50 protein-coding genes and 1 tRNA gene (1 of these 51 only partly in view) are annotated in these 57,426 nt (G+C 60.5%); 20 read left to right on the top strand and 31 right to left on the bottom strand.

All coding sequences use genetic code 11. The features are described from left to right. Positions 1 to 2,782 carry the 3' portion of a DNA polymerase I gene (gene polA, locus ACP7BS_RS24065; RefSeq protein ID WP_426240113.1) on the top strand. Its footprint begins 245 nt before the window's first position, so only the last 2,782 of its 3,027 coding nucleotides appear in the window; the start codon falls outside the window, past its left edge; it ends in the stop codon at positions 2,780 to 2,782. A 125-nt stretch (positions 2,783 to 2,907) separates the two neighbouring features. Here polA and ACP7BS_RS24060 read toward each other — a convergent pair whose 3' ends face one another. The 9 genes from ACP7BS_RS24060 to ACP7BS_RS24020 form a co-directional block, all read right to left on the bottom strand. Beyond that, a complete protein-coding gene (locus ACP7BS_RS24060) occupies positions 2,908 to 3,549 on the bottom strand; it encodes a TetR family transcriptional regulator (RefSeq protein WP_426230819.1) in 642 nt (213 codons plus the stop codon). Between the two features lie 49 nt (positions 3,550 to 3,598). After that, positions 3,599 to 6,736: a multidrug efflux RND transporter permease subunit gene (locus tag ACP7BS_RS24055; protein ID WP_426230818.1), complete on the bottom strand. Its 3,138-nt coding sequence runs from the start codon at positions 6,734 to 6,736 to the stop codon at positions 3,599 to 3,601. An 11-nt stretch (positions 6,737 to 6,747) separates the two neighbouring features. Then, a complete protein-coding gene (locus tag ACP7BS_RS24050; protein ID WP_426240112.1) occupies positions 6,748 to 8,037 on the bottom strand; it encodes an efflux RND transporter periplasmic adaptor subunit in 1,290 nt (429 codons plus the stop codon). 237 nt (positions 8,038 to 8,274) lie between these two features. Further along, on the bottom strand, positions 8,275 to 9,276 hold the full coding sequence (locus ACP7BS_RS24045) for an ABC transporter ATP-binding protein (RefSeq protein ID WP_426240111.1): 1,002 nt from the start codon (positions 9,274 to 9,276) through the stop codon (positions 8,275 to 8,277). A gap of 70 nt (positions 9,277 to 9,346) precedes the next feature. Next, positions 9,347 to 10,402, bottom strand: coding sequence for a Gfo/Idh/MocA family protein (locus tag ACP7BS_RS24040; RefSeq protein WP_426230815.1), 1,056 nt, complete (start codon positions 10,400 to 10,402; stop codon positions 9,347 to 9,349). After that, positions 10,402 to 11,241: a carbohydrate ABC transporter permease gene (locus ACP7BS_RS24035; RefSeq protein ID WP_426230814.1), complete on the bottom strand. Its 840-nt coding sequence runs from the start codon at positions 11,239 to 11,241 to the stop codon at positions 10,402 to 10,404. Before ACP7BS_RS24035 ends, ACP7BS_RS24040 begins: the two co-directional genes overlap by 1 nt. 12 nt (positions 11,242 to 11,253) lie before the next feature. After that, a complete protein-coding gene (locus ACP7BS_RS24030) occupies positions 11,254 to 12,204 on the bottom strand; it encodes a carbohydrate ABC transporter permease (protein ID WP_426230813.1) in 951 nt (316 codons plus the stop codon). Between the two features lie 288 nt (positions 12,205 to 12,492). Further along, the gene (locus ACP7BS_RS24025) at positions 12,493 to 13,752 is read right to left on the bottom strand and encodes an ABC transporter substrate-binding protein (protein ID WP_426230812.1); all 1,260 of its coding nucleotides are present in this window, start codon (positions 13,750 to 13,752) and stop codon (positions 12,493 to 12,495) included. Between the two features lie 53 nt (positions 13,753 to 13,805). Then, the gene (locus ACP7BS_RS24020; RefSeq protein WP_426240110.1) at positions 13,806 to 14,705 is read right to left on the bottom strand and encodes an N-acetylmuramic acid 6-phosphate etherase; all 900 of its coding nucleotides are present in this window, start codon (positions 14,703 to 14,705) and stop codon (positions 13,806 to 13,808) included. 197 nt (positions 14,706 to 14,902) lie between these two features. On the opposite strand from ACP7BS_RS24020, the gene ACP7BS_RS24015 reads away from it, so the two are divergent. Genes ACP7BS_RS24015 through nagA form a run of 4 tightly spaced genes read left to right on the top strand, consistent with a single transcriptional unit; the run spans position 14,903 to position 18,750 of the window. Continuing rightward, positions 14,903 to 15,781 (top strand): BadF/BadG/BcrA/BcrD ATPase family protein, encoded by an 879-nt coding sequence (locus tag ACP7BS_RS24015; RefSeq protein ID WP_426240109.1) that lies wholly within the window; start codon positions 14,903 to 14,905, stop codon positions 15,779 to 15,781. After that, positions 15,778 to 16,542 (top strand): GntR family transcriptional regulator, encoded by a 765-nt coding sequence (locus ACP7BS_RS24010; protein ID WP_426240108.1) that lies wholly within the window; start codon positions 15,778 to 15,780, stop codon positions 16,540 to 16,542. Before ACP7BS_RS24015 ends, ACP7BS_RS24010 begins: the two co-directional genes overlap by 4 nt. A 28-nt stretch (positions 16,543 to 16,570) precedes the next feature. Further along, entirely contained in the window at positions 16,571 to 17,593 is a 1,023-nt protein-coding gene (locus ACP7BS_RS24005; protein WP_426240181.1) for an SIS domain-containing protein, read from the top strand. Next, positions 17,590 to 18,750: an N-acetylglucosamine-6-phosphate deacetylase gene (gene nagA / locus ACP7BS_RS24000; RefSeq protein WP_426240107.1), complete on the top strand. Its 1,161-nt coding sequence runs from the start codon at positions 17,590 to 17,592 to the stop codon at positions 18,748 to 18,750. Before ACP7BS_RS24005 ends, nagA begins: the two co-directional genes overlap by 4 nt. Before the next feature lie 12 nt (positions 18,751 to 18,762). Here the strand turns inward: nagA and ACP7BS_RS23995 are convergent, their stop codons facing one another. The 3 genes from ACP7BS_RS23995 to ACP7BS_RS23985 are packed head-to-tail and all read right to left on the bottom strand — an operon-like array spanning position 18,763 to position 21,766. After that, positions 18,763 to 19,491, bottom strand: a complete 729-nt coding sequence (locus ACP7BS_RS23995; RefSeq protein ID WP_426240106.1) for a copper homeostasis protein CutC — start codon at positions 19,489 to 19,491, stop codon at positions 18,763 to 18,765. Further along, positions 19,491 to 20,399, bottom strand: coding sequence for an ROK family protein (locus ACP7BS_RS23990; protein WP_426240105.1), 909 nt, complete (start codon positions 20,397 to 20,399; stop codon positions 19,491 to 19,493). Before ACP7BS_RS23990 ends, ACP7BS_RS23995 begins: the two co-directional genes overlap by 1 nt. Further along, positions 20,396 to 21,766 (bottom strand): amidase, encoded by a 1,371-nt coding sequence (locus ACP7BS_RS23985; RefSeq protein WP_426240104.1) that lies wholly within the window; start codon positions 21,764 to 21,766, stop codon positions 20,396 to 20,398. The genes ACP7BS_RS23990 and ACP7BS_RS23985 overlap by 4 nt, the downstream gene beginning before the upstream one ends. Positions 21,767 to 21,957: 191 nt before the next feature. Here ACP7BS_RS23985 and ACP7BS_RS23980 point away from each other — a divergent pair, with 191 nt between their 5' ends. The 3 genes from ACP7BS_RS23980 to ACP7BS_RS23970 are packed head-to-tail and all read left to right on the top strand — an operon-like array spanning position 21,958 to position 24,537. After that, positions 21,958 to 22,704 (top strand): sulfate transporter family protein, encoded by a 747-nt coding sequence (locus ACP7BS_RS23980; protein ID WP_426240103.1) that lies wholly within the window; start codon positions 21,958 to 21,960, stop codon positions 22,702 to 22,704. Between the two features lie 52 nt (positions 22,705 to 22,756). After that, a complete protein-coding gene (locus tag ACP7BS_RS23975) occupies positions 22,757 to 23,401 on the top strand; it encodes a helix-turn-helix transcriptional regulator (RefSeq protein ID WP_426240102.1) in 645 nt (214 codons plus the stop codon). Continuing rightward, positions 23,398 to 24,537 carry an aminotransferase class I/II-fold pyridoxal phosphate-dependent enzyme gene (locus ACP7BS_RS23970; protein ID WP_426240101.1) on the top strand — a complete coding sequence of 380 codons (1,140 nt, stop codon included), beginning with the start codon at positions 23,398 to 23,400 and terminating at the stop codon, positions 24,535 to 24,537. The genes ACP7BS_RS23975 and ACP7BS_RS23970 overlap by 4 nt, the downstream gene beginning before the upstream one ends. 11 nt (positions 24,538 to 24,548) lie before the next feature. Here the strand turns inward: ACP7BS_RS23970 and ACP7BS_RS23965 are convergent, their stop codons facing one another. The 7 genes from ACP7BS_RS23965 to kdpF form a co-directional block, all read right to left on the bottom strand. Continuing rightward, the gene (locus ACP7BS_RS23965; protein ID WP_426240100.1) at positions 24,549 to 25,244 is read right to left on the bottom strand and encodes a response regulator transcription factor; all 696 of its coding nucleotides are present in this window, start codon (positions 25,242 to 25,244) and stop codon (positions 24,549 to 24,551) included. Then, complete coding sequence (locus tag ACP7BS_RS23960; RefSeq protein WP_426240180.1) at positions 25,241 to 27,949, bottom strand: DUF4118 domain-containing protein; 2,709 nt, start codon at positions 27,947 to 27,949, stop codon at positions 25,241 to 25,243. The genes ACP7BS_RS23965 and ACP7BS_RS23960 overlap by 4 nt, the downstream gene beginning before the upstream one ends. A 164-nt stretch (positions 27,950 to 28,113) precedes the next feature. Beyond that, positions 28,114 to 28,677 carry a potassium-transporting ATPase subunit KdpC gene (gene kdpC / locus ACP7BS_RS23955; protein WP_426240099.1) on the bottom strand — a complete coding sequence of 188 codons (564 nt, stop codon included), beginning with the start codon at positions 28,675 to 28,677 and terminating at the stop codon, positions 28,114 to 28,116. A gap of 28 nt (positions 28,678 to 28,705) precedes the next feature. Next, positions 28,706 to 30,763, bottom strand: a complete 2,058-nt coding sequence (gene kdpB / locus ACP7BS_RS23950) for a potassium-transporting ATPase subunit KdpB (protein ID WP_426240098.1) — start codon at positions 30,761 to 30,763, stop codon at positions 28,706 to 28,708. A 45-nt stretch (positions 30,764 to 30,808) separates the two neighbouring features. Further along, a complete protein-coding gene (locus ACP7BS_RS23945) occupies positions 30,809 to 30,976 on the bottom strand; it encodes a hypothetical protein (protein WP_426240097.1) in 168 nt (55 codons plus the stop codon). A gap of 8 nt (positions 30,977 to 30,984) precedes the next feature. Then, entirely contained in the window at positions 30,985 to 32,688 is a 1,704-nt protein-coding gene (kdpA, locus tag ACP7BS_RS23940; protein WP_426240096.1) for a potassium-transporting ATPase subunit KdpA, read from the bottom strand. 27 nt (positions 32,689 to 32,715) lie between these two features. Next, positions 32,716 to 32,805 carry a K(+)-transporting ATPase subunit F gene (gene kdpF, locus ACP7BS_RS23935; RefSeq protein ID WP_037103661.1) on the bottom strand — a complete coding sequence of 30 codons (90 nt, stop codon included), beginning with the start codon at positions 32,803 to 32,805 and terminating at the stop codon, positions 32,716 to 32,718. 699 nt (positions 32,806 to 33,504) lie between these two features. Between kdpF and ACP7BS_RS23930 the strand changes: the two genes are divergently transcribed. The 4 genes from ACP7BS_RS23930 (at position 33,505) to ACP7BS_RS23915 (ending at position 36,559) form a co-directional block, all read left to right on the top strand. After that, positions 33,505 to 33,978: a hypothetical protein gene (locus tag ACP7BS_RS23930; RefSeq protein ID WP_426240095.1), complete on the top strand. Its 474-nt coding sequence runs from the start codon at positions 33,505 to 33,507 to the stop codon at positions 33,976 to 33,978. A gap of 351 nt (positions 33,979 to 34,329) precedes the next feature. Further along, positions 34,330 to 35,661, top strand: a complete 1,332-nt coding sequence (locus ACP7BS_RS23925; protein WP_426240094.1) for a SulP family inorganic anion transporter — start codon at positions 34,330 to 34,332, stop codon at positions 35,659 to 35,661. Then, positions 35,568 to 35,945: a sodium-independent anion transporter gene (locus ACP7BS_RS23920; protein ID WP_426240179.1), complete on the top strand. Its 378-nt coding sequence runs from the start codon at positions 35,568 to 35,570 to the stop codon at positions 35,943 to 35,945. The genes ACP7BS_RS23925 and ACP7BS_RS23920 overlap by 94 nt, the downstream gene beginning before the upstream one ends. Beyond that, entirely contained in the window at positions 35,942 to 36,559 is a 618-nt protein-coding gene (locus ACP7BS_RS23915) for a ParB-like protein (protein WP_426240093.1), read from the top strand. Before ACP7BS_RS23920 ends, ACP7BS_RS23915 begins: the two co-directional genes overlap by 4 nt. 45 nt (positions 36,560 to 36,604) lie before the next feature. Here ACP7BS_RS23915 and ACP7BS_RS23910 read toward each other — a convergent pair whose 3' ends face one another. Both ACP7BS_RS23910 and ACP7BS_RS23905 read right to left on the bottom strand, forming a co-directional pair. Next, positions 36,605 to 39,691: an efflux RND transporter permease subunit gene (locus ACP7BS_RS23910; RefSeq protein ID WP_426240092.1), complete on the bottom strand. Its 3,087-nt coding sequence runs from the start codon at positions 39,689 to 39,691 to the stop codon at positions 36,605 to 36,607. After that, positions 39,688 to 40,929, bottom strand: a complete 1,242-nt coding sequence (locus ACP7BS_RS23905) for an efflux RND transporter periplasmic adaptor subunit (protein WP_426240091.1) — start codon at positions 40,927 to 40,929, stop codon at positions 39,688 to 39,690. The genes ACP7BS_RS23910 and ACP7BS_RS23905 overlap by 4 nt, the downstream gene beginning before the upstream one ends. Before the next feature lie 453 nt (positions 40,930 to 41,382). Here ACP7BS_RS23905 and ACP7BS_RS23900 point away from each other — a divergent pair, with 453 nt between their 5' ends. Further along, positions 41,383 to 42,000: a Crp/Fnr family transcriptional regulator gene (locus ACP7BS_RS23900; RefSeq protein ID WP_426240090.1), complete on the top strand. Its 618-nt coding sequence runs from the start codon at positions 41,383 to 41,385 to the stop codon at positions 41,998 to 42,000. Here ACP7BS_RS23900 and ACP7BS_RS23895 read toward each other — a convergent pair. From ACP7BS_RS23895 to ccoN, 9 genes are all read right to left on the bottom strand, one after another. Continuing rightward, positions 41,997 to 42,458 carry a hemerythrin domain-containing protein gene (locus tag ACP7BS_RS23895; RefSeq protein ID WP_426240089.1) on the bottom strand — a complete coding sequence of 154 codons (462 nt, stop codon included), beginning with the start codon at positions 42,456 to 42,458 and terminating at the stop codon, positions 41,997 to 41,999. The genes ACP7BS_RS23900 and ACP7BS_RS23895 overlap by 4 nt on opposite strands. Positions 42,459 to 42,593: 135 nt before the next feature. Next, positions 42,594 to 42,767 carry a cbb3-type cytochrome oxidase assembly protein CcoS gene (gene ccoS, locus ACP7BS_RS23890; RefSeq protein WP_426240088.1) on the bottom strand — a complete coding sequence of 58 codons (174 nt, stop codon included), beginning with the start codon at positions 42,765 to 42,767 and terminating at the stop codon, positions 42,594 to 42,596. Then, positions 42,764 to 45,031: a heavy metal translocating P-type ATPase gene (locus ACP7BS_RS23885; protein WP_426240087.1), complete on the bottom strand. Its 2,268-nt coding sequence runs from the start codon at positions 45,029 to 45,031 to the stop codon at positions 42,764 to 42,766. The genes ccoS and ACP7BS_RS23885 overlap by 4 nt, the downstream gene beginning before the upstream one ends. Continuing rightward, complete coding sequence (locus ACP7BS_RS23880) at positions 45,028 to 45,513, bottom strand: FixH family protein (protein WP_426240086.1); 486 nt, start codon at positions 45,511 to 45,513, stop codon at positions 45,028 to 45,030. Before ACP7BS_RS23880 ends, ACP7BS_RS23885 begins: the two co-directional genes overlap by 4 nt. Beyond that, positions 45,510 to 47,057, bottom strand: a complete 1,548-nt coding sequence (ccoG, locus tag ACP7BS_RS23875) for a cytochrome c oxidase accessory protein CcoG (protein WP_426240085.1) — start codon at positions 47,055 to 47,057, stop codon at positions 45,510 to 45,512. Before ccoG ends, ACP7BS_RS23880 begins: the two co-directional genes overlap by 4 nt. Before the next feature lie 122 nt (positions 47,058 to 47,179). Continuing rightward, positions 47,180 to 48,055, bottom strand: coding sequence for a cytochrome-c oxidase, cbb3-type subunit III (ccoP, locus tag ACP7BS_RS23870; protein WP_426240084.1), 876 nt, complete (start codon positions 48,053 to 48,055; stop codon positions 47,180 to 47,182). A 1-nt stretch (position 48,056) separates the two neighbouring features. After that, on the bottom strand, positions 48,057 to 48,206 hold the full coding sequence (locus tag ACP7BS_RS23865) for a cbb3-type cytochrome c oxidase subunit 3 (protein ID WP_113552405.1): 150 nt from the start codon (positions 48,204 to 48,206) through the stop codon (positions 48,057 to 48,059). A 13-nt stretch (positions 48,207 to 48,219) separates the two neighbouring features. Further along, complete coding sequence (gene ccoO, locus ACP7BS_RS23860) at positions 48,220 to 48,951, bottom strand: cytochrome-c oxidase, cbb3-type subunit II (protein WP_426240083.1); 732 nt, start codon at positions 48,949 to 48,951, stop codon at positions 48,220 to 48,222. Positions 48,952 to 48,963: 12 nt separating this feature from the next. Beyond that, complete coding sequence (ccoN, locus tag ACP7BS_RS23855; protein ID WP_426240082.1) at positions 48,964 to 50,574, bottom strand: cytochrome-c oxidase, cbb3-type subunit I; 1,611 nt, start codon at positions 50,572 to 50,574, stop codon at positions 48,964 to 48,966. Positions 50,575 to 50,760: 186 nt separating this feature from the next. On the opposite strand from ccoN, the gene hemN reads away from it, so the two are divergent. The 7 genes from hemN (at position 50,761) to ACP7BS_RS23820 (ending at position 57,082) form a co-directional block, all read left to right on the top strand. Then, positions 50,761 to 52,107 (top strand): oxygen-independent coproporphyrinogen III oxidase, encoded by a 1,347-nt coding sequence (hemN, locus tag ACP7BS_RS23850; protein ID WP_426240081.1) that lies wholly within the window; start codon positions 50,761 to 50,763, stop codon positions 52,105 to 52,107. 146 nt (positions 52,108 to 52,253) lie between these two features. Further along, a complete protein-coding gene (locus ACP7BS_RS23845; RefSeq protein WP_426240080.1) occupies positions 52,254 to 52,778 on the top strand; it encodes a helix-turn-helix domain-containing protein in 525 nt (174 codons plus the stop codon). A gap of 5 nt (positions 52,779 to 52,783) precedes the next feature. Continuing rightward, positions 52,784 to 54,589, top strand: a complete 1,806-nt coding sequence (locus ACP7BS_RS23840) for a hypothetical protein (protein WP_426240079.1) — start codon at positions 52,784 to 52,786, stop codon at positions 54,587 to 54,589. Positions 54,590 to 54,614: 25 nt separating this feature from the next. Next, positions 54,615 to 54,830 carry a hypothetical protein gene (locus ACP7BS_RS23835; RefSeq protein WP_426230781.1) on the top strand — a complete coding sequence of 72 codons (216 nt, stop codon included), beginning with the start codon at positions 54,615 to 54,617 and terminating at the stop codon, positions 54,828 to 54,830. Further along, positions 54,830 to 56,023 carry a YcaO-like family protein gene (locus ACP7BS_RS23830; RefSeq protein ID WP_426240077.1) on the top strand — a complete coding sequence of 398 codons (1,194 nt, stop codon included), beginning with the start codon at positions 54,830 to 54,832 and terminating at the stop codon, positions 56,021 to 56,023. The genes ACP7BS_RS23835 and ACP7BS_RS23830 overlap by 1 nt, the downstream gene beginning before the upstream one ends. Further along, positions 56,020 to 56,760 carry a TfuA-like protein gene (locus ACP7BS_RS23825; RefSeq protein ID WP_426240076.1) on the top strand — a complete coding sequence of 247 codons (741 nt, stop codon included), beginning with the start codon at positions 56,020 to 56,022 and terminating at the stop codon, positions 56,758 to 56,760. The genes ACP7BS_RS23830 and ACP7BS_RS23825 overlap by 4 nt, the downstream gene beginning before the upstream one ends. Positions 56,761 to 56,836: 76 nt before the next feature. Then, complete coding sequence (locus ACP7BS_RS23820; protein ID WP_426240075.1) at positions 56,837 to 57,082, top strand: hypothetical protein; 246 nt, start codon at positions 56,837 to 56,839, stop codon at positions 57,080 to 57,082. 213 nt (positions 57,083 to 57,295) lie between these two features. Here the strand turns inward: ACP7BS_RS23820 and ACP7BS_RS23815 are convergent. Continuing rightward, positions 57,296 to 57,372, bottom strand: a tRNA-Met gene (locus ACP7BS_RS23815). Positions 57,373 to 57,426 lie beyond the last annotated feature (54 nt).

Raw genomic sequence — 57,426 nt, 5'->3', positions numbered from 1 at the left:
GTACAAGGCGAACCGCACAGCGCCGCCGGAAGATCTGATTCCGCAATTCGGGCTGATCCGGCATGCAACACGCGCTTTCAACCTGCCCTGCATCGAAAAGGAAGGTTTTGAGGCCGACGATCTGATCGCCACCTATGCACGGATGGCGGAGGCAACGGGCGCCGATGTAACGATCATCTCGTCCGACAAAGACCTGATGCAGCTCGTCACCGCCAATGTGTCGATGTATGACAGCATGAAGGACAAGCAGATCTCGATCCCGGAAGTGATCGAGAAATGGGGCGTGCCGCCGGAAAAAATGATCGATCTGCAGGCGATGACCGGCGACAGTACCGACAACGTGCCCGGCATTCCCGGTATTGGACCGAAAACGGCGGCGCAGCTGCTGGAGGAATTCGGCGACCTTGAAACTCTGCTTGCCCGCGCCGGTGAAATCAAGCAGCAGAAGCGCCGCGAAAACATCATCGCCAATACCGAGCTTGCGCGGCTATCGCGGCAATTGGTGACGCTGAAGACCGACACGCCGATCGACGTGCCGCTTGACGATTTCGAGCTGCATGCGCAGGACGGACCAAAACTCGTCGCCTTCCTGAAGACCATGGAATTCACCACGCTGACCCGCCGGGTCGCGGCGGCGACCGAGACGGATGCGGATGCAGTCGAGCCGGCAACCGTCCCGGTTGAATGGGGCGCGCAGGCGCATGGACCGGATCTCGACAAAGGCGAACTCGCCTCCCCGTCTTCCCCGTCCGCCTTATCGTCCGCGAAATCATCGGCGGCTGGGAGTGCTGCGGCTGCGGCGGCATCTCTGGGCGCCATCCCCGACAACGGGCCGCTGGCTGCGACACCGCAGGCTTTGGCGCAGGGCCGTGCAGAACTTTTTGCAACGGCCAAGATCGACCACAGCGGCTATGTGGCTATCCGCGATTTGGCGACGCTCGACGCCTGGATTGCGGCTGCCCGCGAGACCGGCATTGTGGCCTTCGATACCGAAACCACGTCGCTCGACGCGATGCAGGCGGAACTCGTAGGCTTCTCTCTCGCCATCGCTGACAACAGCAAGAACCCGTCGGGCACCGATATTCGCGCCGCCTATGTGCCGCTGATCCACAAGACCGGCGGCAACGATCTTTTCAGCGATGGGGTGAAGCTCGCTCCGGACCAGATTCCGGCCGCAGCCGCGCTGGAGCGGCTGAAGGACCTTTTGGAAGACCCATCGGTCCTCAAGATCGCCCAGAATCTCAAATACGACTACCTAGTGATGAAGCGCCACGGCGTCAGTATCGTCAGTTTCGACGATACGATGCTGATGTCCTATGTGGTCGATGCCGGCGCCGGTACGCACGGCATGGATTCGCTGTCGGAAAAGTGGCTTGGCCATCAGCCGATCCCTTACAAGGATGTTGCAGGCAGCGGCAAATCTGCCGTCAGCTTCGATTATGTCGACATCGAAAAGGCTACCGCTTATGCGGCTGAGGATGCCGATGTGACGCTGCGGCTCTGGCAGGTGCTGAAACCGCGCCTGGCTGCCAAGAATCTCAATGCCGTCTATGAGCGCCTGGAGCGGCCGCTCGTGCCGGTTCTGGCGCGCATGGAAGAACGGGGCATTACCATCGACAGGCAGATCCTGTCGCGGCTCTCTGGCGAACTGGCGCAGGGTGCCGCCGGTCTCGAACACGAAATTTACGCGCTCGTCGGCGAGAGCTTTAATATCGGCTCACCAAAACAGCTGGGCGATATCCTGTTCGGCCGCCTTGGCCTGCCCGGCGGCGCCAAGACCAAGACCGGGCAATGGTCAACCTCGGCGCAGGTGCTTGAAGAACTTGCCCTGGAAGGCCACGAACTGCCGCGCAAGATCGTCGATTGGCGCCAGCTGACCAAACTGAAATCCACCTATACCGACGCCCTGCCCGGCTTCGTGCATCCGGAGACGAAGCGCGTCCACACATCCTATGCGCTGGCCGCCACGACCACGGGACGTCTCTCCTCCTCCGAGCCGAACCTGCAGAATATTCCGGTACGCACTGCCGAAGGCCGCAAGATCCGTACGGCTTTCATCTCTACGCCAGGCCACAAGCTGGTTTCGGCCGACTACAGCCAGATCGAACTGCGGGTGCTTGCCCATGTCGCCGAAATCCCGCAGCTGAAACAGGCCTTTGCCGATGGCATCGACATTCATGCGATGACCGCATCGGAAATGTTTGGCGTGCCGGTCGAGGGCATGCCGAGCGAGATCCGCCGTCGCGCCAAGGCCATCAACTTCGGCATCATCTACGGCATATCGGCCTTCGGCTTGGCCAACCAGCTGTCGATCGAACGCTCGGAAGCCGGCGAGTATATCAAGAAGTATTTCGAGCGCTTCCCCGGAATTCGCGACTATATGGAAAGCACCAAGGCGTTTGCCCGCGAAAACGGCTATGTCGAAACCATCTTCGGCCGCCGCGCACACTATCCGGACATCCGTTCCTCCAATCCCTCGCACCGCGCCTTCAACGAGCGCGCCGCGATCAACGCACCGATCCAGGGCTCGGCCGCCGACATCATCCGGCGTGCGATGGTGAAGATGGAGCCGGCATTGGAACAGGCCGGCCTGTCTCAGCGCGCCCGTATGCTGCTGCAGGTCCATGACGAATTGATCTTCGAGGTCGAGGATGCCGATGTCGAGCGAACCATCCCGCTGGTCGTCTCGGTGATGGAAAACGCGGCAATGCCGGCGCTCGACATGCGGGTGCCGCTGAAGGTCGATGCGCGGGCTGCCCATAATTGGGACGAAGCGCACTGACGGCAGCCGCGACATACGGCTGGTTCGCTACGGTCCCTGTGCGTCGGGCAAGTGGAAATCGACATCGGCACCACGCGGACCCTTTGCCGGCAACCCGTTATGTGGTCACTGACCGGCGCAAGCGTTCAGGAAACGGCGGGCGTCTCGGCAATTGCCGGGAATTGCCTAAAACTGTTGAACAGCCGCTTCAGACCGTCCTTGCCTTCCGCCGCCAGATCGAAACGGCGGCCAAACAGAAGCCACTCGCTGCAGAGCCCCTCCATCATCCAGCGCAGCGCCCTTGTGGCGGATTGCGGTGTCCAGCTTCCGCTGAGGAAACCCTCGGTGCGGGCCCTGTCAAAAGCGCTATCGAGCATGACCGTATGCCGGTCATCGACCTCCTGCTGTTTTTCCAGAACCGGCAACAGGTCGTCACCATATGGACAGCGCAGGAGAATGGTGAAAATCCGCTGGCGATGCTCGTCTGCCGCCAATTCTTCCAGCCAGGCTCCCGCCGATTTTTCGATATAGCAGAGCACGTTGGCAGCTGGCTGCTCGACATCGCGTTCGATCATGTCTTCCAGCGGCAAGTTTACGGTGTTGTAAAGCTCGAGGAAAAGATCCGTCTTGTTGGAAAAATGCCAATAGATCGCGCCGCGCGTTACACCGGCCGCCTTGGCCACATCGTCGAGCGACGCGGTGGAAACGCCTTTCTCGAAGAAAACCCGCTCTGCCGCGCTGAGAATGCTGTTGCGCGTTTCTTCCGCCTCGGCCTTGGTTCTGCGCATGACGCCTCCTGACTTAAGAAAAGGCCCGCCTTTCGGCGGGCCGCTTCCATTACTCTGCCGGTGTGACTGCGGTTTCCGCACCGATCGGCTTCAACGTCGTTCTCTTGAACAGCTTCATGATGAACACGAAGAAGACAGGCACGAAGAAGATCGCCAGCACGGTCGCCGAAATCATGCCACCCATGACGCCGGTACCGATGGCGCGCTGGCTGCCCGAGCTGGCGCCCGTGGCAATCGCCAGCGGCAAAACGCCGAGGGTAAAGGCGAGCGACGTCATCAGGATCGGGCGGAAGCGCAGATGCGCCGCCTCGATGGTGGCATCCAGCAACGGTTTTCCAGCCTCCATCTGCTCCTTGGCGAACTCGATGATCAGGATCGCGTTTTTCGCCGATAGCCCGATAATCGCGATCAGGCCGACCTTGAAGTACACGTCGTTGGGCATGTCGCGAAGAGTCACGGCCAGCACTGCGCCGATGACGCCAAGCGGCACCACCAACATCACCGCCACCGGGATGCTCCAGCTTTCATAGAGCGCTGCAAGGCACAGGAAGATCAGCAGGCAGGCCAGCCCCACCAGAAGCGGTGCCTGGGTACCGGATGCGATTTCTTCACGCGACTGGCCCGTCCACTCATAGCCGAAGCCGGGCGGTAGCTGAGCGAACAGACGTTCCATTTCGGTGATCGCTTCACCGGAGGAATAGCCGGCATTGGCCTGGCCGCTGATCGGAACGGACGGATAACCGTTATAGCCGACCGTCTGGGTCGGGCCGCTCGTCCACTCAATGCTTGCGAAGGCCGACAACGGCACCATGCCGCCATTTGAGTTGCGCACATTGAGCTTCAGAAGGTCGGCCGTCTGCATACGCCGGTTCTCGTCAGCCTGCACCGTCACACGCTGCAGACGTCCGGCATTCGGGAAGTCGTTGACATAGGACGAACCGAGATTGGTCGAGATCGTCGAGTTGATGTCGGCGAAGGCAACGCCGAATGTGTTGGCCTTCTCACGGTCGATGAGCAGGTTGACCTGTGCCGCATCCGGAAGACCATCAACACGAACGCCAGAGATGACCTGGCTTTGCGCGGCAAGGCCCAGAAGCTGGTCACGCGCTGCCGCAAGTGCCGCAGATCCCTGCCCGCCGCGATTCTGCAGGCGGAACTCGAAGCCGTTGGAGGTGCCAAGACCCTGAATCGGCGGCGGCGACAGCGCGAAGCTGATCGCATCCTTGATCTGCGACATGGCGCCCGATGCACGCCCCGCAATGACGGAGGCAACATCGTTTGGCCCACGCTCAGACCAGTCCTTCAGCGTCACGAAGGCGAGGCCGGCATTCTGGCCGGTACCGGAGAACGAAAAGCCGCTGATGGCGATGATGCGGTCGACGGCGGGTTCCTTGCTGAAGATCGCTTCCGTCTGCTCGATAACCTCGGTGGTGCGGTTTCCGGTGGCTTCCGACGGCAACTGCATGCTGACGATGACGAAGCCCTGGTCTTCATCCGGCAGGAAGGAAGACGGCAGCTGCATGAACAGATAGGCCAACCCGCCAAGCAGCACGACATAGATCAGCATGAAGCGCCATGTTCGCGTGACCATGCCGGCAACCCAGCCGCTATAGCCGTGCGAAGCCTTGTCGAAGCCACGGTTGAACAGGCCGAAGAAGCCGCGCTTGGTGTGATGATGGCCCTTTGGAACCTGCTTGAGGAAGCTGGCGCATAGTGCCGGCGTCAGCGTCAGGGCCAGCAGTGCCGAGAACAGGATGGAGACCACCATGGTCAGCGAGAACTGCTGGTAGATGACGCCGACGGCACCGGGGAAGAAGGCCATCGGAATGAACACGGCCGACAGAACCAGCGTGATGCCGATAACGGCACCCGTAATCTGCTTCATCGCCTTGCGGGTCGCTTCCTTCGGCGTCAGTCCTTCCTCGGACATGATGCGCTCGACGTTCTCGACGACGATGATCGCATCGTCAACAAGAATACCGATGGCAAGCACCATCCCGAACATCGTCAGAACGTTGATCGAAAAGCCCATGGCGAGCATAGCCGCGCACGTACCCAGGAGAGCAACGGGAACGACCAGCGTTGGGATGATGGTGTAGCGGATGTTCTGCAGAAACAGGAACATCACCAGGAACACCAGCGCCACGGCTTCGAGCAGCGTATGCAGAACCTTTTCGATCGAGATCGCCACGAAGGGCGACGTATCGTAAGGAACGGAATATTCCACACCTGCCGGGAAGAAGGTTGCCAGTTCATCCATACGCGCCTTGATAGCCGTGGAGGTAGCAAGCGCATTGCCGGTCGGCGTCAGCTGTACGCCGATAGCGGCGGACGGCTTGCCGTTCAGGCGTGTCGAGAAGCTGTAATCCTGACCGCCGATCTCGATGCGAGCGACGTCACGCAGGCGGACGGCGGAGCCGTTGAGGTTGGCACGCAGGATGATCGCCCCGAACTCTTCAGCCGAGGTGAGCTGGCCCTTGATGAGGACCGGGGCACTGATCTGCTGGGTGATCGGGTTCGGCTGGGCGCCGATGCTGCCAGAAGCAACCTGGGCATTCTGCGCGGTGATCGCTGCATTGATGTCGCCGGCCGTCAGGTTGAGGCCACGCATCTTGTCCGGGTCGAGCCAGATACGCATAGCGCGTTCGGTCGCAAACATTTGTGCCCGGCCGACGCCTTCGACACGCTGGACTTCGTTGAGTACGTTACGGCTGAGATAATCGCCCAACGAAACCGCGTCCATGGATCCGTCCGTGGATGTGAGCGCCAGGATCATCAAAAAGCCGGATCCAGCCTCTTCAACCTCGATGCCCTGCTGGCGTACGGCATCCGGAAGGCGCGCCTCGACGCGGCGAACGCGGTTCTGCACGTCGATCGAGGCATCGCCTGAATCCGTGCCCGGAGTGAAGGTCACGCTGATCGACACACTGCCAGCGGCGCTGGAGGTGGACGAGAAATACTGCATGCCTTCGATGCCGTTCAGCTCATTTTCGATGAGCCGCGTCACACTCTGATAGGTTTCCTCCGACGACGCGCCGGGATAGCTGGTGTTGATGGAGATCTGCGGCGGCGCAACGTTCGGATACTGCGAAATCGGCAGCAACGGCAGCGCAATGATACCGGAGATCATGATGAAAAGTGCGACGACCCACGCAAAGATCGGCCGGTCGATAAAGAAACTAGGCATCGATCAGATCCTCACTTCGCCTGTTCGGCGGGCTTGGCGTCTTCGGCCGGCTTGGCGGCAGCGCCGTCCGTGCCCGTCTTTTCAGCAGCAGGCGTTGCGTCGGCCGGTTTTGCATCGGCAGGCTTCGCTTCGGCTGCAGGTTTGGCATCGGCAGACTTCCAGTCCGCCGGCTCAACGGGCGCGCCTGGGCGAACCTTCTGGAAGCCCTCGACAATGACCTTCTCACCGGCCTTCAGACCGTCGCGGATGATCCACTGATCGCCAAGAACGTGACCGGCAGACACGGTGCGCAGTTCGGCCGTCTTGTCGTCTTTCACGACATAGACCTGCGCATTGCCCGACGTATCGCGCTGCACGGCCTGGGTCGGCACGGCTATGGCGTTCTTTTCGACGCCCTGCTCGACCAGTACGCGCACATACATGCCAGGCAGGAGATCGCCGTCCGGGTTGGGAAATTCGCCGCGCAGCGTTACCTGCCCGGTCGTCTCGTCGACGGCTGCTTCCGAGAACAGCAGCTTTCCGGCATGCGGATAGGCGCTGCCGTCATCCATGAGAAGATTGACCTTGGCTTCGTTCTTGTCGCCCGCCAATGCACCGTCCTGCAGCGCCTTGCGCAGGCGAATGAGGTCGGTCGCGGATTGGGTAAAGTCGGCGTAGACAGGATCGAGCTGCTGGATCGTTGCGAGGTTTTCCGAGCCATTGGCGCTGACCAGCGCACCTTCGGTAATCAGGGCGCGGCCAATACGGCCGCTGATCGGGGCCGTCACATTGGTATATTGCAGATTGAGCTGGGCGCTCGCGAGGCCCGCCTCAGCAATCGCCACATCGGCATCGGCCTGCGCTAGCTGTGCGATCGCGTCATCATAGGTCTGACCGGTGGCGACGCCGGACTTCTTCAACTGCTCCTGGCGATCGGCCGCCTGCTTGGCCTGCAGCTGGACGGCTTTGGCGCGGCGCAGCGTGCCTTCGGCGCTTTCGACCTGAACCTGGAACGAGGCCGGATCGATCCGGTAAAGCACGTCGCCGGCGTTCACATGCGAGCCCTGCTCGAACACGCGCTCGATGACGATACCGGTGGCGCGTGGGCGCACTTCCGAGATGCGGGTCGCGGCGATACGCCCCGGCAGATCGTTGGTGATCGGCAGCGATTCGGTCTTCGTTGTGATCACCGAGACCTGCGGCGGCGGGTACGACGGAGCCGCCTGCTTCTCGCTGTCTTCCTTTTGGCATCCTGAAATAATCATCAGGGCAGCCGCTGTTGCAGCCAATATCGGTCGGTTCATCCGCATCTTTGGTTCCATACGCAAAGTCCAGCCGCACGGCTGACCGTCTTTCTTCAAAGAGATCAGCTGCTGCTGGAAGTTCATGAAAATCAATGTGATACGCAGGATTTCCGGGACAAAACCACCGACGCATCAATTATACAAACAGATACGTATGTTAAAATCCGAGGCAGCGCAAGCCGATGATGCGGCGCACAATGAAACGTTACCGAACGATAATTTTCGTCAACGTTCGGATACAATCCCGTTTCAGAATCAGCGCAAAACCCGGTCGTCGGCACCAAAGCGATGCATCGCCGCCTTGTCCGGGCTCGCATAGACGATGTCATCGACATCATATTGATGTTCGCCGAACAGGCGGACAGTCAACAGCCCGGTGACCTCGGTTTCCAGGTAGAGAATCGTGTCGGCACCGAGATGCTCGACATGGATGACCTTGCCCTTCCAGTCGCCGTTTTCGCGCGACAGCGTGATGTGCTCCGGCCGGATACCAATGGTCTTTACCTGCCCCTCGCCCAGCCTGCCGGCTTCGACGAAGTTCATCTGCGGCGAACCGATGAAACCGGCGACGAAGGTGTTTGCCGGCTTGTTGTAGAGCTCCATCGGCGAACCGATCTGCTCGATCTGGCCGGCATTGAGAACGACAATCTTGTCGGCCAGCGTCATCGCCTCGACCTGGTCATGCGTCACATAGATCATCGTCGCTTTCAGGCTGCGGTGCAGGCGGGCGATCTCAAGGCGCGTGTTGACCCGCAGTGCCGCATCGAGATTGGACAAAGGTTCGTCGAACAGGAAAAGCTTCGGTTCGCGCACGATGGCGCGGCCGATGGCGACGCGCTGGCGCTGGCCGCCGGACAGTTCGGCCGGACGGCGGGCGAGGTAAGGCTCCAGCGACAGCATGCCGGACGCCTTGGCAACCTTGGCATCGACTTCCGCCTTCGGCGCGCCCATCTGCTTCAGGCCAAGGCCCATATTGTCCTTCACCGTCAGGTGCGGGTAGAGCGCGTAGGACTGGAACACCATGGCAATGCCGCGCTTGGCAGGCGGCGTGTTGACCACTTCCTGTCCGTCGATCTGGACACTGCCGGATGTCGCGTCTTCAAGACCGGCGATGACGCGCAAGAGGGTCGACTTGCCACAGCCGGACGGCCCGACGAAAATGACGAATTCGCCATCCTTCACCTCGAGGTCGATACCCTTGAGAACTTCGTGATTGCCGAAGGCCTTGCGGATGGATTTCAGATTCAGTGATCCCACGTGAGGCGCCTTTTCGTTGTCGCATATGCCTTTCGTCCCGCTGACATGCAGCGGAACGCGACATGCTTCGTTAGAGTTTGACCGGCTGGCCGGTACGGACGCTCTCATCGGCCGCAAGGCAGATGCGCAGCGACTGGACGGCATCGTCCATATGTCGTTCGAGATTGATGTTTTCGGTGATGGCTTTCAGTACATAAGCCTGCTCGAGATCGCAGAGTTCCTGGTGTCCCGGCTCGCCATCCATCTTCAGGTCTTCGTCCTTGTGAACGAATTTACCGTCCGCACCGGTTTCTGCCTTATGAACGCGAATGACGGCCGTCTTCGTGTGCGTGTCGATATCGTCGGATTTGGCATTCGGATCCATGACGATGGAAACCGAACCATTTGGAGACATCACGTCCTTCACGAAAAAGGCGGTCTCGGAGATCATCGGCCCCCAGGCTGCTTCGTACCAGCCCAGTGACCCGTCTTCGTAGAGCACCTGCAGATGGCCGTAATTGTACATCGAGGGTGCAATCTCATTCGACAGTCGCAGGCCCATGCCGCGCACTTCGACGGCCTTGGCATCGGTGATCTGGCACATGACATCGACATAGTGCACGCCGCAATCGACGATCGGCGGTGTGGTTTCCATCAATGACTTGTGCGTCATCCATGTCGGGCCGCTGGACTGCTGATTGAGGTTCATGCGGAAAACATAGGGGCCACCGAGCTTGCGAGCCTCGGAGATCAGCCGGATCCAGGACGGATGGTGACGCAGGATATAGCCGACCACCAATTTCCTGCCGGCCTTCTTCGCGGCAGCCACGACGCGCTCGGCATCGGCGACCGTCGTTGCCAGCGGCTTTTCGATGAAGACGTCGCAGCCTGCTTCGAAAGCCATGACGGCATAATCGGCATGGCTGTCGGAATAGGTACAGATCGAGCAGAGATCGGGCTTCAATTCAGCGAGAGCCGTCGCGAAGTCCGGATGGATCGTGTAGCCGCCCAGTTCCGGCGCCAGCACTGGCTTCGAGCGATTGACGAGGCCGACGATCTCGAAGCCGGGATTGTTGTGATAGGCCAGCGCATGGCTGCGGCCCATATTGCCGAGACCGGCGACCAGGACGCGAACGGGTTTGCTCATTACTTGACTGCTCCTGCGGTAATGCCGCGGATCAGCTGCCGCGAGAAGATGACGTAGAGAATAAGAACAGGGAAAATCGCCAGCGACAATGCGGCGAGAACCGCGTTCCAGTTGGTAACGAACTGGCCGATGAACACCTGGGAGCCGAGCGTGACGGTCTTGGTGGCTTCGCCGGGCGCGAGGATCAGCGGGAACCAGAGGTCATTCCAAATCGGGATCATCGTGAAGACGGCAACGGTTGCCATGGCCGGACGGACCAGCGGCAGGACGAGCCGGAAGAAGATCGCATATTCCGACAGGCCATCGATACGGCCGGCATTCTTCAAGTCATCCGAGACCGAACGCATGAATTCCGACAGGATGAAGATCGCAAGCGGCAGCCCTTGAGCGGTGTAAACCAGGATCAGTGCCGTCAGCGTGTTGACCAGACCGGCGGCGACCATGCCCTGCAGGATGGCGACGGTGCCCAGCCGGATCGGGATCATGATGCCGATGGCGAGATAGAGCCCCAGCAGCGTATTGCCGCGGAAGCGATATTCCGACAGCGCGAAGGCCGCCATGGCGCCGAACAGCAGCGCAAAGAAGATCGAGACGACCGTGACGATCAGGCTGTTCTGGAAATAGCCGACGAAATCGCCCTGTTTCAGCACCGTCGTGTAACCGATCAGGCTGAACGTTTCCGCCGTCGGCAAAGACAGCGGCGTGCGGAAGATCGCGTTCTTGTCTTTCAGCGAATTCATGATCGTCAGGACGACCGGAAACAGCGCGATCACGGTATAGCCGGCCAATGCCAGGTGAACGAAGCCGGAGCGCAGTGGCGAGATGCGTGCTTTTGACATGATCCGTTCCCCTTAGAACTGGTAGCGGCGAACGCGCCGCTGGATGCCGAAGAGATAGAGCGAGACGCCGGCAAGGATGATCAGGAACATGACGGTGGCGATCGTCGCGCCCATCGAACGGTCACCCAGCTGCAGCTGGAAGCCAAAGAAGGTGCGGTAGAGCAGAGTTCCAAGGATGTCTGTCGCCCCATCCGGCCCGGCAAGCGCGCCCTGCACCGTGTAGATCAGGTCGAAGGCGTTGAAGTTGCCGACGAAGGTCAGGATCGAGACCATGCCGATCGCGGGCAGGATCAAGGGCAGCTTGATCTTCCAGAACTGGCTCCAGCCAGTGATCCCATCGCATTCGGCAGCTTCGATCACCTCGTCCGGGATGCTGAGAAGGGCGGCATAGATGAGCATCATCGGAATGCCGACATTCTGCCAGACGGAGATCAAGGAGACCGTGATCAACGCCGAGCCCGGCTTGCCGAGCCAAGGTCCGAAGAAAGCCTTCAGACCGACGAGGTCCATGAAGAACGGCGTAATGCCCCAGATCGGCGACAGGATCAGTTTCCAGATGAAGCCGACGATTACGAAGGACAGGATCGTCGGCATGAAAATCGCCGTCCGATAGAAAGTCGCGAGCCGGAGCTTGGGGATCGACAGCATGGCGGCGAGCAAAATGCCAAGCGGATTTTGCACCAGCATGTGGATTGCGAAGAAGATGAAATTGTTCTTCAGCGCCCGCCAGAAATCGGCGGCCCAGCGCTCGTCTCCGAACAGGACCTGAAAGTTGGCAAGTCCGACAAAGGTGGATTGGCCGTCGACCGTATTGAACAGCGACAGGCGCAGCGTTTCGATCAGCGGCAGGATCATCACAGCTGAATAGACGATGAAGGCTGGCAACAGGAAAACAAGGATATGCCAGCGTCTCGGCCGCGCCGAAATTTGCATGCTGTCCTCAGACGATATGGCGCTGCTCATGGCTTCTGCCGCTCCGACCCGTTTTTCGTCGATCGCCGCGATATGCGGCAAGGCCTGCGCTGCCGGTCCCCGCCGCGCATGCCATCACCAGCAAGCCTGAAGGCGCTGGCTGGATGTGATTTCAGATTACACGATTTTGCGCTCAATGCGCCGGCGTCTGCATACCTCCCCCTTGCGGGGGGAGGTCGCGCGGAACGCGCGGGTGGGGGTGATCCATTGCCGAAGCAAAAGTTCACCCCACCCCGGCACTACGTGCCGACCCTCCCCCTCAAGGGAAGGGTAAATTCGTTACTTGGCAGGCTTGTACCAGCTGTCGAGGCCCTTCTGCAGCTTTTCGGCGGCAACTTCCGGCGTATCGGTGCCGTTGATGACGTTGGCCGATTCAACCCAGGTCTCGTTCTCGAGGTTCGGAGTGCCGCGCGACAGGATCTGGTAGGTCGAGCGGATGGTCGGCTTGCACTTTTCGCGCCAGGAGACGAATTCCTGCGCGAGCGGATCGGCCATCTTTACCGGCGTCGAGTTCAGGCTGAAGAAGCCGGGCAACGAGTTGGCATAGATGTCGGCGAATTCCGGAGAAGCGATCCAGGTGAGAAGCTTCTTGGCTTCTTCCGGGTGTGCGCTCTTGGCATTCAGGCCAACGCCGATGTCGTTGTGGTCGGAGATGTAGCAAGCATCGCCTGCAGCCTTAACCGGCGGCGGGAAAGCGCCCATCTTGAACTGAGCCTGCGTGTTGAACAGGCCGATTTCCCACGAGCCGGCCGGGTAGATGGCGGCGCGGCCGAGCGTGAACAGGTTCTGGCTGTCCGGATAGGTCTGGGCTTCGAAACCGTCGCCGAGGTAATCCTTCCACTTGGCAAGAACCTTGTAAGGCTCGACCCAATCGGCGTCAGTCAGCTTCTGCTCGCCCTTGATGAGAGCGGCGCGGCCTTCTTCACCCTTCCAGTAGGTCGGGCCGATGTTCTGGTAGCCCATGGTTGCGGCTTCCCAGAGATCCTTGGTGCCCATGGCGAGCGGGATGTAGGTGCCGTCAGCCTTGATCTTGTCGAGGGCTGCGAAGAATTCGGCTTCCGTCGTTGGGATGGCGATGCCGAGCTTATCGAAGGCATCCTTGTTGTAGATGAAGCCATGGATAACCGAGGCCATCGGTACGCAGAAAGCGGCCGAGCCATCGTCCGTCGTCCAGGCGGACTTGGCGACCGGCGAGAAGTTCTCCATGCCGGCGAGACCGGTCAGGTCAGCCAAATGCTTCTTGTTGTAAAGTTCGAGCGAGGCGTCGAACGGACGGCATGTGACGAGGTCACCAGCCGAACCGGCATCGAGCTTGGCATTCAGCGCTGCGTTATACTCGGTCGGCGCGGTCGGTGCGAAGACGACCTTGATGCCCGGGTTCTTGGCTTCGAACGCCGGGATCAGCTTTTCCTGCCAGATGGTCAGGTCGTCGTTGCGCCAGCTTTCGATCGTCAGTGTGACGTCTTCGGCATGCGCCAGCCCGGCGGAGCCGAGGATGCTGGATGCAAGCAGCAGGCCTTTCAAGGTAGTGCGGGTCATTACGTTCTCCCTCATTGTGCGCCATTTTTGGCGCGGTTTTAAAACCCTTGGACTCAATGTGCCGCAACAACAGACAAGGCGCGGCGCAAGTTTTGACCAGCTTCGGTAAGCGCTGCTTCTGCAGCCAGCACATCCTTTGCCCCAGCAGCAAGAAGAATGGCGATCTTTACCGAGCCTGATGATGTCATCAGATAACGGCCGGCTTCCGTGGCGCCGATACCGGCAATATCGGAAACAATGCGAATGGCACGGCCGCGCAGTTTCGCATTGTCAGCCTTCAGATTGACCATATGTCCGTCGTAGACGTGACCGAGATGAATGCCGACAAGCGTCGAAAACATGTTGAAGGCGATCTTCTGCGCCGTGGCTGCACCCATGCGGGTCGATCCGGAAATAACCTCGGGAGGGGTCTGCAACAGAATGGCGACTTCCGCATTCTGGAAGAGCACAGCACCGGGATTGTTCGCCATGGCGATAACCCGCGCGCCGCGCGCCTTTGCCTCGTCAGCCGCCGCTAGCGCATAAGGCGTCGAGCCGCTTGCCGATACGGAAATCAGACAGTCGCCGGCACCGATGCCGGCATCGCGCACATCCTTGCGCGCCAGCTCCATATCGTCTTCATAGCCGCCGGCAAGATCCGTGAGGCTCGCGGCACCGCCGGCAAGAAGCACCACGACCTTGTCGAGCGCGATTCCATAGGTACCGGGCAATTCCAGCGCATCGGTCATGGCCATCAGGCCCGAGCTACCGGCACCGGCGTAAGCCAGCCGTCCGCCACTGGCCAATGCTTCGGCAGCGATCTGCGCGGCAGCCGCAATGGACTCGACAGCAGGATCAACAACCTTAGCCGCGGCCTGCTGGCCGGACGCAAGCAAACGAAGTGCAAGCGCCGGATGCATCACATCCAGTCCCATCGCCTTGTCGTGACGCTCCTCGGTTTTCACTGACGGCATACGCTCAATCTCCCTCTGCGCAAATTAATGCCAAAAAAATACCAATTGTCTAGGAAAAATTAACTTCCGGCCGAAGAAAATTTCCAATTTCTAAAATAATTTATATATTTCAGATTGTTAATCGATAAATCCAATTAAAGACCAAAATCCTCTTGGTAAATGGTATTTTTTTGGTATCATTTTTGTCGGAGGTATCCATGCCACAGTATATTTTAGGAATCGACGGCGGAGGCACGAGCTGCCGCGCGGCTGTAGCGGGCGCCGATGGGCGCATCCTCGGCCGCGGCAAAAGCGGCGCAGCCAACATCCTGACCGATCCCGACAACGCCCTGATCCACATTGTCGGTGCCGCCACGGCTGCATTCGAGGAAGCAAACATCGCTCCCTCCGAAATCGCCTCGGCTTGCGCCCTGGTCGGCGTTGCCGGCAGCAATGTCGGAGATGCCGTGCATTATGTGAAAGAACGCCTGCCCTTCGCCAAGGCCGACATCGAATCCGATGGACTGATCGCGCTGCAGGGTGCTCTCGGCGACAGCGACGGCGCGGTGGCAATCCTCGGCACCGGTTCCATCTATATCTCCCGCCAGGGCGACCAGGTCCGCTATATCGGCGGATGGGGTTTTCAGATCGGCGATCTCGGCAGCGGCGCCCGGCTTGGCCACGCGCTTCTGCAGGAAAGCGTGCTGGCCTTTGACCGGATTCACCCATCGTCGCCGCTGACGGATGCCGTCATGGCGGAGTTCAACAACGACCCGCGCGAGGCCGTGGAATTTGCCCGCGCCGCACGGCCCGGCGACTTCGGCCGCTTTGCGCCCAAGGTTTTCCAGTTCGCAGGCCAGAACGATCCGGTGGCGATCGCTTTGCTGCGCAGCAATGCGCAAACCATCGACGAAGCGCTGGACGCCGTCGTGGCGCAGGGCAGCCGCAAGATCTGCCTGCTGGGTGGGTTGGCGCCGATCTACCGCCCATGGCTTGCAGAGCGGCATCAGCCCCTGTTCATGGAACCGGAGGCAGACGCATTGACCGGCTCGGTTGCTTTGGCAGCCAAGCGCTTTGGCGCAGGGGCCAGGGCATGACCCAGCATCTCGAGGCGATATTGCCGCTGGACGGCCTGCAGGCCGGAGGCTCCGGTCCACTCTATATCAAGCTGCGGCAATCGCTGGAAGACGCTATCCTGTCGGGCAAGCTCAATCATGGCGACGCCCTGCCGCCGGAGCGGGATCTGGCCGACTATGCCAGCATCAGCCGCGTAACGGTGCGCAAGGCCGTCGACGATCTGGTCAAGGACGGTCTGCTGGTGCGCCGCCATGGCTCCGGAACCTTTGTCGTCAAGCCGGTGAGCCGCGTTCAGCAATCGCTGTCGCGCCTGACCTCATTTACAGAGGACATGTCGCGACGGGGTTTGGTCACCACGGCGCAATGGATCGAGCGCGGGCTCTATCATCCGTCGCCGGATGAAATGATGGCGCTGGGCCTGCCAGCCGATGCGCTGGTCGCGCGGCTTGGCCGGCTGCGCATCGCCGACGACATGCCGCTCGCGATCGAGCGGGCCAGTGTTTCCGCGGAGTTCCTGCCGGATCCTATCCGGGTCGGCACCTCGCTCTATGCCGAACTCGACAAGACCAAATCGCGGCCCGTGCGCGCCGTGCAGCGCATTTCCGCCTGCAGCCTGAAGGATCCGGATGCGGCAATGCTTGGAGTGCCGGCCGGTTCCGCCAGCCTGTCGATCGAACGCATCTCCTACCTCGCTTCCGGCCGCGTGGTGGAATTCACCCGCTCGCTCTATCGGGGCGATGCCTATGATTTCGTCGCCGAACTGACTTTGTCGGATTCCTGAGAGCGGCCCAGATAAGAAAGACATGACCATGCAAACCAACATGCGGCGCGAAATCAACGAAATCCCGGAGGCGGCAGCGCGTCTTCTTGAGCAATCCAAGGCAGCGGTCAAAGAAACCGGCGCAGCACTGCGTGCGAAAGACCCGGCGTTTTTCGTGACGATTGCCCGTGGCTCGTCCGACCACGCCGCATTGTTCCTGAAATATGCGATCGAGCTTTCGACAGGACGGCCCGTTGCCTCGCTCGGCCCGTCGCTTGCCTCGATCTATGGCGCGAAAATGCAGCTTCAGGGCGCCGCATCGATTGCCATCTCGCAATCCGGAAAAAGCCCGGACATCGTCGCGATGGCTGAGGCCGCGACCAAGGCCGGCGCCGTGACGATCGCGCTCACCAACACCCTGCCCTCGCCGATCTCGGAAGCCAGCACGCATCCGCTCGACATTCTCGCCGGTCCGGAAATCGCTGTGGCCGCGACCAAATCCTATGTCAATTCGATCGTTGCCGGCCTTGCCATTCTTGGCGAATGGACTGCGGATGCTGCCCTGCAGCGTGCGGTTGCCGATCTGCCCAACCAGTTTGCAAAAGCCGTGAAGCTCGACTGGCAGCCGCTGGCCGACGAACTCGGCGACGCGGAATCCCTGTTCGTGCTTGGCCGCGGCCCGGCGCTGGCCATTGCCAGCGAGGCAGCGCTGAAGTTCAAGGAAACGTCGGGCATGCACGCCGAGGCCTATTCGGCGGCGGAAGTGCTGCATGGACCGGTCGCTCTGGTCGAAAAACGTTTCCCGGTGATCGGCCTTGCCGCGCGCGATGCTGCGGAAGGCTCCGTCGCCGGTATTCTGGACGGGTTGAGCGCCAAGGGTGCCCTGGCCTTCGTCACATCTTCGCAAGCCAAAGCAACCAAGACGCTTCCGTTCATCGCCACCGGACATCCGATCACCGATGCGCTGGCCTTGATCATCCCGTTCTACGGCTTCGTCGAATCCTGGTCGCGTTCGCGCGGCCTCAATCCGGATGCGCCCGTCGCTCTCAAGAAGGTTACGGAAACGCGATGACCGCACAGACAGCCATCACGGGTGCCCGGATTTTCGACGGCCTGTTCTGGCATGATGGCCAGGCGCTGCTGCTCGATGGCGGAGTGGTCACCGGCATCCTGCCGCAGAGCGATCTGCCTGCCGGCACAGATACGATCTCAGCCGACGGTCAGCTGCTCGTACCCGGCTTCATCGACCTGCAGGTCAATGGCGGCGGCGGCGTGATGCTGAACGACCGTCAGGACGTTGACGCTATCCGCACCATTTGCGCAGCGCATGCAAAGTTCGGCACCACCGCGCTGCTCCCGACGCTGATCACCGACACGTTCGAAATCCGCACGCAGACTATTGCCGGCGGCAGAAAGGCCAAGGCGGAAAATGTACCCGGATTCCTCGGGCTTCATCTGGAGGGGCCGCATCTTTCCGTTGCCCGCAAGGGCGCGCATGACCCGGCGCTGATCAGGCCAATGGACCAGGCGGATCTCGACGCTATGCTCGCCTGCGCCGGGATTTTCGATGCAATGATGGTGACGGTCGCACCGGAAAACACCACGACAGCGCAGGTGAAGGCGCTCGCCGAAGCAGGCATCATCGTCAGCCTCGGCCACACCGATGCCGGCTACGCGACCATTGTCGATTACGCCAAGGCCGGCGCGCGCACAGTGACCCATCTTTTCAATGCGATGAGCCCACTTGGCCATCGCGAACCCGGCGTTGTCGGCGCGGCTCTCGATATCGGCCGACTGCATGCGGGTATCATCGCCGACGGCTTCCATGTCGATCCGGCATCGATGGGTATTGCGTTGCGTGCCAAGAACGGCCCGGGCCGCATTTTCATCGTCACCGATGCGATGTCGACGATCGGCTCCGACCAGACCAGCTTCTTCCTGAACGGCCGCGAGATCTTCCGCAAGGACGGCCGCCTGACGCTGGCCGACGGGACGTTGGCCGGCGCCGATATCGACATGCTGACTTCCGTGCGTTTTGCCCATGAAAAGTTGGGCCTACCGCTCGACGAGGCGCTGCGGATGGCATCGGCCTATCCCGCCGATGCAGCAGGCGTCGCCGCCCGCAAGGGTAGATTGTTGCCCGGTCTTGATGCGGATTTCGTTCTTCTGACCGAAGGTCTCGACATGGCCTCGACATGGATCGGCGGGACACGCGTTTTCCAGGCCTAGCCTCGTGACGTCTCAGGGCGCGGCGCTCAGCCGCGCCTTCAGTGCCCGTACCGCCTGCTCATCCGTTTGCCTGGAACTGGCCGCAACAAAGCCGAGCGACACCAGCCGGGCATCCTGAGCCGGCTTTTCCACCGAACAGGACGAATGGACTTCCGTCACGGAAAGACGGGACAGCAGTCCGCCGACCGTCTCCAGCGTCACGCCAGAGCCGGGCATGATCGAAATGCGATCCTTGGCATCCGCGATAACGGCAGCCAGTGCATCAACGGCATCAGGGGCTCGTTTCGCGCCGCCGGAGGTCAGGATACGCTCGAAACCCAAGTCCACCGCGATCTCGACTGCTTCAGCAAAATCCGGCACCAGATCGAAGGCGCGATGCAATGTCAGCCCCAACCCTTGGGCGTGATCTACCAGCACCCTCAAAGTCTCGCTATCCAAACTTCCGTCAGTCCGGCTCGCGCCGAGAACAACACCTGCAAGACCTGCAGACCGGGCGGCATCGATTTCGACGCGCATGACAGCGATATCGCCGGCATCGAAAACAAAATCCCCGGGCCTTGGCCGGATCATCGCATAGACGGGAATTTCTACTTGGCCCGCCAACGCCATCAGGCCCGGTGAAGGCGTCAGCCCGCCGACGGACAGAGCCGAGCACAATTCGATGCGATCGGCGCCGCCATCGACAGCAGCCTGAAGACCGGCCGCATCCTCGACGCAGACTTCCAGAAGAATATTTGTCATTAAGCCTCTCCTGCCAGACCGAGAACGGCTGCGCCAATCAGCCCGGGTTCGATCCGGCATTCGCCCGGCACCACCAGCGGCCGATCGAATTTTCGCAGAATCCGCGCCCGTACGGCCTTGTCGATCTCGGCGATCAGCGGCGTCACATTGGACAGACCGCCGCCGATCGGTACGATCGTCGCGCCGGTGATATTGACCGTCAGCGCCAGCGGTGAGCTGATGAGATCGATAAGCACATCGATGGTCCGGGCGGCCTCGGCATCGCCATTTTGCCAGAGCGCGGTGATCTCATGGCTTTCCAGGGCCTTGCCGTGCAATGTCAGGTGCAGGCGCTCCATGCCACGGGCGCCGCCGATCGTATCGACACAGCCGCGCTGGCCGCAACCACAATCAAAGATCGGGATCGAGACGGGCGGCGTGCCGGCCGTTGAGGCCACCGCCGGGCCATGGCCCCATTCGCCGGCAAAGCCACCCTCCGCATTGATGAGCCGGCCATCGACGACCAGGCCGCCACCGACGCCTGTTCCGAGAATGGCCCCCAGCACGATCCGGTACCCGCGCCCGGCACCGGCACCGGCCTCGGCCAACGCGAAACAGTCGGCGTCATTGGCAATCAGCACAGGCAAGCCAAGCAACGCGGATAGCTCCGCGCCAAGCTTGCGGCCGTCGATGCAGGGAATGTTGGCACATTTGATCGCCTGCGTCTCCGGATCGACGACGCCGGTGATCGATATGGCAATACGATCGGGTGTTTCACCCGCTTCCGCGATGACGTCGCGCAGCGTCGTTACAAAGGCGTTGAAATCATCGAGCGGCGTGACCCGGCGACCGAGCGGCTCTATACTGTCGGCGGCATGGGCGACCGCACCCTTGATGGCTGAGCCACCGATATCGAAGCAGACGATCATGCATCACCACGAATGACGGCTTCGGCCGAGAGCGCAGCAGACAGCAGCGCCTCGTCCTGATTTTTCTGACCGGACAACAGCAACCCGACCGGCATGCCGGCTTCGCCCGTCCCGCACGGGATCGAGACGCCGCAGCCATCAAGGAAATTGCCGATCGACGTGTTGCGCAACGTCCGGCCGTTGATCTTGAAGAACAGGTCGTCATCAGCGAGCAGCGGTGCAATCGCTGGCGCCACATGCGGAATCGTCGGATGGATGAGCAGTTCGCCCGGCTCCAGGCTATCGGCGAAGGCGGAGATCAACCGCTGGCGGGCATCAATGATTGCGACGTAATCTGCCATCGTGATTTTTTCGCCCAGCCGGGTGCGGGCGACGACGCGTTGATCCATGCGCGCAGCCTCCGGCCCTTCCAGCCGCGCCTTATGCAGCGCGAATGCTTCGGCAGTCACCAGCGCACCATGGCGCGCGCCAATCGCGAAAATCTCCGCAAAGATCGGGAATGCCCTGCGCGTGATCCGGGCACCGGCTTTTTCCAACCTTGAAACCGCAGCTTCAAATGCGGCCACGACACCCGGTTCGGCATCGTCGAAAACGATCGTTTCAGGAATGACAAGTCTCAGGCCGCTCAGGTCCGTCCTGGCGATATCCGGCGCACTCCGTTCGCGCATGGCGGCATCGATCCAGATCGCATCTTGAACGGTGCGGCAGAGTGGCCCGAGCGAATCGAGGCTCTTTGCCAGCGGGAAGACACCCTGCATCGAATAGCGGCCGCGCGTCGCCTTGTAGCCGACGATGCCGTTGAAGGCGGCGGGAATACGGATCGAGCCGCCGGTATCCGTGCCGATCGCCACCGGTACCAGACCGGCGGCCACAGCGACGCCGGATCCGGCCGAAGAGCCGCCCGGAATGCGCGGCATGTCGCGCGAGGCGGGATTGTGCGCCGTTCCGTAATGCGGATTGATGCCGAGGCCGGAAAATGCGAATTCGCTGAGATTGGTGCGGCCGATACTGACCATTCCGGCACCGGTAAGCGCCATTACAACAGCGGCATCGGCGGCTGCGGGCGCCGCATCGACCAGCACAGCGGAGCCTGCGGTCGTTACCGATCCTTTGGTATCGAACAGGTCCTTCCAGGCGACTGGAACGCCATCAAGGAGGCCAAGGGACCGCCCCGAGCGAAGGCGCTGCGACGACAATTTGGCGTCCGCCAAGGCGCGTTCGCCCAGCAATTCCGTAAAAATTGCCTGATCCTGGTAGCCGGCTATCTTTTCCAGCGACGTCTTTGCCAGGTCCACCGGATCGAGCACGCCGGACTGCAGCAGTACCGAAAGGCCCGCGACCGATACGTTTCCGTCCACTCCATCCATCGTCTCAACACTCCACAGCTGTCTTGGCGGCACCATAGCGGGGCTGCTCTGGTTTTGGCAGCGAAAACAGCGCTCTTCGCACATGATTTTCGCCGACTTTTCAAGGTCGCAAGCGCCACGGCCTTGCCCGCAAGTCATGCTCCGCCTACATGCGCAGACAGCGGCACGAATGCCTTTAAGGGAGATACCGGATGATACTCGACGCGGCGCGGCTTTCCTTTGCCAATCTTTTTGCGCCGGAAACGCGCTCGGTTTTCTGGAAGGTGCTGGGCCTGACGCTTCTGGCGCTGGTCGGGCTGTGGTTTGCCCTGCGTGAACTGTTCATCTATCTCGCCTTGCCGTGGCTGGACGCCTTGCTGCCCGGAACGCCCGGCTGGGCAGGATGGCTGACATTCGTTGTCGGCATCTTCGCGAGTTTGGGGTTGGCATTGGGTCTGGCATTGCTGCTGGCACCGGTTACGGCACTAATCGCCGGTTTCTTCCTCGACGACGTCGCCGAGGTCGTTGAAAAACGCGACTATCCGCAGGAACCCGCAGGGCGACCCTTGCCGCTGGGCGAAGCGATTTCGGGCACGTTGAAATTTCTCGGCGTCATCATCATCGGCAATATCATCGCGCTTTTCCTGCTTTTGATCCCCGGCATCAACCTGATCGCCTTCTTTCTGGTCAACGGTTACCTATTGGGCCGGGAGTTCTTCGAGTTTGCGGCGATGCGTTACCGCTCACCCGCTGAAGCCCGGCTCTTTCGCGCCAAACATGCCGGCACCGTTTTCCTCGGTGGCCTCGTGCTTGCAGCATTTCTGGCCGTGCCGCTCCTCAACTTGCTGACACCGCTGTTTGCCGCTGGCATGATGGTTCATCTGCACAAGAAGTTGTCGCAGCGCGATCCGGATTTTCAGCGGCAGCTCAACGTCAACAAGCCATCGTTCGGGCGATGATTAATCAATTTGTTAGAATTGACAAATTGTCAATTCGGGCGGATAAGGCGTCATGTCTCACCCGCTCACAACTTTTATTCCGGTCTGCGACGCCGTGGCCACGCTGTTTTCACCGCATGTGGAAGCTGTTCTGCACGACCTTGAAACAGGCGAAATTGTTCATATCGCCAATGCGTTTTCTAAACGCCGGCCGGGGGACAGTTCCCTCAACGAGGCTGGCTTGATCTCGACCCTTGATGATGACGTGATCGGCCCCTACGGCAAATCCAACTGGGACGGCCGCAGGCTGAAAGCCATCACTTCCGTGCTGCGCGATGCCGATGGAAAGCCCGTCGGCCTCCTGTGTATCAACCACGATATCGAGGCGTTTGCCGGCATCTTCGACCAACTGAAATCGATGATGGATATTGCCGCGCCCCTGCCGAAGACCTCGGCGTTGATGGCGGAGGATTGGCGAGAGGCGGTCAACGCGGTGATCGGGGAATTTCTGACAACGCACAGGACCAGCCTCGCCGGGCTTACCGGCGCTGACATGGACGGCCTTATCGCGTTGCTGGAAACGCGCGGCGTTTTTGCCATCCGCAAGGCCGTTCCCTATGTCGCCGAGATTCTCAAACTGTCGAGAGCAACGATCTACAACCGCCTTGGCGCGATCCGCCAGAAACAGGACGCTGCCCTTCAAGGAGAGCCGCAATGAGCAAGCCGATGCGTGATTTTGTGCTCGAAACTTTCATGTCGAAATGGGAGTTCACCGCCAAATACAACATGACGGCCTCGGATGCCGAGAGCATGCGTCTGCCGGAACTTCTGGCGATGACCAGTGATGAGGACCGTGCAGATTTCGAAAACCTCAGCCTTGGCTATACGGAGACCTATGGCGCACCCGTGCTGCGGCAGGAGATTGCGCGAACCTATGATACCGTTCAGCCCGAAAACCTGATCTGCTTTGCCGGCGCGGAAGAAGCGATCTATGTGGCGATGAAGGTGCTTTTGACACCGGACGACCACGCCATCGTCATCACGCCCAACTATCAGGCCGCCGAAACTCTGCCGTTGAGCATCTGTGCGGTCACGGGCGTGGCGCTGGATATCGACAATGATTGGAACCTCGACCTCGGACAAATCGAAGCCGCCATCCGGCCGAAAACCAAGCTGATCTCGATTAATTTCCCGAACAACCCGACCGGCAAAATCCTGCCGCACGCGACGTTCGATGCGCTGATCGAAATCTGCCGCAAGCATGGCATCTGGCTGTTCAGCGATGAAGTCTACCGCCTGATCGAGAGGCAAGAGGCGCTGCGCCTGCCGCAGGCGGTCGATGTCTATGAACGGGGAATTTCGCTCAACGTCATGTCGAAGGCCTATGGGCTTCCAGGTTTGCGGATCGGCTGGCTGGCCTGCAAGGACCAAGACTTCCTGATCCGCTGCGAACGCTACAAGCATTTCCTGTCGATCTGCAATTCGGCACCCTCAGAAGTTCTGGCCCGCATCGCCCTAAAGAACCGTGAGACAATTCTGGCGCGGACGCGGGGGATCGTCCGCAGCAATATCGCCGAGTGGAACACATTTTTCGCCGATTTTCCGCATCTGTTCGACTGGCGGGAGCCGGATGGCGGCTGCGTTGCCTTCATTCGCTACAAGGGACCGGAAGGCGTCGAGGAGCTTGCGCGGCGCGCAGTCGAAGAGGCAGGCGTATTTTTCCTGCCGTCGAGCGTCTATCACTCCGAACTGACGCCCGTGCCACAGAATTGCCTGCGCATTGGCTTCGGACGCCTGCATATGCCGGAGGGCATCACCGTTCTGCGCAATTGGCTGAACCGCAATAGCCTGTAGAGGAAAGCTGGCTAAAGGTCGGCTTCGCGCAGGCGGTATCCGACGCCGGTTTCGGTGGTGATATATTGCGGTTGATCCGGCGTCAGCTCGATCTTCTGACGCAGCTGGCGCACATAGACGCGCAGATACTGCACGTCGTCGGCATTGCCCCAGACCTCTTTCAGCAGAAATTTATGCGTCAGCACCTTGCCGGCGTGCTGCACGAGGATGCGCAGAATATCGTATTCCTTCGGTGACAGTTTGACCTCGCGGCCATCGACCTTGACGATGCGCTTGACCAGATCGACCGACAGGCCACCGGTCTGGAACAGCGGCTTTTCTCCCTGCTGCTGCAACCGGTGCCGCAGCGCCACGCGGATACGCGCCACCAGTTCGTTCATGCCGAAGGGTTTGGTGACGTAATCGTCGGCGCCGAGTTCCAACGCCTTGACGATCCCGGCCTCGTCGGTACGGCTCGACAGGATGACGATCGGCAGGGTCAGCCCTTCCTCGCGCCAGCCACGCAACAGATCGTGGCCGGGCATGTCCGGCAGGCCGAGATCGAGCAGGATCAGATCCGGCTGCTCGCTCTTGACGCTTTCGCGCGCCACCTTGCCATTGCCGGCTTCGCTGACGGCATAATCCTGTGTTGCCAGGCCAACACGCAGCAGGCGGCGGATGGGCGGCTCGTCATCGACGACCAGAATCTTCACCGCTGAAAGCGTCATTTCATGTCCTTCAGATTGGGGGCATTCGGCAGCAGTGGCAGGCTGATGGTAAAGACGGCACCGGAATGGTCGATGCGGTTTTCCGCAGCAATGGTGCCGCCCATCGCCTCGACGAAACCACGGCAGATCGAGAGGCCAAGCCCGGTTCCAGCCCGAACATGGTCGCCCTTGCGCACCCTGTAGAACGTATCGAAAACCCGTTCCAGATCACCCTGCGGAATACCCGGCCCTTCATCGGAAATGCGGATCAGGACCCGTTCGCCATTGCTTTCGGCCCGCACGCGGATCGTCGATCCTTCCCGCGCATATTTGGCGGCGTTGTCGAGCAGGTTGAACAGTACCTGTTCGAACAGCACCGGATCGACCCTGATCATCGGCAGATCGGCGGGAACCTCGACGTCAACAGTATGATAGGCTAGAATCTTGCGTGCCCGGCGCAGCGCGCTGCCGACGATATCGCCGGTATAGTGAAAGGCGGCGTTCGGCTCCATGGCGCCGGATTCGATCCGGGTCATGTCGAGCAGATTGGCAATAAACCGGTTCAGCCGTTCGGATTCGTCGGTCACCGTGGTCAGAAGCTCGACGCGGTCTTCTTCCGGCAGAGCGGACTGGTAGTCGCGCAAGGTTCCGGCAGCACCCATGATAGCGGCAAGGGGTGTCTTCAGGTCGTGCGAAATCGAGGTCAGCAAGGCTGAGCGCAGCCGTCCGGCTTCTTCAGCAAGCCGCGCATTATCGACATCGGCCACAAGCTGCACGCGCTCGATGGCAAGCGCCGCCTGATCGGCGAGCGCATCCAGCAGCCGCTGCTGCTCTGGGCTGAGCAACGGTCCCTGCCGGTCATTGTCGAGACCGATGACGCCGACGGCGGCGCGGCCGGTGCGCAAGGGCACATAGAGACGTTTAGCGCCTGGCAATGTATCTGCCCCGCGTCCGGCGGCACGATTGTGCTCCCAGGCCCAGCGGGCCGCGGCAATATCCGCGTCGTCGAGCGTATCGTCCGGCGGATAGCCGGCTTTGACCGCGATCGTCCCGTCTTCCGGCAACAGCAATACGACCCGCACCTTCAGCATCGAGGCGAGCTGAAATGCGGTCGCCCAGAGCACGTCGTCCAGCGTACCGGTGCCCGCCAGCTTCTTGCTGAACAAGTAAAGATCTTCGGTGGTACGCGCCCGCAACCGTGCGGCGGCCGCCTGCCGCTGGACGCTGGCCGTCAGGTTGCTGGCAATGATCGCCACGATGAAGAAAAGAACGAACGCGACAACGCTGTCGGGATCGCTGATATCGAGCGTATAGAGCGGCTGCAGGAAGAAGAAATTCAAGGCGACGGCGCTAATGACGCTGGCATAGAGAGCCGGCCGCAGACCCTTGGTCACCGCCGTGGTCAAAACCGCCATCAGGAAAACCAGTGCGATGTTGCGCACGTCAAGCGACTGATCGAGTAGAAAACCCACGCCCAGAGCGCAGCCGACATAAAGCGTTGCCAGCGCATAGGGCTTGATCTTGAACTGGGTTGAAGCCGGGACGGTCTTGACACCCGTTGCAACGGATTCGCCCTCGCGGTCGTCACCGGCGATGACGTGGACGCTGATATTTCCGGCCCGCCGGATAAGACGGCTGGTCACCGAGCCGTGCAGCCATTCCCGCCATCCTGATGTTCTCGGCGTTCCGGCGATAATGTGCGTGACGTTGCTGGACGCGGCGACCCGGACGATCTCCTCGGCCTCTTCGGAACCCGGCCTGGTCAGCGCTTCGGCGCCCAGCCGCTCGGCCAGCCGCAGCGTCGCGGCGATACGGTCGCGCGCGGCCTCTGAAAGATGAATCGACCGTGACGTTTCCACATGCAGCGCCACCAAAGGCGCCCGCAGGCGGTCCGCCAGGCGGGCCGCATAGCGCACCAGGGACGTGCTGCGCGGCTTGTCATCGATGCAGACCAATACGCGGTCACCCGCCGCCCAAGGGCCGGAAATCGCGTTCGCCTGCATATGCGTCAGCAGTTGATCGTCCACGCGCTGCGCGGTCTGGCGAAGTGCGAGCTCGCGCAGGGCTGTCAGATTTCCCGGCGAGAAATAGTTTTCCAGCGCCCGCTGCGCCGTCTTCGGAATATAGACCTTGCCATCGTGCAGGCGCTTGATCAGGTCTTCCGGCGTCAGATCGATGATCTCGATATCGTCGGCCCGGTCGATGATTGAATCGGGGACGGTTTCGCGCACGCGGATGCGGGTGATCTGGGCAACGACGTCGTTGAGGCTTTCGACATGCTGGATGTTGAGCGTCGAGTAGACGTCGATGCCGCGCAACAACAGTTCCTGCACATCCATGTAGCGCTTTGGATGCCGGCTACCGGGTGCATTGGTATGGGCCAGTTCATCGACAAGAACGAGGCCGGGGCGCCGGGCGAGAATGGCATCGATATCCATTTCCTCGAGATGACGGCCCTTGTATTCGATCGGCGTGCGGGCAATGATCTCGAACCCAGCGGCAAGCGCCTGGGTCTCCTTGCGGCCATGGGTTTCGACCACGCCGATCACCACGTCGACGCCATCGGCCTTTTTGGCATGGCCGGAGGTTAGCATCTCATAGGTTTTGCCGACCCCGGGTGCTGCGCCCAGAAAGATTTTCAGGCGGCCGCGCGTTTCCTGCTCCGCCCGCTGCAACAGGGCGTCGGGAGATGGTCTTCCATCCATATCGCGGACATCGTCCCGCATGCGCGCTCGTCTTTCCTCATCAATGCCGAAAAGCGGCAGGATGCCGCTTTCGACCATACCGGACATGTCCCAAAAGCCCAGGCGATTTGGGACCGGTTCCGTTCATCAGATCGCCACCGGCATCGCGCCTCCTTGTCGAAGCGCGATGCCGTGACCGAACAGGCTTAGACAGCTTTATCAAGCGCCATGTTCAGCGCCAAGACATTGACGGCCGGCTCGCCGAGAATACCGAGTTCGCGGGCCTCGACAGCCTGATCGACCAGAGCGCGGACCTTGCCCTCTTCCATACCACGCGCCTTGGCGACGCGTGGAACCTGGAAATAGGCGGCTTCCGGGGTGATGTGCGGATCAAGACCGCTGCCCGAAGCGGTGACCAGATCCATCGGTACCGCAGCGCCAGGATTGGTAGTCTTGAGAGCTTCCGCTTCCGCCTTGATGCGGTCCAGCAGCTTCGGGTTGGTAGGCCCGAGGTTGGAGCCGCTGGACAAGGCGGCATTGTAGCCATCGCCGGCAGCCGACGGACGGCCGTGGAAATAGGTATCGCCGGTAAAGACCTGACCGATCAGGGCGGAACCGACAACGGTCCCGTCCTTTTCGATCAGGCTGCCATTGGCCTGATGCGGGAACAGGGCTTGGGTGATGCCGGTCATGCCGAGCGGGTAGGCAAGGCCGGTAATGACGGTGATTGCAACGATCATGACCAGCGCGGGTCGCAATTGTTTCAGCATTGGAACATTCCTTTAAACGAGACCGTTTTTACACAAGGCCAAGGGCGGTGATGGCCATGTCGATGGCCTTGATGCCGATGAACGGTACGATGATGCCGCCGAGGCCATAGATCAGCAGATTGCGCGACAGAAGCGCACCGGCGCCGACGGCGCGATAGGTGACGCCGCGTAGCGACAGCGGAATGAGCGCGACGATAACCAGCGCGTTGAAAATGATCGCCGACAGGATGGCGCTTTGCGGCGAGGCAAGCCCCATGATGTTCAGCGCCGACAGTTGCGGATAAAAGGCCAGGAACATCGCCGGGATAATGGCGAAATACTTGGCGATATCGTTGGCAATCGAGAATGTCGTCAGCGCACCGCGGGTCATCAGCAGCTGTTTGCCGATCTCGACAATCTCGATCAGCTTGGTCGGGTCGGAATCCAGATCGACCATGTTGCCGGCTTCGCGGGCTGCGACCGTACCGGTGTTCATGGCGACGCCGACATCGGCCTGGGCAAGCGCCGGGGCATCGTTGGTGCCGTCGCCGCACATGGCGACGAGCTTGCCCTTGGCCTGTTCCTCGCGGATCAGCGACAGCTTGTTTTCCGGCGTTGCCTGGGCCAGGAAATCATCGACGCCGGCTTCGGCAGCGATGGCCGCCGCCGTCATCGGGTTGTCGCCGGTGATCATCACCGTGCGGATACCCATGCGGCGCAGTTCGGCAAACCGTTCGCGGATACCGCCCTTGACGATATCCTTCAGGTGGACAACGCCCATCAGGCGGCCGTCACGCACGACGGCGAGCGGCGTGCCACCCGATTTGGCGATCTCGTCGGCAATGGCCTGGATCTCGCGAACTGTGTCAGGACGTGCCGCCGTGTTCTGGCTGGCGACATAGCTCAGGACCGCATCGACAGCACCCTTGCGGATCGACGAGCCCTCGATATCGACACCGCTCATGCGGCTCTGCGCCGTAAACGGCACGAAGGTCGCGTGCAGCTGTGCCATGTCGCGGGCGCGGATGCCGTATTTCTCCTTGGCCAGCACGACGATGGAGCGGCCTTCCGGCGTCTCATCGGCAAGCGAAGCCAGCTGCGCGGCATCGGCAAGATCCTGCTGCGACACGCCGGAAACCGGGCGGAGCTCGGTTGCCTGGCGGTTGCCGAGCGTGATCGTGCCGGTCTTGTCGAGCAGCAAGGTATCAATGTCACCGGCGGCCTCGACGGCGCGGCCGGACATGGCCAGAACATTGAAGCGCACCAGGCGGTCCATGCCGGCAATGCCGATGGCCGAGAGAAGCGCGCCGATGGTGGTCGGGATCAGCGTCACGAACAGGGCGACGAGTACAATTACAGGTATGGAGCCGCCGGCATAGGTGGCAAGGCTCGGGATCGTCACAACGGCCAGAACGAAGATCAGCGTCATGCCGGCGAGAAGGATATTGAGGGCGATCTCGTTGGGCGTCTTCTGGCGTTCGGCGCCTTCGACTAGGGAAATCATCCGGTCGATGAAGGTGGAGCCGGCAGCGGCGCTGATGCGCACCCGGATCCAGTCCGACAGGACCTGCGTGCCGCCAGTGACGGCCGAACGGTCGCCGCCGGATTCGCGGATGACGGGCGCCGATTCGCCGGTGATCGCGGCTTCGTTGACGGAAGCGACCCCTTCGATGACTTCTCCATCGGACGGAATGATATCGCTGGCTTCAACGAGAACGATATCGCCGACCTTGAGGGTCGTGCCGGATACCATCTTGAAGCTCTTCAGATCCGTTCCGGTCAGAAGCTTAGCCTGTGTTTCGGTACGGGTCTTGCGCAGCGATTCGGCCTGCGCCTTGCCCCGGCCTTCGGCAACCGCTTCGGCAAAATTGGCAAACAGCACCGTGAACCACAGCCAGATATTGAGCTGCAGCGAGAAGGCGAGGTTGCCGCTACCGGTGACGAGATCGCGCAGGAACAGAACGGTTGTCAGCGTCGAGACGACAGCGACGACGAACATCACCGGGTTCTTGGCAAGGGTGCGTGGATCAAGCTTGACGAAAGCCGAGCCGATCGCCGGAATGAGGATGCGAGAGTCCATCAGGCTCGCAGATTTGGACTGGCTCATAAGAGAACTCCAGTTTCTTTTGTTTGTGACATCACGGCGACCGCGTCAGCCGTGGAACAATTCGGTAAAAGCGTGGGCAAGACCGCCAATCACCAGCAGGACCAGCATGAAGGCGATGATGATGCTGGTGGCCTGCGGGGGCGCCGCTCGCGGCGGATCACAGTCGCGAGGGTTGAGGAGCCTTTTGAACTTCTGCTGGAACAAGCGGTTCATCACGGCACCTAGAAGGTTTGACCTGATATCATCGCCAGGTGCTCGACGATCGGCCCGAGCGCCAGCGCCGGGAAGAAGGTCAAGCCACCAACGATCAGGATGACGCCGCACAAAAGGCCGACGAAGAGCGGGCCATGGGTCGGGAACGTCCCTGCCGAAGCCGGCGCCGTCTTCTTCATCACCAGCGAACCGGCAATGGCGAGCGCCGGGATGATCACCAGGAAACGGCCCATCAGCATGGCGATGCCAAGCGTGATATTATACCAGGGCGTGTTGCCGGTGAGACCGCCGAAGGCCGAGCCGTTGTTGGCGGCAGCCGAGGTATAGGCATAGAGGATTTCCGAGAACCCGTGCGGTCCTGGATTTCCGATCGACGCCACGCCTGTCGGCAGGAGGACGGAGACCGCGGTGAAACCAAGCATGGTTGCTGGCAGGATGAGGATGGCGAGAACGGCCATCTTGACTTCCTTAGCCTCGATCTTCTTGCCGAGATATTCCGGCGTGCGGCCAACCATCAGGCCGGCGACGAACACCGTCAGGATGACGAACATCAGGATGCCGTACAAGCCGGCGCCAACGCCGCCGATGATGACTTCACCCAGTTCCATGTTGATCAGCGGGATCAGGCCACCCAATGCGGTGAACGAACCGTGCATGGCATTGACGGCCCCACAGGAGGCGGCCGTCGTCACGACTGCGAACAATGACGACAGGACGATGCCGAACCGGACTTCTTTACCCTCCATGTTGCCGCCATCGATACCCATGGCATGAACCAGCGGATTGCCCGCAGCTTCGGCCCAGTAGGTCACCGTGACACCGGCGAGGAAGAGCACGCCCATCGCGGCGAAGATTGCCCAGCCCTGGCGCTGGTTTCCGACCATGCGGCCGAAGACATTGGTGAAGGCTGCGCCGATGGCGAAGATCGACACCATCTGGATGAGGTTGGAGATCGCATCCGGATTTTCAAAGGGATGCGCGGAGTTGGCATTGAAGAAGCCGCCGCCATTGGTGCCGAGCATCTTGATTGCCAATTGCGAGGCGACCGGGCCAAGCGCGATGGTTTGCTGCGCACCCTCGATCGTCGTAGCCGTCATGTAGGCGCCGAGCGTCTGCGGTACGCCAAGATAGACATAGGCAATCGTCAGAACGATGCAGATTGGCAGAAGGATGTAGAGCGTGGCGCGGGTCATATCGACCCAGAAATTACCGATCGACTTTCCGGAAGCGCGCGCGAAACCACGGATGAGCGCAACGGCGATGGCCATGCCGGTTGCGGCGGAAGCAAAATTCTGCACCGTCAGACCGGCCATCTGCACGAGATAGGACATCGTGCTTTCGCCACCATAATTCTGCCAGTTGGTGTTGGCGACGAAACTGGTAGCGGTATTGAACGAAAGCTCAGGCCCGACAGCCGTCATGCCCGCAGGGTTGAACGGCAGGAAGCCCTGAAACCGCTGCAGCGCATAGAGAATGGCAAAGCCGGCGAGATTGAACAGAAGCAGGGAGAACACATAACTCGTCCAGTGTTGCTCTTCGTTCTCGCTGGTGCCGGACAGCCGGTAAAGGCCGCGTTCGATCGGGGCAAAAAGAGGCGACAGCAATGTGCGCTCGCCACCGAAGACGCGCGTCATATAGGCGCCGAGCGGCTTGATGAGCAAAATGACGATCCCGCAGAAGATGAGGATCTGGATCCATCCGTTGAGTGTCATGGCAATAACTTTCCGAACCTGGCGTTGTTAGAAGCGCTCAGGGCGAATGAGGGCGTAGGTCAGATAGGCGAGGAGAAACACGGTCACGCCGGCTCCGAGCACATAATCGACAAGCATTTCTCTGAATCCTTCGAATTAGAGACGGTCGCAGGCCCGCGTATAGGCAAACGACAGCGCAAAAAACAAAACACCGATCCCGATCAAGACAATATCCATCATCGATTCAGGCTCCTTTGTTGAATTTCATCTTTCCCTCCTCTTCAAAGGAGGGCGGCGACGCGAAAGAGGCCCCGTCCGATCATGCGCGATGCAAGATCCGGGGCCTGAATTTCACGCTCAATATGCCGCCGAACGGCATTAGCGTTCGAGACGGGGCGCCGGGGAGAGATATAAAAATCTCATAGGGATTTTTGGGAGGGCGCGCGTTCATCTGGCAGCCTCGGCTGGATCCACCGTGTTGATCACCGCGTAAAAATATTGAACCAGCCGAATAGTCGGGACGGCTAAACAGTGTTGGAGAACCAACCACGGGTGTGCCTTGGGAGCACCACGGCAGGCTGACCCTTTGCCGTTTCCCGCCACCGGCCAGTTTGCCGATACTTGTGCGAGATCACCTTTCCCATAATCGATCGAAATTATGGCGATGGGAAAAATCTGAATATTACTTTAATTTAACATGATCTTATTCGCGTCGAGCAGTATATTTCTCAGCGAAGTCATGTATTGCCGGCGGCGATCGGGCCGTGACGCGACACTATAAGATGGCTTCCTATCAAGAGACGTGTGAAAAACGTCTTTATATCAGAGGTAACGCAAATGTTCTCTTTTGCAAAAACCGCAACAATGTCCGCACTTTTCATCTCGGCATCCATCGGTGTTGCTTTCGCCGGCTCCCACGGCGATCCCAGCCATGATCACGGTCATGATTTTGATCGCCACTCCGACGGTCGTCAGGACCGTTCATTGCTTGGGGACGATGACATCACCACGGATGACAGTGCGACCCCGACCTTTGTTGTTCCCGCCTATACCGTCGGTTATGTTTCCGGATCACGACTGAATACAATTCTCAGTGAGCTTCGTGCTGACAATCAAAGTATGAATGCTGATAGGGCACGGGGTCTTCTCACGCGTGCTGAATATCAGCGCCTCAAGGCTGACGATACCTGGATACGCCACGAAGCGATGGCAGTAGCTGATCGCAACAACGGTGCGATACCGGCAGCTCGCTACGCTGTCCTGCAAAATCAGGCTCAGCAGCTTCAAGCCAACATTCGCCGCATGGCATAAACGGCCTGCCAGCCCCAAGCATGCAGCGCAGGCTGCATGCTTGGGGCTGGCATGTATACGTCAGCCGCGACGGACCATCACCGCGGTCCGGTGCGCCAAAACCTAAACTCTAATCCATTTCGAAACCTGGCGCGGACCATTGATTGTTCGGTCGTCAATGATGTTGACGGATGCACATGAAATTGATTGTATTTTGCAGGACAATCCTCTCCTGGATGCCGCAGTACCCGCGCCGCAAGCACGACGGCCAGGCTCTGGTGACCGTCTTAGGACGTGTTGCAGGGTAAAGCCGGATGCAAGGCAACCTGTGGTACCATCCTTGTCGTGAAAGCACAGGAGAACCGGCCCGCAATGCGCAAAGGAGACTGGATCGCGGGTCTATCGGTAGCGGGATTGATGCTGCCCGAAGCTGTCGCCTATGCCGGGATTGCCGGCTTGCCGCCGCAGCGGGCGATCTGCGCTGCCATTGCCGGCTGCCTCGCCTATGGGCTAGTTGGGCGAAGCCGCTTTGCAATTGTCAGCCCGACCTCCTCCTCTGCCGCCATCCTTGCCGCGACACTGCTGACGCTACCGGGTACAGTCGACGACAAGGCGTTGCTCGCCACGGTCCTGGTCGCACTCGTCGGCGCTCTCTTCCTGTTCGCATCGACGGTCCGGCTCGGAAATCTCGCAGGTTTCATCTCAAGGCCCGTGCTGCGCGGTTTCGCGTTCGGGCTGGCGATCACCATCATCTTGCGCCAGATACCGGTTCTGGCCGGGGTGCCGGTCAATGCATCCGACATTCTGCACCTCGTTACGGGCTTGGTTTCCTCGGTGCCACGTTGGCATCTGCCGAGTATTCTTGTCGGCTCAACAGCCCTTGTGGCCCTGATTGGGCTCCGCCGCGTTCCTTTCCTTCCCGGTGCGTTTCTGGTGCTCTGCGGCGGCATTGCCGTCTCGGCCATCTTTGATCTTTCCCACCGCAGTGTTGCCCTTGTCGGCTCTATCCCGCTTCTGCCCACTTGGCCGGATTTCTCGTCACGCCAGTGGTCCGAAATCATCACACTCATGCCTTTCGTGCTGCCGCTGGTGCTGATTCTCTTTGCAGAGTCCTGGGGCACCATCCGCTCGTTCTCGCTGCGCCACAATGAGCCCGTGGAAGCGAATCGGGAGCTGGGGGCCCTTGGCCTGGCAAATCTTGCCAGCGCCGTCGTCCAGGGCATGCCGGTCGGGGCCGGGTTTTCGGCAGGTGCTGCCAGCGAGGCGGCAGGCGCACAAAGCCGGGCGACCGCCGTCTTCGCAGCGCTCGGCCTGGCACTGATGATCATTTTTGCTTCCGGACCTGTCGCCCTTCTTCCCCAGCCCGTGCTGGCGGCAGTGGTGATCGCCGCATTGACCCATGCACTCGACCCGATGCCGTTGTTGCGCCTGTGGCGGCTGAAACGCGATGGTTACATCGCGCTGGGTGCTGCACTCGGCGTGCTGGTGTTCGGGGTTCTCGATGGCATGCTGGTCGCGATCGCGTTGTCGTTGGCAGCACTGCTCAGACGCATGGCATCGCCTTATGTGGCCCGTCTCGGAAGGCTCGCAGGGGCCACGATTTTGTCGATATCGCCCGCCATGCCGACGCGGTCTCAGTTTCCGGGGTCACCGTCTGGCGGCCGGCGCAGCCCCTGTTTTTCGCCAATGCGGATGCCGTTTTGAACACGATCGCCACCCACGTTCGTGCGGAACGCGACAGCGATTGCGTGGTCGTCAGCCTGGAGGAGAGTTTTGATCTCGACAGCACGGCGCTCGACGCCCTGTTGGAATTCGATGCGACGGTCAAGGCCTCCGGCAAGCGCGCGCAATATGCCCGTGTGCACGACCGGGCCCGCGATCTGATCATGGCCGCAGCGCCTGAGCTTGCCGGGCGTTGCAGCGTCAGCGTGGATGATGCCGTTTCAGCCGTTCTGTCCCAAGCATCAAGCACCGGAGATGCCCCATGACGCAAACCTACGAACCCCATCTGCAACCCGTGGCGATTGCGAGCCTGCGGCCGACGCAAATGACGGTCGGCTTTCGCGAAGTGGCCTGCAAAAGCCTGGAATGGCGCGAGATTTCCGGACATGACGGCGCCGATTTTCTCGGCCGTCATATGGTTCCAGTCGTCATCGGCTGGAAGAAGCATGCCTATCTGATCGATCACCATCATCTCGTCAGGGCTTTGCAGGAAGAAGGCGTCGCGCATGTCCTGACCAGCGTCGTTGCCGATCTCAGCGATCTCGGCAAAACGGAGTTCTGGTCAGTGATGGATCACTATCGCTGGTCCTATCCGTTCGATGCCGCAGGCGAGCGGCAGCCGCATAACAGCCTGCCGAAATCCGTGGCCGGCCTTATCGACGATCCCTACCGGTCGCTGGCCGGCGCACTTCGCGGCGCGGGCGGCTATGCCAAGGACAACACGCCATTCAGCGAGTTCATGTGGGCAGATTTCTTGAGAAACCGCATCGATGCGAAATTGCTGCGCAGAGATTTCAAGGACGCCGAGATCGCCGCCCTCAAACTTGCCAGAACCAAGTCAGCAAAACATCTGCCTGGCTGGTGCGGCCCAAGTGATTGACCTACTGACAGGCAAGAACACTCACCGATACTCGCCTCCGAGAAGTTACTCCGCTGGCGCCGCCACGCCCTTGCGTGACCAGAGCGACCGGGCAAAGGCGGACAACCGTTCGATCTCGACGAAGATGACCGGCGTGATGAACAGCGTCAGCACCTGGCTGAGCAGAAGCCCGCCAACAACCGCAACCCCGAGCGGTTGGCGCAATTCCGAGCTGGCGCCGGTTCCGATCGCCACCGGCAACGCGCCGAGGAGTGCGCAGAACGTCGTCATCATGATCGGCCGGAAACGGCGCACGGCGGCCAGATGGATGGCTTCGTGCGTTTCGTGATGCTCGTCGCGCTGCAGCGTCAGTGCGACATCGATCATCATGATCGCATTCTTCTTGACGATCCCGATCAGCATCAGCAAACCGACCAGGGCAATGATCGACAGATCGAAGCCGAAAATCTTCAAGGTCAGCAGCGCTCCGAACGCTGCGGAGGGCAGGCCGGAGAGAATGGTCAGCGGGTGCAGGAAACTCTCGTAGAAGACGCCCAGTACGACATAGATGATCAGGACGGCTGCGCCGATCAACAACCCGGTATTGCCGCTGGCCTGCTCGAAAATCTGGGCGGCCCCGGCATAGTTCGTCGTCACAGCTGCAGGAAGATTGATCTGCTGCTTGAGCGCATCGACGCGCGCGGTCGCTGTGCCGAGTGACACGCCTTTCGGCAGATTGAACGACAGGGTGACGGCGGTCAGCTGCCCCGTCTGGTTGACGGTAACCGGCCCTGCTTCACGTGTCACGCGGGCAAAGCTGGACAACGGAACAAGCGTCCCGGATGCCGAAGCGATCCGGATTGCCGACAGGGACTGCTCGTTCCAATCCAGCGACTGATCATATTCGATGATAACGTCATAGCTGTTGCCGGTGGTCTGGATCTGGGTGACAACATAGCTGCCGAATGCCGCCTCCAGCGTCGTGCGCAGTGCCTGGGACGAAATTCCGAGGCTGTTTGCCCGGTCATTATCGACGGTGACATGGGCCTGAAGCGCATTGTTCTGCAGGTCGGTGGCAACGTCAACAAAATGGGCGGTATCAGCCCGCATCGCATCACCGAGCGTTTGCGACCATTGCCGTGCCGCCGCAGCATCGATCGATTGCAGGACGACTTGAAACAGGCTCTGGGTGCTGCGCCCACCAAAACGCAGGCTCTGCTGGGGCGTGATGAAGGTCTTCAATCCGGCGATCTGCGAGAGCGAATGGCGCAAGGCTTGCAGGGTCGTATCAAGCGGAGGACGCGTGGTGCGCGGTTTCAGCTGAACCAGAAGCGACCCGGAATTGAGCGCCGATCCGCCAGGTCCGGCACCGAGTGTCGAGGTCACATGCGCGACGCTCGGATCGCTGGAGACGATGGCCGCAGCGCGGGCCTGCAATGCGCTCATCGCCTGATAGGATATATCCTGGCGGGCCTGCGTCGAGATCGTCAGGATACCAATATCCTCGGAGGGGAAAAAGCTGCGCGGCAGGCTGGCAAACATCCATCCGGACGCAACAAACGTGGCGGCGAACACCAGCATGACAATTGCGCGATGGCTCAGGCACCAGCCGACGGCCCGGCCGTAGGCAGCTGTTACCCTGTCGAATCCCCCTTGGCGCTTCAGCTGCTGCGTATCCCGGTGCGGCAGCCGGGCCGCAAGCATCGGGGTCACGGTCAGCGACACCGTCGCCGAAGCCAGGATTGCCAATGTGACGACGACGCCGAACTCGTTGAGCACGCGCCCGACGATGCCGCCCATCAACAGGATCGGCAGGAAGACGGCGACCAGCGAAATCGACATCGAAATAATGGTGCCGGTGACCTCCCGGCTACCTTCGATCGCCGCCTCAAGCGGCGCCATGCCTTCCTCCACCTTGCGGACGATATTCTCCAGCATGACAATGGCATCATCGACGACGAGCCCGACCGAAAGGGTGAGCCCTAAAAGCGAGATATTGTCGATCGAGAAGCCGAGCGCATGCATGGCGCCCAATGTCGCCACCAGCGACAGCGGTACGGCGAGCGCTGGAATAAGCGTGGCCGCAACCCGCCGGAGGAAGAGATAGATGACAAGGACAACGAGGCCGATGGTAATCATCAGCGTCGTCTCGACATCGGACACTGCGGCGCGGATCGACACTGAAGCGTCGTTAACGATGTTGATGTGCATGTTCGCCGGAAGATTGGCCTGAAGTTCCGGGACCTTTGCCAGAATGGCGTCGACCACCGCCACGGTATTGGCGCCCGGCTGGCGTTGTACTGCCAGCGCAATGGCCGGCTTTCCATCAAGCCAGCTTCCCTGGTTGACGATGGAAGCGCTGTCCACGACATCGGCGACATCGTCCAGCCGCACGATACGGCCGCCCGGCTGGGCGATGATCAGGGTTCGGAACGCTTCAGCATCGCTGCGCTGCGTCGCCACATCGACGGTCAGCGCCTGCGCCTTGTTTTGCAAGGTACCGACGGGGGACTGATCATTGGCGGCAGCAACCGTCGTCGCCAGTCCGTCAAGGGAAAGACCACGGGCCTCCAGCTTGTGTGGATCGACCTCGATCCGCACGGCATAGGTCTTGGCACCATAGACCTGCGCCTGCGCCACACCGGAGATCGTCGAGAGCGACGGCGAAACGATATTTTCCGCGACGTCGTCCATTTTCGTCAGCGAGGCGCCGTCACCGGTCAGAGCCAGGATCAGCACCGCCGCATCGGCCGGGTTTGCCTTGCGATAGCTCGGTGGCGCGGTGAGATTGTCCGGCAATTGCCGTTGAGCTCTGGCAATCGCTGCCTGGACGTCGGCGGCAGCCGCATCGATATCGCGCGAAAGATCGAACTGGATGGTGATCTGGGTATTGCCGAGTGACGAACTGGCGCTGATCGTATCAATCCCGGCGATCGTCTCGAACTGCTTGATCAAGGGCGTGGCGACGGAACTGGCCATCGTGTCCGGCGAGGCACCGGCGAGCTGTGCCGAGACGTTGATGGTTGGGAAATCGGCCTGCGGCAGGGCGGCGACAGGCAGGTTCGTATAGGCGGAAGCGCCTGCGAGCAGAACACCGACGATCAAGAGGATCGTCGCGACCGGACGCCGGATGAAGATTTCGGCGATGTTCATTCGACCGCTCCGGCTTCGGCCCCGCTTTCAGCCACCGTCTCAGGTGCGGCCGCCGGGGCCGACACGACCTCCACATGCGTTCCGTCCACCAGCCCCGCCTGCCCCTCGGTCACCACGATCTCGCCCTCCTTGAGGCCAGCGGAGATACCGGTCGTGTCCCCGACGGCAAAAGCGACCTTCACCTTGCGCACTTCGACGGTCTTGTCCTGCTTGACGACGTAGCAGACAGCTCCATCGCTCTGCGGCTGCACGGAGACGGACGGCACGAGGACCAAATTCTTCTGTTCGCCGGCGGTGACAGTGACACTCAGCGACTGACCCGGCCAGAATGTACCGCCCGAATTTTCAAGGCGCGCCCGCATCTTGAACGTGCCGGAGGGGGCATCCACCGCGTTGTCGATGAACACGATCGGCCCGGTCTCTCCCGTCGTCTTATCCTGGGACAATGTCGGAGAAATTCTGACATTGAGCTGCCCGCCTGCAAGCGCCTGCCGGGCGAGATCGAGATCCGTTTCGGGTAACGTAAACTCCGCATAGACCGGCTTCATCTGCGTCAGCGTGACGATATCTTGACCCGGCGCGACATAGGCACCGGGTGACAACAGGATCACTCCCAGCTTGCCGTCGAAGGGTGCGCGAATCTGCGTCTGCGTCAGCGCGACCTTGTCGGCTGCAAGCGTGGCATTATCGACGCCGATTGCGGCCTGTGCCTGTTTTGCGGCCGCAACTGCATCATCATATTGCTGACGGGTTTCTGCGCCGTCATTGCTCAGCGCCTCCACCCGTTTCAGGTTTGTATTGGCCTCGTCGAGTGCCGCCTGGTCCTTGGCAAGCGTCGCGGTGTCCCGCGCTATATTTGCATTGATCGTGCGGTCGTCGAGCTGCACCAGCAAAGTACCGGCCGTGACGTCGGCACCGTCCTTGACCAAGATCCGCGCGACGGTGCCCGACGCCGGACTGGACAGGGCCGTGGACGCGAACGGAACGATGATTCCGAGCGAACTGCGCGTCACCGGCAACGAACCGGCTTTTGCCGTTGTCGTGTTTACAGTCACTGCATTGCGGTGCCCGGCTGCGTTCTTCGGCCGACCGGCGTCACCGCTCGTTTTGCTTTCGGCGGAATCGATCGACAGAAAGCGTGCGACCCTGTCAGGCAAATAGGGGCTGAGTTCGGCACGCCCAAGAAAAACACCTGCGGCAACGGCAAAGACGAAAAGGAGAGAATTCGGGTACCGCATGTCGTTTTCCTTCAATGGGAACAACGCTTTTCTCGAACGCTAGAATTATGCGACTATTGACGGTCATAAATGACCTTGAACCGGGCAACACGGTGTCAACAATCACCTCGCCAGAATTAAATTCTGTTTAGAATCGAAAGGATCATCCCGGCCGGTTCTGGTGTCAGCGGATCCTCACCTGCCCGTGCAGAATACACGGCCTACCGGGGAGCAGCACCACAGCAGCGGCCCGCGACGAAAGGTCCGTGCCGCTACCCCACTTCACAGCGGCAGAGACGAGCAAAATCTGCTAGTCGTGCTTTAGTTGCAGATTTGACCACGCATTGGGGAACCCAACTGTCAGAAGCCGCCCGTATCGATATCCATAACTCAGACACACCCCTCCTCTGTCGAAGCTGCGAAGTGCGTCACAAGGGATTGTGCGGTGCGTTGGACGCCGGGCAATTGCTTGCCATGGCAAAGCACACCCGCATGACCCGGCATGAAGCAGGCAAATTGCTGGCCGGAGAGGAAACCCCGATCCAGTCCTATGCCAACGTCATGCGTGGTGTCGTCAAACTGACCAAAGTACTCGAAAACGGCCGCCAACAGGTTGTCGGCCTCCAGTTCGCGCCGGATTTCCTCGGCCGGTTGTTTGGCCGCGAAAACGCCGTGACGGCGGAAGCCGCATCCGATGTCGAGCTCTGCGAAGTTCCGCGCGCGGCCTTCGAACGGCTGGTGGCCGAGTATCCGCAGATGGAACAGCGGCTTTTCAGCCAGGTTCTGCGCGAGCTTGACGAGGCCAGGGACTGGATGGTCACGCTTGGGCAAAAGACCGCAGCGGAAAAGGTCGCGAGCCTGCTTTATCTCATCGCCGGCCACATCGACCCATCGACCGGCCCCGAAGCACGCGACAGCACCGCGTTCGATCTGCCTCTGTCGCGTATCGATATCGCCGAGTTTCTCGGCCTGACGATCGAGACGGTATCGCGCCAGATCACCAAGCTGCGAACCGACGGGGTGATTTCCGTCGTTGCAAACCGCCAGATCTCGATCCCGAGCCTCAACCGCCTGAAGGCGCGCTGCGGTTAAACCGCCAAGGTAGCCCCAGGGCCGGCGGAAAGCATCGGCAGCAGAACGGTGCAGTCAAACCGGATGCGCCGCCTGGCGCAATCGAAATAGCCACGCAGCATGTAGCCGAGCGTTTCCGGCGATGGCTTGCAGAGCCCCGTGCCATAGGCGCGCAAAGCCTCGCAGAGTTCTTCGGCGTAACACTCTTCCTCGATCTGCTCGTAGCGGATCTGGTCGAGGATTTCCGGCAAGCCGGCCGGCGTTCGCCAAGGCTGCCTGATCCATGGGAGGATGACCTCCTCTTCCAGCCGGTGGACGGCCGTCAGGATCGGCGGGATCGCCCGGCGCAGGTGCAGGCATTCACCGTGCGCGACCTTGTCCGGCAGCCGGTCTGCAACACTTTCCAGCGCGTCGCACAGCACCGCCTGATCCCGCAGCGCACGCTGCAACAGTTCAACCGCCGGATGAACTCCGCTCACAACTCTGGCCCAGCCCGCAGATTCGCGTCCAAAAATGGCCTCCCCGGCCAGGCATCCGACCGTACTGCAGCAAACGTGCCGCCGGTTCCTCTGCATGATGAAACACTCGCACGTCCAATGACGCCTTGACCTCGATCAAGCCGAGCCGCTGTCGTCCGCATCCTCCGAACGATCGTCATCAAGCAGTATGCGTTGTGCCGCACCGTCCAAATCTTCGTACTGGCCGCTTTTCAGCGACCAGATGAAGGCGCCGAGCCCGGCCGATCCAAGCAGGATGGCAACCGGCATGAGATAGATCAGCGATCTCATCGGGGCTGGCCCTCCAGGGCGGTGACAGATGATGATGACGTTTCGTCGAAATCGGCAGCGCCGCTATTCAACCGTAGGGCATTGGCGATCACCAGCAGTGAAGATGCCGACATGGCGATGGCCGCAACGAGCGGCGTCACATAGCCAAGAACGGCAATTGGGACGGCAAAAGCATTATAGCCGATCGCCAGAGCCAGATTCTGCCGGATCAGCCGGCCCGCCCTGCGCGAAACGTCCAGTGCGACGACGACGGCGCTCAGAGATTCGCGCAGAAAGACGAAATCGGCGGCGTTGCGGCCAACGTCGGCGGCCGTCGCAGGCGCCATGGAGACATGTGCTGCAGTGAGTGCCGGCGCATCGTTGAGCCCATCCCCGACCATCAATGGCCGCCGGCCCTCCTGCACCAAAGCCTGCAGGTGCTTGAGCTTGACGGCAGGCAGCAGCCCGGCGCCATAGCGTTCGATCTTCAAGATTTTCGCCACGGATTGTACGGATGCCTTCGTATCGCCCGAGAGCAGTTCGACAGGCATGCCGCTCTGCTGCAAACGCCTGATGGTTGAAGCTGCATCCGGGCGAAGCCTGTCGCTGAAGGTGAAGCGGGCGATGATGATCCCGTCTTGCGAAAGCACCGTTGTGGAGCTTTGCAAACCTTGCTCTTCTGGCCCTGCCCAGGCACTGCGCCCGAGACGATAGGTCTTGCCGCCAATTGTCGCCTCGATACCGAGGCCGGGATGTTCGGTGACCTGGTCAACTATGACATCCGGATAATGGAGGCCTGGATGCGCCTTCCAGATGGCGCGGGAGGCGGGATGGCTTGAATATCCGGCAAGGGAGACGGCGATGGCGAGGGCTGTCTCATCTCGCACGTCGCTACCGGCGAGGCTCAAATTGCCCAGCGTCAGGGTTCCGGTCTTGTCGAAAACCGCGACATCGGCTTCGGCAAGCCGCTCCATGGCAGACCCGTCCTTGACCATGATGCCGCGCTCGAACAAGCGGCGCGCGGCGACGACCTGAACGATCGGAACCGCCAATCCGAGTGCGCACGGGCAGGTGATGATCAAGACGGCGATCGCGATGGTGATGGCCTTGTGCCAATCGCCCGAAACCAGCAGCCAGCCGACCCCTGTCAGAAACGCAGTCAAATGCACCGCTGGCGCATAGTAGCTCGCTGCGCGATCGGCGATGCGCCGGTAGAGGCCACGTCCGGCTTCAGCCGCTTCCATCAAACGGATGACTTCGGCAAGGAATGAGGCTTCCGCAGCTGCGGTGACTGCGATCGTCAGAGGCCCTGTCAGGTTGAGCGTACCGGCGCTGATGACATCGCCGACTTTCACCGGTCGCGGATCGCTTTCCCCCGTCACCAGCGAGCAGTCGAGCTCGGAGAGGCCTTGGCGGACGACGGCATCCACCGGAATGCGATCGCCCGCCGCGATGAACACCTGCATTCCAGGCTCGATGCGCGCAAGCGGCATATATTCGCGGGCTCCATCTGGTCCGAGCACCACCGCTCCGGCCGGCGTCATCCGCACAAGACTGCTAACGGCCGAGCGCGCCTTCTCCCTCATGACGTGATCGAGCACGCGGCCGATCAGCAGGAAGAACAGCAACGAGGCGACTGCATCGAAATAGGCGTGTGGGCCGTGGTTGATGGTCTCATAGAGGCTCATGCCAAAAGCGAGCGAAATACCGACGGCGATGGGTACGTCCATGTTGGTGCGGCCATGCCGGAGCGCAGATGCCGCCGAGCGGAAGAAGATGCCGCCGCCCAACAGGAGCGCCGGCAGCGCGATCAGGGCCGAAACCCAATGGAACATGTCGCGCGTTGCACCCTCCGCTCCCGACCAGACGGAGACTGACAGGAGCATGATGTTGGCAGTCGAAAAACCACAGACAGCAACCGCCCGGATCAGCTCGGACCGTGTGCGATCACTTTTCCCATCCTCCTCGGAAAACAGGTGTGCCGGATAGCCGAGCCGGTACAACACGCCGCAAAAATCCGGAACTGCGTTGTCGCGCCAGCGGATCGAGACCCGCCGGGTGGAAAGATTGACACGGGCATTCTCGACACCATCAAGCTTGCTCAGCGCCCGTTCGATCTTGCCGATGCAGGCAGCGCAATGCACATTGGGTACGGACAGGTTGGTCTGCCGCAAGCCATCGCCAAGCCCGTGGCTAAGCAGGCGGATTTCATCTGCCGGCGGCATCGCCTGGCGCTCCGCCTCCAGCTCGAGCATGGATGCATTGCCGACGGCACAGCAGCTCATTGGCGTGCCCCATCCCTGACGAGGACACGCTCGCTGTGGCGATAGGGCATGGCAAGTCCGCCGTCGATCTCCAGATTGACGACCCAGACCCCGGGAGAAACATCAGAGGACGCGCTGAGCTGGCCGTTGCCGGATGGCTGCAGTGTGACCGACCAGTCCGCCGCCTCGAATGTCGGATGCTGGAAGGTTGCCTTGCCGCCCGACATCCTGACCGGATTTCCATTGCGGTCGATCAGCGTGAAGGTGATTTTTCCGGCAGCGATGTCGAGCTTCGGCACCCAGCCAAGATCGTTCTGCGTTCGCACTGCCACCATCTTCTCGTTGAACTGCTGGCTCGCGACGTAGGAATTCTCGACCACCAGTCCCGTCCAGCTGGTCACGGCGAACCGCGCCATAACGACATTGACGGCGATGATGACGCCGAAGAAGGCGAGCATGATCATCAGCATGTGACGGCCGGTAAATTCGCGGGCCTGTTTCATTTCGAACTCCCCGGCGTCTGAAATGTTGCCGTGTGGGTCTTCGTCTCGGGGCCTTGCGTATCCTCGATGACGAACCGGAATGTCTGCACCTGATCCGTGCTGGCGTGACGCGGCTGAGTGACGAAGACCTTCAGGCTGCGCAGGCGATCCGGCTCGACCGGAACGAGAAAGGATCCGTCACTCCGAGCCTCGATACCGGCGATCGCGACAGAGCTCTGCGGCAGGCCTTCGATCCGCACAGCCATAACGCGCGGTTTGGCGATCATGTTGAGGATCTTCAGCGTGTAACCGTTGCGCACAGAGCCGTCCGACAGCATGACGAATTGCGGATTGCGGTCATGCAGGACATTGACGTCGAGCCGCTCGCGCGTCACCAAAGCGTAGACGAGGCCGACACCGATCAGCGACCAGAGTGCCGCATAGAGCAGCGTTCTTAGCCGCAGGAAAGAGGCGAGGCTGATATGGCGCAGCGTCGCGGCAAGCTTGCCGTCGGCTGTGCGCACACGCGCCGGATCGATCGGCTGCGTGCCTCCGGCGGTCGCCAGCGCCATGTTGGCATTGTAGTCGTTGAGCGTCGTGTAGGAGATCAGGCCGCGCTCCCGGCCGAGCTTGTCCATCACCCCGTCGCAGGCGTCGATGCACAGCGCGCAGGTGATGCACTCCAGCTGCTGGCCGTCGCGGATATCGATCCCCATCGGGCAGACGGCGACACAGGCATTGCAGTCGACGCAATCGCCGACGACCGCACCCTGCGCTGCCGACTTCTTGGCATGACGCGAACGCGGCTCGCCGCGCCAGTGATTATAGGTCACCGTCAGCGACGCTTCGTCGAGCATCGCCGCCTGAATGCGCGGCCAGGGGCACATATAGGTGCAGACCTGCTCGCGCATCAGCCCGCCGAAGACGTAGGTCGTCGCCGTCAGGAAAGCGATAGTACTGTAGGCGACGAAGGCCGCTTGGCCGGTGAAGACATCGACGAGCAATGTGGGCGCATCAGCGAAATAGAAGATCCACGCGCCGCCCGTCGCCACGGCTATCAGCAGCCAGATCGCGTGCTTTGCGGTTCGCAACATCAGTTTGCGCAGCGAATAGGGTTCCTTGTCGAGCTTGATGCGGGCGTTGCGGTCGCCTTCGATCGCCCGTTCGACGACCAGAAACAGATCGACCCAGACGGTTTGCGGACAGGTGTAGCCACACCAGGCACGCCCGACGGTCGAGGTCAGCAGGAACAGGCCGAGCCCGGCCATGACCAGCAAACCGGCGACGTAGAAAAACTCCTGCGGCCAGATTTCGATGAAAAAGAAATAGAAGCGCCGGTTGGCAATATCGATCAGCACCGCCTGGTCGGGTGCATAGCCGCCGCGATCCCAGCGCAGCCATGGCACCAGATAGTAGATGCCGAGCGTGATCGCCATCACCAGCCATTTGAAACGGCGAAATCCTCCCGAGGCCCGCTTCGGGAAGATCTTCTTGCGTGGCGCATAGAGCACCTGCCGCTGTTTCTGCGAATTGACCGCCTCGGCGTCCAGTCTCTCGATATCCATTTTTCCAGCATTCCAGCCGCCCGGGGCATGATGCCGGCAAAGCCGGCCACTCGTCTGAATGGAGACTGGCACTCAGCGGCGCCAATCTCCTTGATCGAGGTCAAGCGACCGGATCGCGAAGTCTATTTGCCGCCGCCAAGCGAATAGACGTAGGCCGCGAGTTCCTTGACCGTAACGTCACCAAGGCGATCACCCCATGCGGGCATGACGCCGTGTTTCGGAGCGCGGATTTGCGCGGCGACCGCTTCCTCGCCGTCCACCAGCAGCGATAGGGTATCGGCGAGATTGGGGGCGCCCATTTCCTGGTTGCCCTCGCCACGATCGCCATGGCAGCTGGCGCAGTTCTGGGCGAATATCTGCGCCCCTGGCGTCGCTTCCGCTGGAAAGCCGGTGCCTCTCGGCAAATCGGCCACAAACGTAGCGACAGACGCGATCTCGGCGGGTTTCAGAATATCGGCGAAGGCGGGCATCTCGCTGACATGCGTATCGGCGTCTTCCGGCGCGCGAACCCCGTGGGTGATCGTCGTCAGGATCTGCTGCGGTGTTCCGCCCCAGAGCCAGTCGTCGTCGTTGAGGTTCGGGAAGCCTTTCGACCCTTGCGCCCCTGATCCGTGGCACTGGATGCAGTTGACCTTGAAGGCCGCATTGCCGGCGGCCGTGGCGACCGTGCGCAGCGTCTCGTCGGCAAGAATCTGCTGCATGTCCGCAGCCTTGATCGCGGCGGCATAGCCCGAGCGGGCCGCTTCGGCAGCGGCAAGTTCAGTGCGCACGTCCGCGCGGCTCGAATAGCCAAGCACACCCGTGGTTGCCGAAGTCAGCAACGGCCAGGCCGGATAAAAGACGGTATAGCCAAGCGCCCAGACGATGCAGGCGTAGAAGGTCAGTACCCACCAGCGCGGCAACGGATTGTTGAGTTCCTTGATGCCATCCCACTCGTGGCCGGTCGTCGATACGCCCGACAGCTCGTCCAGATTAGGATCTTTATGAGGATCGTGCATATCAATCGTCCTTGAGCGGGATTTGTGCGGCCTCGTCGGCGGATTTTCGGCTGCCGGGGCGGAACGCAAAGATCAATGTGCCGACAAAGAACAGCGCCATCGCCAGAAGACCCCAGCTGTCGGCGAAGGTCCGCAATTGTTGATATTCCATGGGGTTCTCCTTCTCAGCGATCGCTGCCGGCTTCGTCGTAGGTCTTGAAATCCACCAGCGTGCCGAGCATCTGCAGGTAGGCGACGAGCGCATCCATCTCGGTGATCGCTTGCGGATTGCCGTCGAAATCGCCGATGCGGGCTTTCGGGTAGCGACGCTCGATGCCTGACGTGTCCACCGCCGGATCGGCCTGAGCGCGCAGGTCGGCGTCGGCATTGTCGATCATCTCTTGGCTATAGGGCACGCCGACGGCGGCATTGGCCTTCAGATGAGTGGCGAAATCCTTGACCGGCAGCGGCTTGCTTTTCAGGAAGGCATAGCTCGGCATCATCGATTCCGGCACGACATCACGCGGCTCTGTCAGGTGCTGGACGTGCCATTCGTTGGAGTAGCGGTTGCCAACACGGGCAAGGTCCGGGCCGGTGCGCTTCGACCCCCACTGGAATGGGTGGTCGTACATCGATTCCGCCGCCAGACTGTAATGGCCGTAGCGCTCGACCTCGTCGCGGAAGGGCCGGATCATCTGGCTATGGCAGGCGTAGCAGCCCTCGCGGATATAGATGTTGCGGCCGGTGAGTTCCAGCGGCGAGTAGGGCCGCATGCCCTCCACCTTCTCGATGGTGTTTTCGAGATAGAACAGCGGTGCGATCTCGACGATTCCACCGATGCTGACGACCAGAAACGAGCCGATCAGCAGAAGCGTCGCATTGCGCTCGAGGATCGCGTGTTTGTCCAGGATACCCATGGTCTTCTTTCCTTATTCGGCCGCTTGCGGAGCGAGCACGGCGCCACCGATTTCCTGTTCGTCGCGCTGATATCCGAGGATGGTCATTGTGACGTTCCAAGCCATGATCAGGCCGCCGACGAGATAGAGAGCTCCACCCAGCGCACGCACGACATAGTAGAGGTGCATCGCCTCGACGGTTTCGGCGAAGGAGTAGACGAGGAAGCCCTGCTGATCGTATTCGCGCCACATCAGACCTTGCTGGATGCCCGAGACCCACATGACGGCGGCGTAGACGACGAGGCCGAGCGTGGCGAACCAGAAGTGCCAGGTGACCATGCGGACCGAATAGAGCCGCTCGCGGTTCCACAGCTTTGGCACGAGGAAATAGATGGCGCCGAAGGTGATCATGCCGACCCAGCCGAGTGCACCGGAATGCACGTGGCCGATGGTCCAGTCGGTATAATGGCTGAGCGAATTGACCGCTTTGATCGACATCATCGGGCCTTCGAAGGTCGACATGCCGTAGAAGGCAATGGCCGCGACCATCATGCGGATGATCGGATCGGTGCGGATCTTGTCCCAGGCGCCGGACAGCGTCATCAGGCCGTTGATCATGCCGCCCCAAGAGGGCATCCACAGCATGATGGAAAAGACCATGCCAAGCGTCTGCGCCCAGTCCGGCAGTGCGGTATAGTGGAGATGGTGCGGGCCGGCCCAGATATAGAGGAAGATCAGTGCCCAGAAATGGATAATCGACAGCCGGTAGGAATAGACCGGCCGGTTGGCCTGCTTCGGCACGAAATAATACATCATGCCGAGGAAGCCTGCGGTCAGGAAGAAGCCCACCGCGTTATGGCCGTACCACCACTGAGTTAGCGCATCCTGCACGCCTGCGAAGGCCGAGTAGCTTTTCGAGCCGGTGATCGACACCGGAACAGCCAGGTTGTTGACGATGTGCAGCATCGCCACGGTGACGATGAAGGACAGGTAGAACCAGTTGGCGACGTAGATATGCGGCTCTTTACGGCGCAGGATCGTGCCGAGGAAGACGATGAGGTAACAGACCCAGACGATCGTCAGCCAGAGATCGACATACCATTCCGGCTCCGCATATTCGCGGCCCTGGGTAATACCGAGCAGATAGCCGGTGGCGGCCATGACAATGAACAGCTGATAGCCCCAGAAGACGAACCAGGCGAGATCGCCACCGAACAGCCGGGCACGGCTGGTGCGTTGGACGACGTAGAACGAGGTCGCGATCAACGCATTGCCACCGAAGGCGAAGACGACGGCCGAGGTATGCAGCGGCCGCACGCGCCCGAAGGACAGGAATGGCTCGACATTGAGATCCGGATAGGCCAGCTGCAGCGCAATGACGACGCCGACCAAAAGGCCGACGACACACCAGAACACGGTGGCGATCACGCCGTAGCGGATTGGACCGTCCATGTAGGCGGACATATCGACCGCCGGCTGCGGTGCAAATGACGCCCGGCGCATCAAGACAACAACCGTCCCGATCAGCACGATCACCAGAATGCCCATGTGGTTTGCGAACAGCTCGTCCTTGGCAAGGCCGGCAGCAAGCAGCGCGAAAAACGCCGCTATGCCGGTGCCGATGATCGCCGATCCGTATTTCATCTCGTCGTCCCCGCATCAATCAGATGTCGGACCGCGCGCAGCGGTCCCCTGCCTCCTTCTCGGAGGAAGCGAAGAGACACGCCTTGATCCAGATCAAAGCGACGAGCGGAGAATAGAGACAGGCTGCCCGCGAAGGCCGATCCTATTGGGTCCATGGCCCTGAACGACCCAGATCGGACGACGCCCATGCTGCCAACGGCAACGATGCTTGATGCGAAGGTGCCCCGCTATACCAGCTATCCGACCGCGCCGCATTTCCACTCCGGCCTCGGGCCTGAGACCGCAAGGCAGTGGATATCGACGCTACCGACGGACAAGCCCGTATCGGTCTACCTGCACATCCCGTTCTGCGACCGGCTGTGCTGGTTTTGTGCCTGCCATACCAAGCAGACATTGCGATACGAGCCGGTCAGCGACTATCTCCAGGTTCTCCACGCGGAAATCGCAACCGTCGGCCGGCTTCTCGACGGACGCGTACCGGCCGGCGCCATCCATCTGGGCGGCGGCTCTCCGACAATGCTGCGGCCTGACGACCTGATCGCGCTCGGCAAGCATCTGCGTGACGCCTTCCATGTCCTGCCGGATGCGGAAATCAGCATCGAGATCGATCCGAACGACATGGATGAGCAACGGCTCGACGCTCTGGCGTCATTCGGTATGACCCGGGCCAGCCTCGGCATCCAGGATTTCGATCCACGCGTGCAGAAGGCGATCAACCGGCTGCAAAGCTTTGAGCAGACGGCCTATGTCGTTGACGGTGCGCGTGCTCGCGGGGTCAATTCCGTCAATCTCGACCTGCTCTACGGCCTGCCCCACCAAACCGTCGAAAGCGCCACCGTGACATTGCGCCGGTCGATGCAACTGGCGCCCGATCGCATGGCGCTGTTCGGCTATGCCCATGTGCCCTGGATGAAGAAGCACCAGACGCAGATCAGGGATGAATGGCTGCCGGAGGGGACGGAGCGTTACGCGCAGTCGGAAGCCGTGCGGGCGCTCGCCCTCGAGGCCGGATACCAGGCGATCGGCATAGACCACTTCGCGCTGCCCGGCGATGCCTTGACGCTGGCATCGCAACAGGGCCGCCTCAGGCGCAATTTCCAGGGCTATTCCGCCGACCGGTGCGACACGATCATCGGGCTTGGCCCCTCGGCCATCAGCCAGTTTGAACAAGGCTATCTGCAGAACACGCCAGCGACCGGCGACTACATGCGCCGCATTGAAGACAACGGTTTTGCCACCGTCCGCGGCATTGCACTATCGGACGACGACCCCGTCCGTCGGTGGGTAATCGAAAAGCTGATGTGCGATTTCCGTTTTTCCAGCGGCGAAGCCGAACGCCGTTTCGGCACTCTCGCCGGCGATGTCGTGATGCACGCCAAACAACTAGCGGCAATGGAAGGCGATGCGTTGTGCCAATGGCGCAATGACGGGTTTGAAGTCACAGCCAAAGGCCGCCCCTTCGTCCGTCTCATCGCCGCACGCTTCGACACCTATTTTACAGCGACCACAACACGGCACTCGGCAGCTGTCTGAAACGGGCAACGCAACCGTAAAATCATCTGTTTTGCTTAATTTGGCGCCAGTCATTGCACGAAATTTCCGCGTTCACTGGTCGCGTAATGGCTGTGAAGCACAGGCGACCGCAGAATTGAGATTCCGTACCCTCAAGACGCTGGCGAATGTTGCATTTCGAGCAAAAATTGGCATGCTGCGAAGTGCCAACACATGATGAAATCTTGGCAGCGACAGGAGAATGGAACTTGGCAAAGAGCGAACCTCATCAAATCGATATTCATGTCGGCAATCGCTTGAGGTCGCGACGGCTTGTTTTGGGATTGAGTCAGGAAAAACTGGGTGACCGTCTGGGCATCACCTTCCAGCAGATTCAAAAATATGAAAAGGGCACCAACCGCGTCAGTGCCAGCAAATTGCAAGCTGCAGCGTTGGTGCTCAATGTTCCTATCGGCTACTTCTTCGAGGACCACGAGCCTGTGGTGCCGGATGGACTGGTAAGGGAGGTGGATGAAATCGGAACGTTCCTGCTCTCGCGCGATGGCGTGACGCTCAATCGTGCCTTCACCTCCATCAAGAGCAAGCAGGTTCGCCAGTCCATCATCACCTTGACGAAAGCGCTGGCAAACGCTGACGACGGGATTGTTCAGGCGGCAGACACTGAGCGCGTTACCTCCCCCACTCCACGGTGAACCCCATGTTCCTGCAGACATTCGGTAGGTTGCGCCTGCTTGATGCTGCCGGACAGGAGTGCCGGTATCCTCGCAAGGGGCTGTTCCTTATCGCTTATCTGGCGACAGGCACCAGCGCCGAAATCTGCCGTGACGAAGCAGCCGAGCTTTTGTGGGGCAACGAGGATCGCGCCCTAGCATTTACAAACCTCAGGAAGCTGATTTCACGCCTGCGGACAGCGCATGGGCCGGCTTTGACCATATCGCCCACACATCTTCGCCTCGACCATCGGCAGCTCAATTGCGATGCGGATGCGATAAAGGCGGTAAAGACACCCTTGTCTTCTCTCGTCGAACTGATGAGCCGGACCTTTCTTGCCGAATTCGATGATGTAGAGGGCTCGGCCGGCCGATGGCTGCAGTCACAGCGCCGTACCTACCTGGAATTGCTGCGTGAAAGATTGCTTGAACGATCAGCAGGGGGTTCGACAGCTGCGGAAGCCTCGGCGGCAAGACAAGCCGCTTTCCTGATTCTGGAGCATTGGCCGGACGATCAGGTCGTGCGCAGAACGCTTTCGGCAGAGCCGCCATCGCAACTGGCCGAACGACCGGGCGAGCCCAAACCTATATTCGCAACCGTTGAGCAGCGCACCGCGTCGGATAGCGAATGGGCATTCGGCGCATCGAAACTGCCCCGCGTGGCACTTCTGCCTCCAATCGGCGTGCCGCCAGCTTCTGGCCTCGCCCTTCAAAAAGCGAGTGCCTTGGTCGACGACGTCGCGATCGGGTTATGTGCCCTTCGCAGTCTTTCGGTCATCGCGCCCTACACAGCCGAGCGTATTCGCTCCAGCGACGACAAGGTTCTCCTGCTCAACAAGCACGATATCTCCTATGTGATTGATACGAAACTGACCGATGACGGGCTCTTCGTTCAAATCATCTTCGTTCCCTCAGACCACGTGATCTATGCCGACCGCTTCGAAATCAGCGACGGACTTCTGTCTTTTCATCGGAAGGCTCTGGCGGACGTTGTCAAAGATCGAATTCTTGCCGAGCTGAAACGCAACGAGGGAGCGCTCAGCGACTATGCGTTTCATCCCGATGCTTACCAGCGATATCTTTCCGGCGTGCAGCAAATGAGCCGGCTAACATTGCCATCGGTTCGAAGCGCCCGCAAGACATTCAGGGAAGCCCTCAATCATAATATCGATTTCTCGCATGCCTTCAGCGGTCTTGCCAAGACCTATTCCATCGAATGGGTTTTGACTGCTCGGGGAGATCCCGAACTGCTGCGGAAAGCGGAGGAAAGCGCGCGATCGGCAATCGAATGCAATCCCGATATCGCCTATGGCTACAAAGAACTAGGCATGGCAAAACTCTATCTTGGCAAACTGGATGAGAGCCTCGAAGCGCTGGCCCGGGCGGAGGAACTGAGCCCCCATTACGCGGACGCCATCTATAGCTACGCCGACGCGCTCATCCATGCCTCCAAGCCCATGGAAGGGCTGGAAAAAATAGAACGCGCCATCTCTTTGAACCCACTTGGACCGGATGAATATTTCTGGTGTGCAGCCGGCGCCAGCTACTTCGTCGGCGCCTTCGACAAAGCCGTTTCCCGCATACACAGCATGTCCAATCAGGCGTCCGCGCACAGATTGTTGGCAGCAAGCTGGGCCATGCTTGGCGACACCAAGCGGGCGCATCACTATCGCCGGAAGGATCGCGAAGCCAACCCGCAATTCGATCTGCAAAAATGGCTCGCTGTGGTCCCGATCAGGGAGACCTGGCAGAAGGACATGTATCGCGAGGGCCTGATGAAGGCCGGCTATTGAAAATTCAACAGAGAGGGAGAATGAAATGTCCAAGGTCGTTGTAATCGGATTTCCGGGAGACAAAAAACTCTACTTGGCCGACGTGGATGCAGGAACAATTAAGGAGCTAACCGGTGTGACGGGATCGCTTGACTCGGCAAACCAACTGCGCGTCTCGGGGGGCACGGTGATAAAGGGTGTCGATTTCGCCGTTGCCGTTTCTGCCGCCGCATCCGTATCAGCCGGACTTTTCGACGCCTGATGGTCGATGAAAAAGGAGGGAGCGACAGGGCTTACAGTCCAGCTGAGACTTACAAGCGCGTGTCGTCCCTCCTTCCTGGCTTCGGCATAACACGTGTTGCCCGCCATACGGGCCTCGATCACATCGGCATTCCAGTCTGGTGTGCTTACACACCCAACGCGAAATCCATTGTTGTTGCGCAGGGAAAGGGTCTCACGGACGACGAGGCGAGAACTTCAGCAGTGATGGAATCTCTGGAGAGGGTCGTTGCGGCAAGTCCGCATGTCGATAGCGTCAATACCTCGGCAAGCGTTCTAAGACGCGCGGGCAAGCGGTTCCACACCCTATCATGCCTGATAGCGGCGGGCCGGTCACCGGCGCATGACGAAGAACCGATCTCCTGGGTCGTCGGAACAGACCTGATTTCAGGAGACCACATCCACGTGCCGCTCGATGCTGTGACCCTCGACCGCACGCTGATCGATTGCAGATATTGGCAGTCGTCCGACGGTCTGGCGTCGGGAAACACCTTGGGCGAAGCTTTTTTTCATGGGTTGAACGAGCGCATAGAGCGGGATGCCTATGTTCTGTGGCAGGTGTCGAGCGCCAGACTTCGGCAATCGTCGCGTATCGACCCACGTTCCGTTGACCAGCCGGAGCTTTCATCGCTGACTGCCCGCATCGAGGCGGCCGGGTTCGTGCTGCGATTGTTCGATATGACCAGTGATATCGCTGTACCCTCCTTCAACGCGCTTATCGCTCCCGCCGAGGTGCTTTCCGCCCGCAGCCCGCGTTTTGTCGAGGTGAACCATGGAGCAGGGACCCATCCCTCGGCGGACAGGGCCATGATTCGTGCGATCACTGAAGCGGTGCAGTCGCGCATGACATTCATCAGCGGCGGCAGGGACGATATCTATCCGCCGATCTACAGCCGGCCGTTGCCGGAAGAAATCCGTAACCTTTTGAGGTCGGACCCAGCGGTTCCATCCACCGCTTATAGGCGCGATTGCAGTAGGCCGCCGGCCGGCGATGGCGGCGAAATCCTTGCCACTCTGAAGCGAATGGTGCTTGGGCCGATCATTGCCGTGCCGCTCAGCGCCCCTGCCTGGCCGTTTGCCGTGGCAAAAATCCTCGCTCCACAATTGGAGAATCCGGAAGGCCGCCGCGCCCAAAGGTTTGGCCCACGCGCCCTGGCCAAGGGGTCCTTCGGATGAAGCTTCTGTTTGCCGGGCCGACCCTGCCGAAGGCGCAAGTCCATGACGCCAATATCACAGTTCGCGGGCCTGCTGGTCAGGGCGACATTTTTCGCGCGGTGGAAGGGGGAGCCACTGTGATCGGCATTGTCGATGGAGCCTTCGAATATACCGCGCCGGTCTGGCATAAGGAAATACTCTACGCTCTCAGTGCCGGAGCAACAGTTCTCGGCGCTGCCAGCATGGGTGCGTTGCGCGCGGCGGAGTGCCATTCATTCGGGATGATCGGTGTCGGACGTATTTTCAAGGATTACCTGGAAGGCATTCGTGTAGACGATTCCGATGTGGCGCAGATTCATGGCCCCGCCGAGCTTGGATGGCTGCCGCTGAGCGAGCCATTGGTCAATGTCACCGCCACGCTTGACCTTTTGCTGGAAGGGCAGCTCCTATCCTCAGCCGAAGCCATTCAGCTGCAGGCCACGGCGGAGGCGATATTCTTCAAGGCCCGGACATGGCGATCTATCCTCAAGCGCACGCCCAACATCAGGGCTGACAGAAGCACGTCAATCAGCATCGCCTTGCAGACCTGCCGGGTCAATCAGAAGCGGGCAGATGCAATGGAGCTTGTCGCCATCATGTCACGGCTCGACGCGCAGCGATCGGCGACCAAACCGGACTGGGAATTCCAGCGCACAACCCTTTGGAACGACATGCTGAAACACCATCTCATGGCGAAAGATCCCGGCCATCTATCTTGAAGTGTGTCACGCCCGCGTCACGCGAAGTTTGCTTCGGCTAAGATTAATGTCGCTGCAAATCATTGCGGAGCCGAACATGTCAGCATACGCCACCCTTGCTTCGAACGAGATTGACGCCTCGACAGAGAATGAGATCGAAGAGTTTCACGCCATAACGCGTCTGATCGTCTTCGCGAAAGAAAGTGCCGCGCTTCTTGACGCCCATCAGACCGTCTATTGTCTGGATCTGGCGCTGGAGCAAATCACCACCGAATTGCGTCATCGAGCCGACAATTCGTCGGATATCGCAGCCTATCTGAAGGATGCGATCAGCCTGCAATAGGATTTCTCAGCCCCGCAGACATTCTGCGCGAGCGTTTCGATCGAGTAGAGGTTGGCTAACGCGACGCGGTCGATAGGCTGTTTGATGTCAGAGCCGAGAGTGCGCTCGCATCGATGCAAGCGGTAGCGGGAGCCCTGATCCATCCCTCTGAACGCAGCAAAGCCCGCCTCCGTTTCCGGATGGCGGGCTTTTTGTGTGTTTTTGGTATCAATTTGGTTGCGGGGGCAGGATTTGAACCTGCGGCCTTCAGGTTATGAGCCTGACGAGCTACCGGGCTGCTCCACCCCGCGCTATCTCTGCATTCGGCTTTCGCCGAGTGTCGGATTGTATTGGGCTATCGTGGC

Origin of the sequence: Pararhizobium sp. DWP1-1-3, from assembly GCF_049896125.1 — a bacterium.
Taxonomy (GTDB): domain Bacteria; phylum Pseudomonadota; class Alphaproteobacteria; order Rhizobiales; family Rhizobiaceae; genus Pararhizobium.
The sequence above is the reverse complement of the archived record's forward strand: the minus strand, read 5'-3'. Positions and strand labels throughout refer to the sequence as shown.

Bases quoted from the DNA above. Each gene is read 5' to 3' on its own strand.
- ACP7BS_RS23885 (WP_426240087.1), bottom strand. From the start codon at position 45,031: ATGAGCTGCTGTGCCGTCGGCAATGCATCCATGCTCGAGCTGGAGGCG.
- ACP7BS_RS23960 (WP_426240180.1), bottom strand. From the start codon at position 27,949: ATGCGGGACGATGTCCGCGATATGGATGGAAGACCATCTCCCGACGCC.
- ACP7BS_RS24025 (WP_426230812.1), bottom strand. From the start codon at position 13,752: ATGACCCGCACTACCTTGAAAGGCCTGCTGCTTGCATCCAGCATCCTC.
- ACP7BS_RS24015 (WP_426240109.1), top strand. From the start codon at position 14,903: ATGCCACAGTATATTTTAGGAATCGACGGCGGAGGCACGAGCTGCCGC.
- kdpA (WP_426240096.1), bottom strand. From the start codon at position 32,688: ATGACACTCAACGGATGGATCCAGATCCTCATCTTCTGCGGGATCGTC.
- ACP7BS_RS24005 (WP_426240181.1), top strand. From the start codon at position 16,571: ATGCAAACCAACATGCGGCGCGAAATCAACGAAATCCCGGAGGCGGCA.
- ACP7BS_RS23915 (WP_426240093.1), top strand. From the start codon at position 35,942: ATGACGCAAACCTACGAACCCCATCTGCAACCCGTGGCGATTGCGAGC.
- ccoN (WP_426240082.1), bottom strand. From the start codon at position 50,574: ATGAAATACGGATCGGCGATCATCGGCACCGGCATAGCGGCGTTTTTC.
- ACP7BS_RS23905 (WP_426240091.1), bottom strand. From the start codon at position 40,929: ATGCGGTACCCGAATTCTCTCCTTTTCGTCTTTGCCGTTGCCGCAGGT.
- ACP7BS_RS23880 (WP_426240086.1), bottom strand. From the start codon at position 45,513: ATGAAACAGGCCCGCGAATTTACCGGCCGTCACATGCTGATGATCATG.
- ACP7BS_RS23830 (WP_426240077.1), top strand. From the start codon at position 54,830: ATGGTCGATGAAAAAGGAGGGAGCGACAGGGCTTACAGTCCAGCTGAG.
- ACP7BS_RS23980 (WP_426240103.1), top strand. From the start codon at position 21,958: ATGATACTCGACGCGGCGCGGCTTTCCTTTGCCAATCTTTTTGCGCCG.
- ACP7BS_RS23925 (WP_426240094.1), top strand. From the start codon at position 34,330: ATGCGCAAAGGAGACTGGATCGCGGGTCTATCGGTAGCGGGATTGATG.
- ACP7BS_RS24040 (WP_426230815.1), bottom strand. From the start codon at position 10,402: ATGAGCAAACCCGTTCGCGTCCTGGTCGCCGGTCTCGGCAATATGGGC.
- ACP7BS_RS24010 (WP_426240108.1), top strand. From the start codon at position 15,778: ATGACCCAGCATCTCGAGGCGATATTGCCGCTGGACGGCCTGCAGGCC.
- ACP7BS_RS23910 (WP_426240092.1), bottom strand. From the start codon at position 39,691: ATGAACATCGCCGAAATCTTCATCCGGCGTCCGGTCGCGACGATCCTC.
- ACP7BS_RS24060 (WP_426230819.1), bottom strand. From the start codon at position 3,549: ATGCGCAGAACCAAGGCCGAGGCGGAAGAAACGCGCAACAGCATTCTC.
- kdpF (WP_037103661.1), bottom strand. From the start codon at position 32,805: ATGCTTGTCGATTATGTGCTCGGAGCCGGCGTGACCGTGTTTCTCCTC.
- ccoS (WP_426240088.1), bottom strand. From the start codon at position 42,767: ATGAGATCGCTGATCTATCTCATGCCGGTTGCCATCCTGCTTGGATCG.
- ACP7BS_RS24030 (WP_426230813.1), bottom strand. From the start codon at position 12,204: ATGAGCAGCGCCATATCGTCTGAGGACAGCATGCAAATTTCGGCGCGG.
- ACP7BS_RS24055 (WP_426230818.1), bottom strand. From the start codon at position 6,736: ATGCCTAGTTTCTTTATCGACCGGCCGATCTTTGCGTGGGTCGTCGCA.
- ACP7BS_RS23840 (WP_426240079.1), top strand. From the start codon at position 52,784: ATGTTCCTGCAGACATTCGGTAGGTTGCGCCTGCTTGATGCTGCCGGA.
- ACP7BS_RS24020 (WP_426240110.1), bottom strand. From the start codon at position 14,705: ATGCCGTCAGTGAAAACCGAGGAGCGTCACGACAAGGCGATGGGACTG.
- hemN (WP_426240081.1), top strand. From the start codon at position 50,761: ATGCTGCCAACGGCAACGATGCTTGATGCGAAGGTGCCCCGCTATACC.
- ACP7BS_RS23900 (WP_426240090.1), top strand. From the start codon at position 41,383: ATGGCAAAGCACACCCGCATGACCCGGCATGAAGCAGGCAAATTGCTG.
- ACP7BS_RS24050 (WP_426240112.1), bottom strand. From the start codon at position 8,037: ATGGAACCAAAGATGCGGATGAACCGACCGATATTGGCTGCAACAGCG.
- ACP7BS_RS23930 (WP_426240095.1), top strand. From the start codon at position 33,505: ATGTTCTCTTTTGCAAAAACCGCAACAATGTCCGCACTTTTCATCTCG.
- ccoP (WP_426240084.1), bottom strand. From the start codon at position 48,055: ATGCACGATCCTCATAAAGATCCTAATCTGGACGAGCTGTCGGGCGTA.
- kdpC (WP_426240099.1), bottom strand. From the start codon at position 28,677: ATGCTGAAACAATTGCGACCCGCGCTGGTCATGATCGTTGCAATCACC.
- nagA (WP_426240107.1), top strand. From the start codon at position 17,590: ATGACCGCACAGACAGCCATCACGGGTGCCCGGATTTTCGACGGCCTG.
- ACP7BS_RS23970 (WP_426240101.1), top strand. From the start codon at position 23,398: ATGAGCAAGCCGATGCGTGATTTTGTGCTCGAAACTTTCATGTCGAAA.
- ACP7BS_RS23865 (WP_113552405.1), bottom strand. From the start codon at position 48,206: ATGGAATATCAACAATTGCGGACCTTCGCCGACAGCTGGGGTCTTCTG.
- ACP7BS_RS23985 (WP_426240104.1), bottom strand. From the start codon at position 21,766: ATGGATGGAGTGGACGGAAACGTATCGGTCGCGGGCCTTTCGGTACTG.
- kdpB (WP_426240098.1), bottom strand. From the start codon at position 30,763: ATGAGCCAGTCCAAATCTGCGAGCCTGATGGACTCTCGCATCCTCATT.
- ACP7BS_RS23990 (WP_426240105.1), bottom strand. From the start codon at position 20,399: ATGATCGTCTGCTTCGATATCGGTGGCTCAGCCATCAAGGGTGCGGTC.
- ACP7BS_RS23820 (WP_426240075.1), top strand. From the start codon at position 56,837: ATGTCAGCATACGCCACCCTTGCTTCGAACGAGATTGACGCCTCGACA.
- ACP7BS_RS23945 (WP_426240097.1), bottom strand. From the start codon at position 30,976: ATGAACCGCTTGTTCCAGCAGAAGTTCAAAAGGCTCCTCAACCCTCGC.
- ACP7BS_RS23835 (WP_426230781.1), top strand. From the start codon at position 54,615: ATGTCCAAGGTCGTTGTAATCGGATTTCCGGGAGACAAAAAACTCTAC.
- ACP7BS_RS23825 (WP_426240076.1), top strand. From the start codon at position 56,020: ATGAAGCTTCTGTTTGCCGGGCCGACCCTGCCGAAGGCGCAAGTCCAT.
- ACP7BS_RS24035 (WP_426230814.1), bottom strand. From the start codon at position 11,241: ATGTCAAAAGCACGCATCTCGCCACTGCGCTCCGGCTTCGTTCACCTG.
- ACP7BS_RS23975 (WP_426240102.1), top strand. From the start codon at position 22,757: ATGTCTCACCCGCTCACAACTTTTATTCCGGTCTGCGACGCCGTGGCC.
- ccoG (WP_426240085.1), bottom strand. From the start codon at position 47,057: ATGGATATCGAGAGACTGGACGCCGAGGCGGTCAATTCGCAGAAACAG.
- ccoO (WP_426240083.1), bottom strand. From the start codon at position 48,951: ATGGGTATCCTGGACAAACACGCGATCCTCGAGCGCAATGCGACGCTT.
- ACP7BS_RS23965 (WP_426240100.1), bottom strand. From the start codon at position 25,244: ATGACGCTTTCAGCGGTGAAGATTCTGGTCGTCGATGACGAGCCGCCC.
- ACP7BS_RS23995 (WP_426240106.1), bottom strand. From the start codon at position 19,491: ATGACAAATATTCTTCTGGAAGTCTGCGTCGAGGATGCGGCCGGTCTT.
- ACP7BS_RS23845 (WP_426240080.1), top strand. From the start codon at position 52,254: ATGTTGCATTTCGAGCAAAAATTGGCATGCTGCGAAGTGCCAACACAT.